This is a genomic window from Methylobacterium segetis (genome assembly GCF_004348265.1).
GTDB classification, from domain to species: Bacteria; Pseudomonadota; Alphaproteobacteria; order Rhizobiales; family Beijerinckiaceae; genus Methylobacterium; species Methylobacterium segetis.
Map to the genome: position 1 here is coordinate 1 of NZ_SMNT01000050.1, position 40,528 is coordinate 40,528.

The following is a 40,528-nucleotide window of genomic DNA, read 5'->3' on the forward strand; positions in this document are numbered from 1 at the left end:
ATGCCGAGGCCGCCGCGAAGACGGATATCGGCTGGGGTCACCAGATCCGGAGCTACGTGCTGCAGCCCTATCAGCTCGTGAAGGACCTGCGCACGGGGACACAATCGACGAGCCCGGACGACGTGCTCGACGGAGACATCGACCCGTTCATGGAGGCCTCGCTCGCCCAGCGCCTCTACGGCGGCGCCGACGCGGTCGAGGACATCGACTGAGGAACGGGGCGCCTGGGCCCCGCTCCGGCGCTCAGGGCGCGTTGAATTGCCACGCGTCGAGGTCGGCGCCGGCCCTGAGGAAACGTTGCGGATCGACGGGCTCCCCGTCGATCCGGGTCTCGTAATGCAGGTGGCTCCCGGTCGAGCGGCCGGTCGACCCGACGCGGCCGACGACGTCGCCGGCCCGCACCCACTGGCCCGGCGTCACGGCCAGGCGCGCCAGATGCGCGTAGCGCGTGACGACGCCGTGGCCGTGGTCGATCTCGACCATGTTGCCGTAGCCGCCCGCCGGTTCGGCGGCGGTGACGTGCCCCGACGCGGTGGCGCGCGCGGGCTCCCCGAATTCCGCTTTGAGATCGAGCCCGGTATGGAGCGCGAGCCCTCTGGTGAAGGGGTCGAGACGCGTGCCGAAGGCGCTCGACAGGCTGAACGCGCCGAGGATGGGGCGGCGCAGCGGCAGGTCCGCGGCGATCCGGCGCAGACGCTGCTCGTCGCCGCGCGCCCGCTGAGCCTGGGCGAGCGCCAGGGCGAAGGGGTCGCCACTGACCGGCACGAGCGGGCCGCCGAGACCGGCCGCGGGACGCTCCAGGCGGTGCGGTTCGAGGCCGGTCCGGGCGACGAGATTGCGCAGGCGCTCGGCACCGCGCCCGGCCCGAGCTGCGATGCGGCCGAGGCTGCGCGTCTGCGCCTCCGTGAAGCGATCGAGCGTCCGCTCCAGCCAGGCGAGCCGGATGCCGGCGTCGCGGGCGGAGCGGCGGCCGGGACCCCCGTCGCCGGGGCGGAGTTCTCGATCGAGCGGACCCGCGTCGGGCAGCGCACCGGTCCGGGACGGGTCGGGCACGCCATCGCCGACAAGGTCCGCGATTGCCGCCTGTCGGCGCTCGAGCCCGGCCTGACGGTCGGTCAGGGCCGAGAGGCGGCTCTCCACGCCGTCGATATCGGCGACGCGCTGGGTGGCGGCGCGGTCGAGGCTCGCCTGCAGGTCCAAGATCCGGGCCTCGTAGGCGGCGCGCATCGCGACCTGCCGCTCCACGAAGCGCGCCAGCACGGTGTCGTGGAAGACGAGGACATAGGTCGCTGCCGCGGCCCAGAGCGTCGTGACGACGAGGCCGATGCCGAGCGCGATCCGTCCGGCGCGGAGCGGCGAGGTGGCGGCCCGAAAGGTGAGTGGCATCGAAACCGACCGGCGAGGCGAGCCGGCATTAGGCAACGATCAAGGTTAACGAACCGAGAAGGAAAGGTCAGGGAAGGCGGCGCGCCCGGCGGGCCATGCCCTCGCGAGACAGGTTCTCCGCCGGGCGGTTCCTGCGCCCGGCCCGCTCTCGCTGCCCGGGGCGGCCGGGCGTCTATCCGAGGTCGCGGGCGGCCTGCAGCACCTCGTCGGCATGGCCCGGCACCTTCACCTTCGGCCAGATCCGCGCGATGCGGCCCTCGCGGTCGATGAGCATCGTGGTGCGCTCCACGCCCATGTATTTGCGGCCGTACATGCTCTTCTCGGCCCAGACGCCGTAGGCTTCGAGCATCGTCTTCGCCTCGTCCGAGGCGAGGGGAAAGGCGAGGCCGTACTTCGTCCGGAACTTGTCGTGGCTCTTCACCGAATCGGGCGAGACTCCGATCACCCGCGCATCGGCGGCGGAGAACGCCTCGAGGAGACCGTTGAAGCCCTGTGCCTCGAGCGTGCAGCCGCTCGTGTCGTCCTTCGGGTAGAAGTAGAGCACGACCTTGTGACCCTTCAGGTCGGCGAGACGGATTGTCTCCGCGCCCGCGCCGGGCAAATCGAAATCGGGGGCGGGATCGCCGGTCTCGAGGGCCATCGTGCCTTCCTTTCGGCCGATTATGAGTGTGGGGTGCGGAGCGCCATCCGCGAGACGCCCGAACGGCGGCAATGAAACACGGATGTCCCTCGATCCTCTAGGCCGAGTGGGCAAGCCGATCCAGCGGTCAAGGTTCGAATGGTTGAGGATACCGCCCAGGGAGTTCGGCCGAAGCCGCCGGCCCGTGGCTGGGGGGGCATCTGCCTCCTGACGGCGCTCTGCCTCGTCTTCGTCCTCGGGCTCGGCATCGGCGTCGCCCTCCTGCGCCTCACCTACGGCCCGCTGCGGATCGACGGTCTCTCCACGCAAGTCGCCTCGGCGATCGCCGACCGGATCGGCCCCGGCTGGAAGATCACGCTGCGCGATTCGGCCCTCGAACTCGACAGCGAGCGCTCCCTCGCCCTGCGGGTGGCCGGGCTCGACATTCGCAATCCTCAGGGCGCACTCGTGGTGCGGGCGCCCCTCGCCGTCGTCAGCCTCGACACCTGGAGCCTGCTGCGTCTGGCGGTGCAGCCGCGCTCGATCGAGTTCCGCGACCTGCAGATGACCGCGCTCGTGCACCGGGACGGCTCGATCGCCTTCGCCGCCTCCGAGCCCGCCCATCCCGGCGAGGCCAAGCCGCACACCCTGCCGAGCGTGGACCCCGCACGCGGCACGGTCTCCCCGCTCTCGGCGGCGGTGGCCTCGATCTTCGGGGTGGTGCTCGATTCGGCGGGCGTGGTCGGCGCCCTCGACCGGGCCCGGATCACGAACGCCCGTCTCACGCTGGTGGACGACGACGCCCGCGAGCGGGCGGTGTTCGAACGGGTGAACGGCCTGTTCGGGCGCGACGCCACGCAGGAGGCCCGCATCTTCGAATTGCGCATCGACGGGCCGCACGGCGAGTGGCGCTTCGGCGGCAACCTGCGCGAGGCCGGTGGCCCGAAGCGGACCGGCATCATCACCCTCGACGATCTGCCCGTGACGGACCTTCTGCTGCTCTCCGGCCAGTCGCGGCTGCCCGTCACCACCGACCTCAAGCTCTCGGCCAAGGCTCATGTCGCCCTCGACGGCGGGCGCATCGAGGCCATGACGGCGACCCTGCGCACGAGCGACGGCAACCTCCTGATCGAGGAGAAGGACTTCAACCCCGTCACGATCGAGAGCGTTCAGGCCAGCGCGAGCTGGGACGAGGCGAACCGGGCCCTCAAGCTCGACGCGCTCGACTATCTCGGCGCCGGCAACGCGGTGCATCTCACCGGCGCCTGGACCGAGAGCCCGGCCGGTGCCGACACAGCCTGGACCGCGACGCTGACCGGGCGCGACGCGGTGCTGCGGGGCGCCAGCGCCGCCGACAAGCCCGTGCGGATCGCGACCCTTGAGGGGCGCCTGTCCGGCCGCGCCGGCGGCATCTCGATCGACGATCTCGCCATGACGGGCGACACGTTCGGCGGGCGCATCACCGGCACGATCGGCACGTCTGGCGACGACGACGGGCTCACCCTCCACGTGACAGCCCAGAACGCCGACGTGCGCACCGCGCTGCGCCTCTGGCCGGAGCACATCGCTCCGCCGACGCGGAACTACCTGTCGGACGAGCTGCGCGCCGGCCGGGTCGACAATGTCGATATCGCCGTCGACATGTCCGCCGCCGAGCTCGCGGCCGCCACCCGAGGCGACCCGATGCCGGACAACGCGGTGCGGATCGCCTTCGGCGTCTCCGATGCGACGCTGAACGTCTCCGCGGACGCACCGCCGCTGACGAAGGGCCGCGTGAGCGGCGTGATCACCGGGCGCACCACCACGATCCGCGGCGTCACCGCCGACATTCGCGTGTCCGAGGGGCGCAGCCTCGCCATCACCGACGGCAGCTTCGTCATCCCCGAGATCGCGCCCGACAGGGTCGTGGCGCAGATCGGCTTCCACCTGGGCGGGGGCGCGGACGCGCTCGCGGCGCTGCTTCAGACCAAGATGTTCAAGAGCCTCGCCAACGCCGACCTCGACCCGGCGACCGTGCGCGGCAACGCGGATCTTCGCATCGACTTCCCCCTGAACCTGAAGCACCTGCCGGAACTCGCAGACCTGCCCGTGGTGCTCGGGGGCACCCTCACCGATCTCTCGGTGGACAAGGTGTTCGGCAAGGAGAAACTCGAGAGCGGCAAGTTCGCGGTGGGCTACGACCGGGGCGGCTTCTCGCTCAAGGGCGACGGCCGGATCGGCGGATCGCCGATCTCGGTGGATCTGCGCCAGCCGAAGGCCGGGGGATCCGGCGAGGCGCTGGTGAGCCTCACCCTCGACGAGGCCTTGCGGGTGCGCAAGGGCCTGCCGGGCGCGCCGCAGCTCTCCGGGCCGATCGCGGTCAAGGCCGTGGTTCCCGTCGGACGCTCGGGATCGGGCAAGGGCGCCGTGCGGGTCGAGGCGGACCTCGCGAGGGCCGGCATCGACGGCCTCGTGCCGGGCTTCGTGAAGCCCGCCGGAAAGCCCGGGCGCCTCACCTTCAACCTGATCGACAACGGGCCCGGCAGCCCGACAGACTTGCGCGACATCGTGCTCGACGCGGCGCCCGCGAGCGCCCGCGGCAGCGCCGTTCTCGGGGCCGACGGGGGCATCGACCGGGCGGAATTCACCACCCTCAAGCTCTCACCCGGCGACGAGATGCGGGTGAGCGTCGAGCGCAGCGGCGCCGGCTACCGGGTCGGGGTCAAGGGTGCCGTGGCGGATGCCCGGCCCTTCCTGCGCTCGCTGTCGAGCCCGGACGGCAAGTCGGCGAAGGATGCGGGCGCGAAGGAGATCGAGGCGGATCTCTCCCTCAACATCCTGACCGGCTTCAACGACGAGGCGCTGACGGCCGCAAGCCTCAAGCTGTCGATGCGCGGGCGGGAGGTTCGCCAGGCGAGCTTCCAGGGGCGCTTCCGCTCCGCGCCGTTCACGGCGAACATCGCCCGCGGCGAGCGCGGAGTGCCGGTCCTCAACGTCGATTCGGCGGATGCCGGGGCGACGCTGCGCTTCGTCGACGTCTATCGCCGGATGTATGGCGGTCGCCTCCTCCTCAACGTCGCGATGAACGACGGGCCTCAGGCCGGCGCGGTCAACATCCGCAACTTCGCCCTGCGCAACGAGCCGGCCCTGTCGAGCATCATGGCGCAGGGACCGGCGAGCAGCGAGGTCACGGATTCCCGCGGGCGCCGGCGCGTCGTGCAGGGTCAGGCGAGCGACGTCAGCTTCGACCGCATGCGGGCGAACTTCGTGCGCACGGGCAGTCGCGTGGATTTCGCGGACGCGGCGATCTCCAACGCCGCGATGGGCTTCACGCTCAGCGGCTATCTCGACACGGGCCGCGAGCGCACGGACATCAACGGCACCTTCGTGCCGCTCTACGGGCTCAACAACGTGGTGGCGCAGGTGCCCCTGTTCGGTCCCCTGCTCGCAGGCGGGCACAACGAGGGCCTGTTCGCGGTAAATTTCCGCGTCGCGGGCAAGCTCGGCTCGCCCGACGTGAGCGTGAACCCGCTCTCGGCGGTCGCACCCGGCTTCCTGCGCAAGCTCTTCAGCGCCGGCGGCGGGCCGGACGCCTTCGCGGACGGCGTCCCGGCGGCGAGCGAGCGCTAGGCGCCTCAGCCGACCCGCAGCAGGACGTGCTTCTTGCGCCCGAAGGAGAGCTTGATCACGCCCTCTCCCGTGAGGTCACCCTCGCGCAGCACGGCACGCTCGTCCGTGACAGCCACGTCGTTCACCCGCAGGCCGCCGTTCTTGATCTGGCGCCGCGCCTCGCTCGTCGAGGGGACGAGCCTGGCATGCTCGGGCCCGAAGGCGGTGAGCACGCCGAGGCCGGCGGAGAGGAGATCGCGCGAGACGGAGACGGTCGGGAGGTCGGCCGCGAGGCTGCCCTCCACGAAGGTCTTCCGCGCGGTCTCGGCGGCGGCGGCGGCGGCCTCGCGCCCGTGCATGAGGGCGGTCGCCTCGGTGGCGAGCACCTTCTTGGCCTCGTTGATCTCGGCACCGGCGAGGGCGCCGAGCCGCGCGATCTCGTCCATCGGCAGGAGCGTGAAGAGCTTCAGGAAGCGGACGACATCGGCATCCTCCGTGTTCCGCCAGAACTGCCAGTAATCGTAGGGCGAGAGCATCACGGCATCGAGCCAGACCGCGCCCGCGGCGGTCTTGCCCATCTTGGCGCCCGACGCCGTCGTCAGCAGCGGGCACGTCAGCCCGTAGAGCTGCGGCGTGCCGAGCCGCCGGCCGAGATCGATGCCGTTGACGATGTTGCCCCACTGGTCCGAGCCGCCCATCTGCAGGATGCAGCCGTAGCGGCGGTTCAGCTCCACGAAGTCGTAGGACTGGAGGATCATGTAGTTGAACTCCAGGAACGAGAGTTCCTGGTCGCGCTCCAGCCGCATCCGCACGCTGTCCATCGACATCATGCGGTTGACCGAGAAGTGGCGCCCGATGTCGCGCAGCATCTCGATGTAGTTGAGCTTCGTCAGCCACTCGGCATTGTCGACCATCCGGGCGCCGTTCCCGTCCTCGCCGAAGGTGAGGAAGCGCGCGAAGGTCTTCTTGATGCCCTCCTTGTTCTCCTCGATCTGATCCAGGGTGAGGATCTTGCGCGTCTCGTCGCGCCCGGACGGGTCGCCGACGCGGGTCGTGCCGCCGCCCATCAGCGCGATCGGCTTGCCGCCGGTGGCCTGCAGCCAGTGCAGCATCATGATCGAGAGCAGGTGGCCGACATGGAGCGAGGCCGCCGTGCAATCGTAGCCCACATAGGTCGTGAGCCGCCCCTCCAGGGCCGCCGCGTCGATCCCCGCGAGGTCCGAGCCCTGGTGGATGTAGCCGCGCTCGGTCAGGATCCGCAGGAAGTCGGATTTCGGGCTGAAGCTCTCGGGGGCGGTCGTCATGGCGCGGTCGGATCTCGATGGGTGCCGGGCGCGGGGCGTCGCAGGCGGGACAGGATCGCGGCCCGCGTGCTAGCTCCTGCGTTTGGGCACGGATGGCCGCGCTCTTAGCAGGGCGGCCGGCGAAAGGCACGGGGGCGGGACGGCATGGCAATGATGCGCGCGATCGGGCTGATGAGCGGCACCTCCCTCGACGGCGTCGACGTCGCGCTCATCGAGACCGACGGCGAGCGGGTCAACGTCGTCAAGGGCCACAACAACTTCCTGGAGCCGCTGGGGCCGACCGGCTATCGCGGCTACGCGGAGGAGGAGAAGGCGCTGCTGCGCGCGGCCACCAAGGACGCGGAGAGCGTGACCGTGCCGGAGGACCGGCCCGGCCGCCTGCCGGAGGCGGAAGCCTTCGTGACGCAGGCCCATGCCGAGGCGGTGGAGCACTTCCTCGCGGAGAACGGGCTTTCGGCCGCCGACATCGACGTGATCGGCTTCCACGGGCAGACCGTGATCCACCGGCCCGACCACCGCATCAGCACCCAGATCGGCGACGGGCAGGCGCTCGCGCGCCGGCTCGGCATCGCCGTCGTCTCGGACCTGCGGCGGGCCGACATCGAGGCGGGCGGGCAGGGGGCGCCCCTGGTGCCGATCTTCCACAAGGCCCTCGCCGAGGCTTCGGGCTTCGACGGCCCGTTCGGCATCCTCAATATCGGCGGCGTGGCGAACGCGACCCTGATCGACTCGAAGGGCGGCGTGATCGCCTTCGATACCGGCCCCGGCAACGCGCTGATCGACGAGTGGATGCAGGAGCGCGAGAACAAGAACCTCGACGACGGCGGCCGCACCGCCGCGCGCGGCCGCCCGGACGAGTCGCTGCTCGCGTGGCTGCTGATGCACCCGTTCTTCGTCCGCAGACCCCCGAAATCGCTGGACCGGAACTGGTTCTCGCACAAGCTCGCCGGCCAGCTCTCGACGGAGGACGGCGCGGCCACGCTCACCGCCTTCACGGCGCGCGCGGTGGCCCGTGCCCTCGACCATGCGCCCGAGGTGCCGACCCGCTGGATCGTGGCGGGCGGGGGCGCCCGCAACGGCGAGCTGGTGCGCCTGCTGCACTACCATCTGCGCGCCGAGATCACGACCGCCGACGCGATCGGATGGTCCTCGGCCTATCTCGAGGCGCAGGCCTTCGCGCATCTCGCCGTGCGCTCGCTGAAGGGGCTGCCCATCACCTTCCCGTCGACCACCGGGGTGCGCGAGGCGATCAGCGGGGGCGTGCTAGCGCGGCCGTGACGCGGCGCCGATGAGCCTCGGCCACGCGCTCGCGCGGATCATCGCGGAATACCCGGAGGCGCGGCTCGACCCGCCGGCGAACCATCCCCTCGGCTCGGTGCTCCGCAAGGGAGCCCCGGACGAGGTCAGACGGATCCTCGGGGCGGATGCGGGGCTCCTCGTCAAGGGCAGCGCGGGCCGCGGCGCGCACTGGGCGAGCGTGCCCTGGATCGCGGTGCTCGACCCGGCCGTCACCACGAGCCCGACCCGGGGCTACTACCTCGTCTACCTGGTCCCGGCCGCTGCGGAGGCCGTGCATCTCGCCCTTGTCCAGGGCACGGTCGCGGCCCTGCGGGAGCACGGCGCCGGGGCGCAGGCGGCTCTGCGCGCCTCGGGCGAGCGGCTGCGCGGGGTGCTCGCCGATTTCGCCGGGCGGCTGCCGGTCCGGGAGATCCGCCTCGGCGGCGGGGGCGAGCTGCCGGGCGGCTACGAGGCGGCCCACATTCTCGGCCTGACCTACGGGATCGGGGCGCTCGGCGACGAGCGGCGGCTGCGGCGCGACCTCGAGACGGGGCTTGCCGCCTACCGCGCGCTCAAGGCCCGCGGGGGCCTCGCGGCGGTGCCGGGACGCGATGTGCGCGATCTCCCGCGGGATGATCGCGTCACCGTTTTCGGGCACCCCAAACGTTGATCGCGATCCCGAGGAGAATCAGGCCGGCGCCGGCCGCCTCGACGGGGCCGAACGGCTCGCCGAGGAGCAGGCTGGTGCTGGAGATGCCGACCACCGGCACCAGCAGGGCGAAGGGCGTCACCGTCGCGGCGGGGTAGCGGCCGAGCAGCCGGTTCCAGAGGGCGAAGGCGACGATCGTGGTCGGGTAGGCGATGAACAGGACCGCCGCGAGCGTGCGGGCATCCGCCCGGGCGAGCCCCTGCACGATCGCGTCCGGCCCCTCCAGCACCAGCGACAGCAGGAGAAGCGGCGGCGTCGCCGCGAGGCTGCCCCAGATCACCAGGGCCAGCATGTCGATGCGGCCGGCCGACTTCACGATGATGTTGGCGCAGGCCCAGGCGAGCGCCGCCCCGAGCACCATCAGCAGCGGCCCGAGCAGCGCGTGCTGTGCCTTCCACACCCCGATGATCCCGACGCCGAGGGCGCCGACGAGGGCGCCGGCGACCTGCAGCGCGGTCGGCCGCTCGCCGAACACCGCGAAGGCGAGGCCGATCGTGAAGAAGACCTGGGTCTGGATGATCAGGGAGGAGAGGCCCGCCGGCATGCCGTGGGCGATCGCCAGGAAGAGCAGGCCGAACTGCACGACGCCGAGGGAGAAGCCGAAGGCCACGACGATGCGCGCGGGCGCTTTCGGCGGCCGCACGAGAAGCACGCCCGGGAGGGCGGCGAGCAGGAAGCGGAGGCCCGTGAGCAACAGCGGGGGCAGGGTCTCGAGCCCGACCTTGATCGCCACGAAATTGAGGCCGAGGAGGGTCACGACGAGGAGGGCCGCCAGAACATCCCGCAAAGCCATCCCGATACGCTCCCCCGACACGCTTCCGGCCCCGAATCCCCGCGAGGGACCTGCCCCATCCCTACGCCCGCCGTCGAGGGACGGTTTCGCCGGCCGGCGCGGACCTGTCCGCCCGGGGCGGCGATACGCATCCGGAGCAGGGCGGCCCGGCGGCCGATCGGATTTGTGGGCCGCGCGATCCCGCGCTAGAGCGGGCGAGCCATGTCCCACAACACATTCGGCCATCTCTTCCGCGTCACGACCTTCGGCGAGAGCCACGGGGTCGCCCTCGGCTGCGTGGTCGACGGCTGCCCGCCCGGCCTGCCGCTGGAGGCCGAGGAGATCCAGGCCGAGCTCGACCGGCGCAAGCCCGGCCAGTCGCGCTTCACCACGCAGCGGCGCGAGCCCGACCAGGTGAAGATCCTGTCCGGCGTGTTCGCCGACGACCGCACCGGCGGGCGCCAGCTCACCACGGGCACGCCGATCGCCCTGGTGATCGAGAACACCGACCAGCGCTCGAAGGATTACTCGGAGATCCGCGACAGCTACCGGCCGGGCCACGCCGACTACACCTACGACGCCAAGTACGGCATCCGCGACTATCGCGGCGGCGGGCGCTCCTCGGCCCGCGAGACGGCCGCGCGCGTCGCGGCCGGCGCCGTCGCCCGCAAGGTGCTGCCCGCGGGCGTGACGATCCGCGCGGCCCTCGTGCAGATGGGGCCGCACGGGATCGACCGGGCGAACTGGGATTGGGAGGAGGTGGCCCGCAACCCGTTCTTCTGCCCGGACGCGACGGCGGCGGCCGCCTACGAGACCTATCTCGACGGCATCCGCAAGGACGGCTCCTCGGTCGGCGCCGTGATCGAGGTGGTGGCCGAGGGCGTGCCCGCGGGGCTCGGCGCGCCCGTCTACGGCAAGCTCGACGCGGATCTCGCCGCCGCCATGATGTCGATCAACGCGGTCAAGGGCGTCGAGATCGGCGACGGGTTCGCCTCGGCCGCGCTCCGGGGCGAGGAGAACGCCGACGAGATGCGCGCCTCGAACGACGGGCGGCCGGCCTTCCTCGCCAACCATGCGGGCGGGATCCTCGGCGGCATCTCGTCGGGCCAGCCGATCGTCTGCCGATTCGCCGTGAAGCCGACCTCCTCGATCCTGACCCCGCGCCGCTCCGTGACCCGCGACAACCGCGAGGTCGACCTCGTCACCAAGGGCCGCCACGACCCCTGCGTCGGCATCCGCGCCGTGCCGGTGGCCGAGGCCATGATGGCCTGCGTGCTCGCCGACCACTATCTGCGCCACCGGGGGCAGGTGGGTGGCGCGTTCCGCTAGAAGCGCCCGTTTCGAAGAAGAGTCCGTTCGTGCCCCATACCAGCGTCACCGAAGCCATCGAGGCGTTCAGCCGCGGCGAGATCGTCGTCGTCACCGACGACGACGACCGCGAGAACGAGGGCGACCTCGTCGTCGCCGCCTCCCTCTGCACGCCGGAGAAGATGGCCTTCATCATCCGCAACACCTGCGGCATCGTCTGCGCGCCGATCACGCAAGGGGAGGCGCGGCGCCTGCGCCTCGACCCGATGGTGGCCTCCAACGACGCGCCGCTCGGCACCGCCTTCACCGTCACGGTGGACGTGAAGCACGGGCTCACCACCGGCATCTCGGCCGAGCAGCGCTGCAACACGGTCCGCGCGCTGGCCAACGGCAACATGGGCGCCTCGGATTTCGTGCGGCCGGGCCACGTCTTCCCGCTCATCGCCCGGGACGGCGGCGTGCTGATGCGCTCGGGCCATACGGAGGCGGCCGTCGATCTCTGCCGGCTCGCCGGCCTGCCGCCGGTCGGGGTGATCTGCGAGCTCGCCAACGACGACGGCACCGTGATGAAGGGGCCGCAGATCGACGCGTTCTCCGACCGGCACGACCTCCGGCGGGTCTCGGTCGCGGACCTGATCGCCTACCGGCAGTCCCGCGACAAGCTGGTGGAGCGGGTGGGAAGCTTCCCCGTCCGCACCGAGTTCGGCGAGATGACGGGCTACGCCTACACGACGCCCTTCGAGTCGATCCAGCAATTCGCCTTCGTGCACGGCCGCATCGGCGACGGGCGCGACGTGCTGGTGCGCCTCCACCGCTCGAACGTGGTCGCCGACGTGATCGAGGGCGGCAAGCTGATCGAGAGCGTGATGGCCCGCTTCGCCCGCGAGGGACGGGGCGTCCTCGTCTACCTGCGCGACGGCACGGCCGGCGTGCCGCTCTCCCGCTACGCGGAGGAGGGGACGGAGGCGCAGCGGGTGCGCCAATGGCGCGAGGTGGGGCTCGGGGCGCAGATCCTGCGCGACCTCGGCGTGGTCTCGATCCGCAATCTCTCCGCGTCGTCGCGCGCCTATGTCGGCCTGTCGGGCTTCGGCATCGAGTTGCTCGGCGAGGAGCCGCTGGAGGGTTAGAAACGGGATCGAACGGCCACGCCGGCGAGGTCCCGGCTCCGGCCCTGGCGAACATCCGGGGGGTTCAGCATCCATGATCGGATCCACGAGCATCCCGGCTTGCCCGATCTGCGACGAGCCGACGGAGGCCGTCGAACAGGAGGCCCGATCCTACAAGACCGGCCCTCCATACCGGCTGCGCTCCTGCCAATACTGCGATCTCCAGCATGCCGGCACCCTGAGCGTTCCCGACGACCTGTACGATCACATCTACGCCAACGTGTCCCGCATTCCCGGCTACAACCGGTATGCCTGGTATCAATCGGAGATTGCGAAGCAGGCGCGACCGCTGCACTGGCTCAGCGAGCAGGAGCCAGCCTATTGGTTCATCCGCAGGGAGTTGGACAAGCTCCCGAAGCCGGCCTCCGTTCTCGAGATCGGCAGCGGATTGGGCTACCTGAGCTTCGCCCTCGCTCGCGAAGGCTACGACGCGACCGGCATCGACATCAGCGATCAGGCGGTCTCCCGAGCGCGTGCGCTGTTCGGGGATCTCTACGCGCGCAGAGATCTGTTCACCCTCGCTGCCGATCCTGACCGATACGATGCGGTGATCCTGACGGAGGTCATCGAACACGTGACGGAGCCGATCGCGTTTCTCGAAGCGGCGTCCGCATTGCTCAAGCCGGGCGGCCCGGTTCTGATGACGACGCCCAACAAGTCGGCAGCGCCCCTGAACGCCTGCTGGAAGACGGAGAACCCGCCCGTCCATCTCTGGTGGTTCTCCGAGACGGCGATCCGCCAGATGGCGCGGCGTGCGGGGCTGAGCGTCAACTTCTGCGACTTCACGCCGTTGTACACGGGCAGGGAGCCGGAGGCCGGCCGATCCCGGCTCGCCGGACAACCGGCATGGCTCGACGAGTCGGGAAACGTGACGCAAGCAGCCCTCGACTGGTTGGCCAAGGACGACAGGCGGCAGGGGCTGACGCGGAGACTGCGTTCGCTGGTGCCCCACCTCCATCGGGCGGCGCTCCATGCCAAGCGTCGACGGCGCTCGTCTGCGCTGATCGCGCAGCGGAGTCCGACGATCGGGGCGATCTTGCGGAAGCGGCCCTGATCGGGCCTTCGGCGGATGGGGCGCGTGATAGGATCCGGCCGCGAATCCAGATCCGACGCCGGGTGGTCCGAGGCGAGACATCATGGCCGACGCCGCGCAGAACAAGGCGACCGTGATCGCCTTCTACGCATTGATGTTCAACGATGGCCGGCCGCGCGAGGCGATCGAGCGCTATGCCGGCGACGAATACATCCAGCACAACCCGCATGTGGCGACCGGCAAGGACGGCTTCATCGCCTATTTCGAGCGCATGGCGCGCGAATGGCCCGGCAAGCGGGTCGAGGTGAAGCGGGCGGTCGCGGAGGGCGATCTGGTCGTGCTGCATTGCCTGCAGCATTGGCCGGGCGACCAGGATTATGCGGGCATCGACATCTTCCGGCTCGACGACAGGGGCCGGATCGTCGAGCACTGGGACGTGCTCCAGCCCCTGCCGGAGAACTCCGCCAACCCGAACGGGATGTTCTGAGGGCTCGGTCAGCGCCCGAGCAGCGCGTCCACGTGGGCGGCGGCCGAGCGCGCCAGACCGTCCAGGCTGTAGCCGCCCTCCAGCACCGAGACGATCCGGCCGCCCGCGTGCCGGTCCGCGAGGTCCATCAGCTTGCGCGTCGCCCAGGCGAAATCGGCGTCGTCGAGGCGCAGGTTCGCGAGCGGGTCGAGGCGATGGGCGTCGAACCCCGCCGAGATGATCACGATGTCCGGCCGGAACGCCTCCAGCCGGGGCAGGATGCCCGCCTCGAACGCCTCGCGGAAGACGGCGCCGTCGTCATTGGGGCGCAGCGGCACGTTCACGATCGTGTCCCTCGCGCCCCGCTCCGAGGCGGCACCGCTGCCGGGAAACAGGGGCATCTGGTGCGTCGAGGCGTAGAGCACGCTGGCATCGTCCCAGAAGATGTCCTGGCTGCCGTTGCCGTGATGCACGTCCCAATCGACGAGGGCGACCCGCTCGGCCCCGTGCGCCCGCTGGGCGTGGCGCGCGGCGATCGCCGCGTGGTTGAACAGGCAGAAGCCCATGGCGGTGGCGCGCTCGGCGTGGTGGCCGGGGGGCCGCATGGCGACGAAGGCGTTGGCGCACTCGCCCGCCATCACCGCGTCGACCGCGTGCACGGCGCCGCCCACGGCGCGCAGGCACGCCTCCAGGGTGCCGGGCGACATCAGCGTGTCGGAATCGATCTGGACGTAGCCCTCCGCGGGCGAGGCCGCGACGATCGCCTCCACGTAGGCCGCCGGGTGGACGAGGGTCGCGACCTCGGCCTCGGCCAGCGGGGCGAGGCCGCGCACCAGCCCCGCGAAACGCTCGTCCTCCAGGGCCCGCTCGATGGCCCGGATCCGGTCCGGCCGCTCGGGATGGCCCGGCGGGATCTCGTGGTCGAGGGCCGCCGGATGGCTCATGTACAGGGTGCTCACGCGGGTCCTCCCGGCGGCGGTCCCTCCGGCGGTCCGCTCGCGACGCGTCGGTGCGGGACGCGGGGCGACTGTGCCACGGAACGTGGGCGGCGGGCTATGTCGAAGACGGGCCGGCAAGAAACTCGAAACGCTGCTTCGTGAGCACGCTTTAACCTGAACGCCAGTTCAGACTCGCCCGTTAACCGCCAAGTCGAACCGCTTCCGCATAGTCCAATTCAGACAGGGACACAGACCGGCGCAAGCAAAAGCCGGGGGAGCATCAAGACATGATCAACGCTTCGCTGCAGGATTTCTGTAACCGTATCGCCGCCGCCGGCCGCATGACGGCCGCCGACCTTCGCATCCTGGGCGGTGAGCTGCTGCCCGATGGCCTCACGACCCGCGACGAGGCGGACCTGCTGATCGCCCTCGACCGGGCGCTCGGCGGCTCCGTGCCCGCCTTCGCCGATTTCCTCGTCGCCTCGTTGGTCGATTTCGCCGTCTGGGGCGAGCGGCCGACCGGCTACGTCAACGCCGAGACGGCGCGCTGGCTCGCGGCCTCGATCGGCAACGGGCGCGGCCCGACCACGACCGGCGCGCGCATCGCCGTCGAGATCGTGCGCGAGGCGCAGGCGAGCGACGAGACGCTGGTCGCCTTCGCCCTCGCCGCCAACCGGTGCACGCTGGAGAGCGCGCCGGCCGAGAACCGGCGCGCGGCCTGAGCAATCCCTGCGACGCGCCGTCGGCATGGCCGCCGGCCTGAACGAAAAATGCCGGCCACGACCCGTCATGGGCGCGATGCTGAGCGAAAACAGATGCGGATCCCCGCATGGGCGGCCCGGACGCGGCGGCGATCGTAACGGATCCCCCTAGCGTATCGCGGATACTCACTGTCCTGAGATCGGGCAGGAACGATGATCGGAGGCTTCTCCCTCAGTGCGGACGATCGGGAACGGGTCTCGCCCGGCCCACGCTCGTCGCGCTTCGCCATCCTCGACGGGCTCGATGCGGCGGGCCGCGACGAACTCCTCGCCGAGATCGACGCGCTCCTCTGCAGGCGCGTGCGGGACATCAGGCTGCGGGGCCGCCTGCGCGACATCTACCGGGCCGCGAGCTGGCCGCACCGGAGCCGGACGATCCGCTTCTGGCTGCTCTGGGTCTCGGTCTTCAGCGCCGTGACCTGCCTGCTCGACTACGTGATGCAGCCGGCGCTTCTCGGGGTCTCCCTCGTCTTCCGGGGCGTCTTCATCCCGGTCGTCTACGCGGCGCTCGCCTTCCTCTGGTCGCGGCCGCGGGCGCCCGTGATCGAGGGGCTGACGCTGCCGCTGACCGTGGGCGCCATGATGGTGGTGGCGGAGATCCTCGGCAACGCGGGCGGCGGGGATCTGCACGAGCGCTACCTCATGGCGGGGTTGTTCGCGACCTCGACCGCCATCGTCGTGTTCCCGCTCGACCAGCGCTGGACGATCGCCGGGACGGTCGTCGTGATCGGCCTGTTCCTCGCCTTCGGCCTGACGAATGCGGATGTCGAGACCAAGGTGCCGATCCTCGAGACGATCTTCTTCACCTTCGTGATCGGCTGCCTCGTCCCGGCCCGGCAGGCGATGAACACCGTGCTCGAGCACGCCTACGTGCTGAGCCTGCGCACCCGCATCCAGGCGGAGGCGCTCGCGGCCGCGAATGCCCGGCTCGCGATCCTCGCCGACACGGACGGGCTGACCGGGCTGCCGAACCGCCGCGCCTTCCAGGCCCGCCTCGCCCGGGACTGGGCCGAGCAGGCGGCCCGATCGGGCCGCGTCGGCGCCATCCTGATCGACGTCGACCACTTCAAGCGCTTCAACGACAGCGCCGGCCACGCGGCGGGCGACCGCTGCCTCGTCGCCGTGGCCGAGGCGATCCGCGCCGCGGTGCCGGGCACCGCCCTCGCGGCGCGCTACGGCGGCGAGGAATTCGTCGCCCTGGTGCCGGGCACCGCGCCCCGCGCCCTCGCCGACATCGCGGAGCGGATCCGGGCCGGGGTCACCGCCCTCGCGCTGCCCCATCCCGGCCTGCCCGAGGGACGCTGCGTCACGGTCAGCGTCGGCGTCGCGCTGGCCGTCGCCGACGGCGAGATCGCGGGCGCGGAGGCGCTCCTGCAAGGCACGGACGCAGCCCTCTACGAGGCCAAGGCGCGCGGGCGGGACCGGGTGGTCGCGCTCTGGACCATGCCGGCCGCGGCCGGGGACGTGCGGGCCGCCTGAACCGGCCCCCGACGCCCCGGAGGGAACCGCGCGGCGCGAATCCCGCGCCTTCCCACGAAGGTCGCCTTCCGAAACGCGCGCAAGTGCTTTAACGGGGCAAAGCTTGGGTGCATGCCCGCCGTTGCACTTCCCCGGATTGAATACGGTATTCGATGTTCGAGAAAATCCTGATCGCGAACCGCGGCGAGATCGCCTGCCGCATCATCAAGACGGCGCGCCGGATGGGCATCAAGACCGTGGCGGTCTACTCGGACGCCGACCGGGACGCGGTGCACGTCGCGATGGCGGACGAGGCCGTCCATATCGGCCCGGCGCCGGCCGCCCAATCCTATCTCCTGATCGACCGCATCATCGACGCCTGCAAGAAGACCGGCGCGCAGGCGGTGCATCCGGGCTACGGCTTCCTCTCCGAGCGCGAGGCCTTCCCGAAGGCGCTCGCCGAGGCCGGCATCGTGTTCATCGGCCCGAACCCGGGCGCCATCGCCGCGATGGGTGACAAGATCGAGTCCAAGAAGGCGGCCTCCGCCGCCAAGGTCTCGACCGTGCCGGGCTTCCTCGGCGTGATCGATTCCCCCGAGCACGCCGTGACCATCGCCGACGAGATCGGCTACCCCGTCATGATCAAGGCGTCGGCCGGTGGCGGCGGCAAGGGCATGCGCATCGCCCACTCGGCGGCCGAGGTGGCGGAGGGCTTCGCCCGCGCCAAGTCCGAGGCGGCCTCCTCCTTCGGCGACGACCGGGTCTTCGTCGAGAAGTTCATCACCGATCCGCGCCACATCGAGATCCAGGTGATCGGCGACAAGCACGGCAACGTCATCTACCTGGGCGAGCGCGAGTGCTCGATCCAGCGCCGCAACCAGAAGGTGATCGAGGAGGCGCCGTCCCCGCTCCTCGACGAGGAGACCCGCCGCAAGATGGGCGAGCAGGCGGTCGCGCTCGCCAAGGCCGTGAACTACGATTCGGCCGGCACCGTCGAGTTCGTGGCCGGCCAGGACAAGTCCTTCTACTTCTTGGAGATGAACACCCGCCTGCAGGTGGAGCACCCGGTCACCGAGATGATCACCGGGCTCGACCTCGTCGAGCTGATGATCCGCGTCGCGGCCGGCGAGAGGCTGCCGCTCGCGCAGGGCGACGTGAAACTCGACGGCTGGGCGGTGGAGAGCCGCGTCTACGCCGAGGATCCGACCCGCAACTTCCTGCCCTCGATCGGCCGGCTGACCACCTACCAGCCGCCGGAGGAGGGGCGCCGGGGCACGGCGATCGTGCGCAACGACACCGGCGTCGAGGAGGGCGGCGAGATCGCGATCCACTACGATCCGATGATCGCCAAGCTCGTGACCTGGGCGCCGACCCGCGCCGAGGCGATCGAGGCGCAGGGAGAGGCGCTCGACGCCTTCGCGATCGACGGCATCCGCCACAACATCCCCTTCCTCTCCGCCCTGATGGCGCATCCGCGCTGGCGCGAGGGCCGGCTCTCGACGGGCTTCATCGCCGAGGAATTCCCCGAGGGGTTCGTCGCACCCGAGCCGCGGGGCGAGATCGCCCGCCGCATGGCCGCGGCCGCCGCCGCGATCGACCACAAGCTCAACCAGCGCAAGCGCGGCATCTCGGGCCAGATGCGCGATCCCGGCCTCCTCAGCTTCGAGCGCGACCGCGTCGTGATCCTGGCCGGCGAATCCTATGCCGTGACGGTCGATTCGGACGGCGACAACCTCGTCGTGACCGAGGCCGACGGCACGCCGCTCACGGTCGCGACGACGTGGCGGCCGGGCGAGCCGGTCTGGTCGGGCACGATCGGCGGCGAGCGGGTCGCGATCCAGGTGCGCGGCCTCCTCAACGGCGTCGCGCTCCAGCACGCGGGCGCGGCGGCCGAGGCCCGCGTCTTCACCAAGCGCGAGGCGGAGCTCGCCGCGCTGATGCCGGTCAAGGAGCAGGCGGGCTCGGGCAAGCAGGTCCTCTGCCCGATGCCCGGCCTCGTGAAGCAGATCCTGGTCAAGGACGGCCAGGAGGTGAAGACCGGGGAGCCGCTCGCCATCGTCGAGGCGATGAAGATGGAGAACGTGCTGCGCGCCGAGCGCGACGCCACGGTCTCCAAGATCCACGCCAAGGAGGGCGACAGCCTCGCGGTCGACGCCGTGATCCTGGAATTCGCCTGAGGCGCAGAGCGGCCCCTTGCCGCTCTACTTCGCCTACGGCGCCAACATGGACGCCGCCGCGATGGCGCTGCGCTGCCCCGCCTCGCGGCTGGTGGGGCAGGGGCGGCTCAACCGGCACCGCTTCATCGTGATGCGAGAGGGCTACGCCTCCGTGGTGCGGGACCCCGCCCGCACCGTCTGGGGCGTGCTCTGGGACCTCGCCCTCGCCGACATCCCGGCCCTCGACCGCTACGAGGGCGTCGCCTCGGGGCTCTATCTCAAGGCGGCGCAGCCGGTGACGACGCAGGCGGGGGTCAAGCGCGCCCTGATCTATCTCGGCCGCAGCGTCGCCCCGGGCGTGCCGCGACCCGGCTATCTCGACGCCGTCCTCGCCGCGGCCGAGGCGGCGCAGCTTCCGCCGGCCTACCTGAAGGAGATGCGCGCCTGGGCGCGCGGCCCGGCGCCCTGAGGGGCGGACCCCGCCCGGGCGGCGTTCTCATCGCGCCCGCCGCGTGATACCCCACCCGCCGCCGGAGCCGGGACCCCTCCGCCCCGCGCAACCCGGGAGCCGCTCTTGAGCGAGACCAGAACCGTCGACGTCGTGATCAGCGGCCGCGTGCAGGGCGTGGGCTTTCGCGTCTGGACGCAGCATCAGGCGCAGCTGCACGGGCTGACCGGCCATGTGCGCAACCGCGACGACGGGGCCGTCGCCGCCACCTTCTCGGGGCCGGCCGAGGCGGTCGGCGCCATGCTGAAGGCCTGCGAGGCGGGGCCGCGCGGGGCGCGGGTCGATTCCGTCGAGGTGACGGAGCGGCCGGGATCCGGGACGTTTCCGGATTTCGAGATCCGCGGCGCCTGAAGCCGCCCCCGCGCACGGCTCCCGCACTCGACAGGGGAGGCCCCGCCGGGCTAGCGAGCGGCGGCGCGCTGCCCGACATCCGGCCCTATGACCAACCTTCCCACCGACGCCACCTTCTCGCATCTCGACCTCGCGGCCCTGATCGTCTTCGTCGTCGCCTGGGTCGGCTACGGACTCTCGGTCGGGCGGATGCGGGGGCGGCTCGTGAGCCTCAGCCAGATCATGAACGCGCAGCGCGAGGCCTGGGCGCGGCAGATGATCGTGCGTGAGAACCGCGTGGTGGACACCACCATCAACGCCTCGCTGCAGAACGGAACCGCCTTCTTCGCCTCGACCTCGCTGATCGCGCTCGGCGGCGTGCTCACGCTCTCGCGCTCCGGCGACGAGGTCCTGACGCTGTTCGGGACGCTGCCCTTCGGCACGGTCACGACGCGCACCACCTGGGAGATCAAGGTGGCGGGGCTCGCGGTCGTGTTCGTCTACGCCTTCTTCAAGTTCGCCTGGGCCTACAGGCTGTTCAATTACGGGGCGATCCTGATCGGCGCGGTACCGCCCAAGGGCAGCGGCGCCTCGCAGGCCGAGATGCTGCGCGCGGCGCGCCGGGCGGCCACGATGAACATCGCGGCCGGCAGCCACTTCGCGCGGGGCCAGCGGGCCTTCTTCTTCGCCCTCGCCTATCTCGGCTGGTTCGTGAGCCCCATCATCCTCATGCTGACGACGACCGCGGTCGTCCTCGTGATGTGGCGCCGCCAATTCGCCTCCGAGATCCGGTCGGCACTCCTCTCGGAGGACCCGTTGACGGTCCGGGAACCCAGCCCATGACGAATCCGCAGGACACGGCCCGCCCGCCGCGTGCGAGCGAGGAGGTCATCGCCGAGACCCTGCTGCGGCTCGTCGCCGAGCGGGGGGCCGGCAAGACGATCTGCCCCTCCGAGGTGGCGCGGGCGCTCGGCGGCCCGCACCCGGACGGCTGGAGCCCCCTGATGCAGCCCGTGCGGCGCGTCGCGGTGCGGCTGATGAAGGCGGGGCAGGTCGCGATCCTGCGCAAGGGGCGGCCGGTGCCCGACCCCGACGATTTCCGCGGCATCTACCGGCTGGCGGCCGGGCCGGGCGCGTCCGGCCGGGACGCGGAGGAGGGTGCGGGGAACGCCTCCGGCGTGTAGCCGGCGAGCCTGTAGGCGAGAAGGCCGATCCACTCCTTCGCCGCGAGGTCGAGGTGGAGAAGCCCGTCCGAGGCGAAGCTGTTGAAGCGGACGGCGTCCGCGAAGCCGCGCGTCCGGTAGTCGACCGGGAAGGCGACGATTTCGAAGCCGGCCTGCCGGAAGCACCCGACCGAGCGCGGCATGTGCCAGGCGGAGGTGACGAGGAGCCAGCGCTCGCCCGGCTTCGGCTTGACGAGATCGGCCGTGAAGAGCGCGTTCTCGCGGGTGTTGCGGGAGCGGTGCTCCAGGATCAGCCGCGAGCGCGGCGCGCCGATCACGTCCGCCAGGCGGCCGACGACCTCCGCCTCGGACAGGCCCTGGTTGAGGCTGCCGCTGCCGCCCGAGAAGACGAGGCGCGCGCTCGGGAAGCGGCGGGCGAGGTCGGCGAGGTAGATCGGCCGCTCGCCGGCATCGTTCACGACGATCTGGCGCCGCGCCTCGGACAGGCCGGAATCGACGCCGCCCCCGAGCACGATGATGCCGGTGGGCGGCGCGGCGTCCTCGGGCAGGGCCGGGAAGCGCTCCTCGAGGGGCGCGAGCGCCAGGAAGGGCAGGGGCGAGAGCCCGGCCACGAGGAGGCCGCCGAGCCCGAAACCCGCCAGGCTCAAACCCAACCTGCGCCGACGCGTGGCGGCAAGGAGCACGATCCCGGCGAGCCCGGCGAGGATCAGGAAGTTCGAGGGCGTCAGGACGAAGAAGATCACCTTCGAGAGCGGGAAGAACATCGTCCGGACGGGCCTCGGGCGGGAGTGGCGGGTCGAGTCGTCGGGCCCTCAGCGGGTTTCCGTCTCGGCCTTGAAGCGGGCGAGCGCGGCCTCGTCCGGCGGCAGCAGCCCCGCGAGGCTGCCCCCGTTCTCGACGGCGCGCTGGATCCACAGGTCGAGGCGCTGCTGCTCGACGGCCTCGAAGGCGACGGCCTCGGCAATGGAATCCGGGATCGCCACCACGCCGTGCCCGTCGCCGACCACGATGTCGCCCGGATGGAAGGCGGCTCCGGCGCAGGCGATCGGCTCGTTGGCGCCGGCGAGAACCAGCCCGGTCGCGGCGAGCGCGGGCGCCTCTCCGGCATCCCAGATCGGCAGGGCGCCCGGGGCCGTGAGCGCGCCGAAGATCGCGAGGCCGGCCGCGCCGCGCCGCTGGAGCCGCTCGGCCAGGATCGCGCCGAAGGGAAGCGCGTTGCCAGGACCGCCCGCGTCGATCACGACGAAGGCGCCTTCCGGCACCGCCTCGACGGCATCGGCCAGGGAGGGGCCGGGCGCGTCGCGGGCCGGGATCAGCCGCAGGGTGACGGCCTTGCCGATTGCGTGGGCCCCGCCCGTGCGACGGCGCAGGCCGCGCGGCAGGCAGGCGGCCAGGCCGCGGCGCGCCAGCACCCGCGCGAGGCTCGCCGTCGTGACGGCCGAGAGGGCGTCCCGCAGGGTCGTGTCGATCGGCATGCCAGGAATCTCCCCAGGAATCTCCGCCTCGGCCCGCTCGGCCTCCGCCCAAGGTGGGTCGCGGGCGGGCCCCGGCAAGCCGCCCCGGCCTCAGCTGATCGGCTCGGCGATCACCTGCGCGGCGCCGGGACGGGCAGCGATCTCCGCGTACCACCGGGACAGGGCCGGCCGCTCGGCGATCGCGAGGGGCAGGTGCAGCCAGCGATGCGCGGCGCAGCCCACGGCGATGTCGGCGATGCTGAAACGGTCGCCTGCGACGAAGGGCTGGTTGGCGAGGTGCCGGTCGAGGGTCTCGGCGTGGCGCTCCGTGCGGGCGAGGGAGGCCGCGACCGCCTCGTGGTCGCGCTGGCCGTCCGCGACCCGGTAGGTCTGCCAGAAGGCGTCGCGCATGGCGGGGGTGAAGCTCGTCGCCTGCCAGTCGAGCCACTGCGCGATCCGGGCCCGGGCGCGGGCATCCTGGGGGAGGGCGAGGGGGCCGCCATGGGCCTCGGCGAGGTAGCGCAGGATCGCGTTCGATTCCCAGAGGACGAAGCCGTCCTCCTGCAGGGTCGGCACGAGGCCGTTCGGGTTCAGGGCCCGGTAGGCGGCGGCGTCGACGATTCCGTGGGCGCCGCCGGCCTCGATCCGCTCGTAGGGGAGCCCGAGCTCGTCGAGGCCCCAGAGCACCTTCTGCACGTTGACCGAATTCGCCCGGCCCCAGAGCCTGCGCATGCCGAACCTCTCCCGTCAGCGCCGCGCCGCGAGGGGCCGGCGCCGGGGGAGATCGACCGGATCCGGCGCGGGCGCAAGCCCCGGCCGGGGCCCGCGCAGCGCCGGCCGGGGCCCGCGCAGCGACGGCGAAGCCTTACGCCACCGCCCGCTTCTCGACCACGACCGTGTCGACGATGTCGGCCGGCTCGTAGAGCCAGCGCGCCACGATGCCGGCGAGGATCGCGCCCGCGATCGGCGCGAGCCAGAACAGCCAGAGCTGCATCACGTAGGGCTCGCCCGCGAAGAGGGCCGGGCCGGTGCTGCGCGCCGGGTTGACCGAGGTGTTCGTCACCGGGATCGAGATCAGGTGGATCAGCACCAGGGTGAGGCCGATCGGGATGCCGGCGAAGCCCACCGCCGCCCCCTTCGAGGTGGTGCCGATGATGATGAACAGGAAGAAGAACGTCGCGAGCATCTCCGTCGCGACGCAGGCCACCAGCCCGTACTTGCCGGGGCTGAGATCGCCGTAGCCGTTCGAGGCGAAGCCCTCCGGCATCCACCCCGGCTTGCCGGAGGCGATGGCGTAGAGCACGGCCGCCGCGACGATGGCGCCGACGACCTGCGCCACGATGTAGGGGATGACGTGGTGGTTGGCGCAGCGCCCGGCCGACCACAGGCCGAGGGTCACGGCAGGGTTGAAATGGCCGCCGGAGATGTGGCCGACCGCGTAGGCCATGGTCAGCACCGTGAAGCCGAAGGCGAAGGCCACCCCCAGGAAGCCGATGCCGAGGCCGGGAAAGGCGGCGGACAGGACGGCGGCGCCGCAGCCGCCGAAGGTGAGCCAGAAGGTGCCGAAGAATTCCGCCGTGGACCGGCGCATCAGGTCGTCGCGCATGACCGGACTCCGTGGATCGCGCAGGCGAGGAACGGCCGGAGCAGGGTGGACGGAGGTGTCTCTCGCGGTACTCACACCGGACAACGGGCCCGCGGCGAGATGATCGGCGGCCAGATACCTGAATCCTGCGATGCAGGACGCAGCTTTACGCGCCCCTCCGAAGAGGAGCCATAGCAAAGACAAATCTTGAACGATTCGGTCTCGAAACGTACCGGGCGCTCTACTGGCGCCGCTCTTGATCAGGCATCGGACGAGACCTTCACTCCGCCTCGCGGGGCGGGTAGGCGTGCTCCTCGCCCGACGGATCGGTGACGCGGTAGCCCGCGTCGCTCTCGCGCAGATAGGCGCTCCCGGCCGGGACCTTGCCGTGGCCGCCGGGGATGTCGAGGACGTAGAGGGGCTGGGCGAGCCCGGAGAGCCGCCCCCGCAGGGCGCGCGCCAGGGCCTGACCCTCGGCGAGCCCCGTGCGCAGGTGCGCGGTGCCCGGGGCGAGGTCGCCGTGATGCAGGTAATAGGGCTTGATGCGGTTCTCGACGAAGGTGCGCATCAGCCGCTCCAGCGTCGCCGCCTCGTCGTTGACGCCCCGCAGCAGCACCGTCTGGCTCACCATCGGGATGCCCGCATCGACGAGGCGCGCGATCGCGGCGCGGCCGGCCGGGGTGAACTCGCGGGCATGGTTGGCGTGGAGCGCCACGAAGACCGCGCCCCCGAAGCGCTTCAGGGCCGCGAGGAGGGCCGCGCTCACGAGGTCCGGGCTCACGAGGGGCACGCGCGTGTGGATCCGCAGCACCCGCACATGCGGGATCGCGGCGAGCGCCTCCGCGATGGCGCCGAGCCGCCGCGGCGAGAGGGCGAAGGGGTCGCCCCCCGTCAGCACCACCTCCCAGATCCCCGGCTGCGCGGCGATGTAGGCGTAGGCGGCGGCGAGCTCCGCCTCGCTCAGGGTGCCGAGCCCGTCCGGCCCCACCATCTCGCGGCGGAAGCAGAAGCGGCAATAGACGGGGCAGACGTGGAGCGGCTTCAGGAGGACGCGGTCGGGATAGCGGTGGACGAGGCCGGGCACCGGCGCGTGGGCGCCGTCGCCGATCGGGTCGGCCCGCTCCTCGGGCCGCGTCTCGGCCTCCTCGGCCCGCGGGACGAACTGGCGGCCCACCGGGTCGGCCGGATCGGCCGGATCGATCAGCTCGGCCATGTCGGGGGTGACCGCGACGGCGTAGCGGGCCGCGACCGCCTGGAGCGCCGGAAGGTCCCCGTCGCGGACGAGGCCGGCGGCCGCGAGATCGGCAAGGCTCCTCAGCGGGCGCGTCACGGGGCGGTCTCCGCGACGGGGGTCCAGATCACGTCCTCGATCCGCGGGGCGCCGCTCGCCAGCATCACGAGCCGGTCGAAGCCGAGCGCGATGCCGCTCGCCTCCGGCATGGCGGCGAGGGCGGCGAGGAAATCCTCGTCGATCGGATAGGTCTCGCCGTAGACCCGGGCCTTCTCGGCCATCTCGGCCTCGAAGCGGCGGCGCTGCTCGGCCGGGTCGGTCAGCTCGCCGAAGGCGTTGGCGAGCTCGACCCCGCAGGCGTAGAGCTCGAAGCGCTCGGCCACCCGCGGGTCGCGCGGGCAGGGGCGGGCGAGCGCCGCCTCGCTCACCGGGTACTCGCACAGGATGGTCGGCCGGCCGAGCCCCAGATGGGGCTCGACCCGCGCCACGAGGACGCGGCTGAACAGGTCGGCCCAGGTGTCGTCCGGCGCGACCCGCAGGCCCGCGGCGGCGACGCCCGCCGCGAGACGATCCCGGTCCGTCGCGCCCGCGCCATCGATCGTCGCGAGGAGGTCGATCCCGGCATGCCGACTGAACGCCTCGGCGAGCGTCAGCCGCTCGAAATCCGCCTGCGGGTCGGCCTCCCGGCCGCGGAAGCGGAGGCGGCGCGCGCCCGCGGCCTCGGCGGCGAGCGCCAGGAGTTCGGCGCAATCGGCCATCAGCACCGTGTAGCGCTCGTTCGCCCGGTACCATTCGAGCATCGTGAATTCGGGATGGTGCAGCGCGCCCCGTTCCCGGTTGCGGAACACCCGCGCGAGGCTGAACAGGCGCGGCTCGCCCGCCGCCAGCAGCTTCTTGCAGGCGAATTCGGGCGAGGTGTGCAGGTAGAGGGGGCGGCGCGCCCCGTCCGGGCCGATCGCCTCCGTGGCGAAGGCGGAGAGATGCGCCTCGTTGCCCGGCGAGACCTGGAGGGCGGCGGCCTCCACCTCGACGAAGTCGAGCGCCGCGAAATGCGCCCGGATGCGGGCGGCGATGCGGTTGCGCAGCAGGAGAAGGGGGCGCCGGTCGGCATGGACCTGCGGCGACCACCAGGGTGATGAGGACGGGGTCACGGGCGGAACGCTCCGAGCGGCCCGCGGGCGTGGCCCTGCGGGCGCGACGGCATGGGACGGGCGGGGCCTTGCGGCCGCGGCGACTGGCAACCGGGCCGCGGATGCGATAGTGGCGGGAGCGAGTCGTCCCCGCGGTAACTCGCGATGGGGACGCCACCCCGTTTTGTCAACGTCAGGATCTGAACCCCGTGAAGGTGATCGCCTCAACGCTCCGCAAGGGGAACGTCGTCGAGAAGGACGGCAGGCTCTACGTGATCCTGTTCGCCGAGAACATCCATCCCGGCAAGGGCACCCCGGTGACGCAGCTCGACATGCGCCGCATCACCGACGGCGTGAAGGTCTCGGAGCGCTACCGCACCACCGAGCAGGTCGAGCGCGCCTTCGTCGAGGACCGCGAGCACACCTTCCTCTACAACGACGGCGAGGGGTTCCACTTCATGAACCCCGAGAATTACGAGCAGATCGCCGTGCCGGAGGATGTGGTCGGCGATGCCGCCCCCTACCTGCAGGAGGGCATGGCCGTGATGCTCTCGATCCACAACAACACGCCCCTCACCATCGAGCTGCCCCAGCGCGTGACGCTCGAGGTCGCTGAGACGGAGCCGGTGCTGAAGGGCCAGACCGCCTCGTCCTCCTACAAGCCCGCCGTCCTCTCGAACGGCGTGCGCACCACGGTGCCGCCGCACATCGCCGCCGGGACCCGCGTCGTCATCATGACGGCGGACGGCTCCTACGTGGAGCGCGCCAAGGACTGAGCCCCGCCGCAGGCGAGGCGCAATCGTCGAGGCCGGGCGGCAGCACCCGGCCTCGATGCGTTTCAGGGGGGCGGCGCCGCACCCTCGGCCTGGGCGTAGCAGGCCTCGGACAGGGCCTGCGCCCGCACAGTCTCGGCCGCCGTGAACGCGCGCCCGTCGCCCGACCACAGGTTCTCCCGGCGCAGCGCCTCCGCGGTGCAGCGGGCGGCCCGCCCGCAGGCGCCCGCCTCGCCCCCCGTGCGCACGCAGTTGCCCGTGTAATCCGCGTGGAAGCGGTCGAGCCCGGCGCGGGGATGGGGGCCGGTCAGGGTGACGAGGCCGGTCAGGAGGGCGAGCAGGACCGGCTGGTGGAGGAGATAGATCGCGAGGCTGTGCCGGCCCGCGAAGGCGAGGGCGCGTCCGATCCCGGCCGGCCGCCAGGATGCGAGGCGCGACCCCGCGAGGCGCGGCAGGAGCACGCGGCCGGCCGCCAATCCGGCGAGCACGGCCCCGAACCAGGGAAACAGCGGCACGTAATCGTTGGTGCGGGGCAGGGTGACGCCGAGGCCGAGGAAGCGCAGGGCGGGCGCGTCGAGGAGCGGGCTCGCCACGAGGTGAGGGGCCGCCGCGACGAGGAGGGCGGCGAGCCCGACGAGGAGGGGCGGAATGCGCAGGAAGGGCAGCGCCAGCACGCTCGACACCGCGATGCAGTGGAGCACGCCGAAGAAGATGAAGCTGTCGGGAAAGGCGAACGCGGTGGCGAGCGTGATGAGCAGCGCCGCGCCGCCGATCCGCAGGAGCCGGAGCAGGTAGGGCCGCGGGCGGATCCCGCCGCCGTTCATCAGCACGAGGCCGAGGCCGACCAGGACGAGGAAGCTGCCGGCGATGACATGGGCCGCCACCCGCCCCGGCGCGGTCAGCGCGTAATTGTCCGGCGTCAGGCGCAGGAAGCCGAGATCCCAGACCGTGTGGTAGGCGGCCATCGCGACGAGGGCCGCGCCGCGGGCGAGATCGACGACGGCGAAGCGCGCCGGAGGCACCGGGGAAACCTCCGCCGGCGGCAGGGGCGCAGGATCGAGCCGGGACGCGAGCATGCGCCGCTCATAACAACCCGGTCCCCCTCGATGGAAGGCCGGTTCGTCCGCCAAGCGGGTGCTTCCCGTTGCGGTTGCGCGATCTGCACAACGCTCGATTGCGGTCATCGCTGCGGCGGAACGCCTCTCGAAAACGTGAAGCCGGCGTGGCCGCCCGGGCACGCTCAAGCTTCGCCCGGCGCAATCTGCGAGTCGGATCACGGGTTTGCAGTCGCGCCGGGATTTCGCCGGCCGGAACGGACCTGTGGCACCGCTGCCGTCTCGCGGGAAATTGCGTAGGCGCGCGCCAGGACTGCCGGTCAAACAGGCTTCCGCCGAGTCGGGACTTTGTTAATCTCGTTTGTGAACCGCAAGTCGCGATTCGGTGTGGGTTGCTTAATCATGTCTGACGAATTCGGGTCGGGGCCCCGGGGCCTTCGTTCGGCAGATGGCTTGGGCAGCGCCGCGCAGATCGGCGATGCGGAGCAGCCCCTCGACCTCGTCGAGGTGGCCGGCCGCATCAAGTGGTTCGACGTCTCGAAGGGCTTCGGCTTCATCGTGCCGGACGACGGCAGCGCCGACATCCTGCTCCACGTCACCTGCCTGCGCCGCGACGGGCACCAGGCGGCCAGCGAAGGCGCCCGGATCGTGGTCGAGGCGGTCGAGCGCGCGCGGGGCTGGCAGGCCTTCCGCGTCGTCTCCCTCGACCAATCCACCGCGACGCATCCCTCCGAACTGGCGATGCCGCGCACCCACGTGACCGTGACGCCGACGAGCGGTCTCGAGACGGCGGTCGTGAAGTGGTTCAACCGCCTGCGCGGCTTCGGCTTCCTCAGCCGCGGCGACGGGACGCCGGACATCTTCGTTCACATGGAGACGCTGCGCCGCTACGGAATCGCCGAGTTGAAGCCGGGAGAGGCGGTGCTCGTGCGCTACGGCGACGGATCGAAGGGGGCCATGGCCGCCGAGGTCCGCCTGATCGACGGAGCCCTGCCATCCTCCCATTGATCCGGATGGTCCCGTTGCGTCGCGTCCTCCCCTCGATCCTCTGCGCCGGTCTCGCGCTCCTCCCCTGCATCGCCCTGCCGGCCGCGCCGGCCCGGGCCCAGGCCGCCCCAGCGGAGGCTGCCCGAACCGAGCCGCTGACCATCGTCACCCGAACCGGGGCGCACGCCTTCGATGTCGAGGTGATGCGCGACGACGCCTCCCGCGCCCGCGGGCTGATGTTCCGGCGCAGCATGGCGCCCAAGCACGGCATGCTGTTCGACTTCGAGCGCTCGCTGCCCGTGAACATGTGGATGAAGAACACCTACCTGCCGCTCGACATGGTCTTCATCCGCGCCGACGGCACGATCGTCCGGATCGAGGCCGAGACCGAACCGCTCTCGACCCGCGTGATCGCGTCCGGCGAGCCGGTCCTCTCGGTGCTGGAGCTGAACGCGGGCGTCGCCGCCAAGCTCGGGATCCGGGCCGGCGACCGGGTCGAGCATCCGCTGTTCCGGCCGGCGCGCTAGGAACGGGCGGCCCTCCGGCGGCACGTCACACTTTCACGAACGCATGGTGAACGGAACGCTTGACCACCGTCCCGTTTCGATCCAGTGTTCCTCTATTGTTCCAGTCCTCTCCGGGATGGGGCGGCGGGGAGGCACGGCGATGATCGAGAACGCTCGGAACGGCGGCACCACCGGCGGCGTCCTCTTCCGCAACGACGATTGGACGCTCTCGGACGAGGGGCTGGAGCACCGCACCGGCTACTTCATCGAGCGCGACGCCCTCGCTCAGCGCCGGGAGGAGAACCTCTGGGCCTGGCCCCTGCACATGGCCGAGAAGCGCTGGTGCACGCCGAGCCTGTTCCGAGAGGCGTTCCTGGTGGCGCTCGACCGCTTCGGCATCGGGCGGGATGCGCAGCTGGCGCCATCCTTCGCCGTCGGCATCGGCATCCGGGCCGGGCAGGGGGCGGTCGGCGAGGGCTTCGTCGCCCTGGCCGAGATCGTGCGCCCGCGCCGGCCTGCGGCCGACCGTGCGAGCGCCGGCGAGATGCGGCAGCCGCGCCGTAGCGCGCCGCGGGCCTCGGCGAGGGCCTGAGGGCGGGGCGCCCCGCCCGGCACCGCTCCACCCATCGCGTTCGGCCGCGGCCGAACGATTTCCCGGCGTCGTCGCGCCTCGCCTCCGGGTGGGGCGCGTGGCGTTTGCAGAGGTCCGTCCCGCGGTCCCGTCCGTCCCAATGATGCCCTGATCTTGGCTCGACCTGTGCCCTTCCGGACACGCCCAGCGCAATCGTTCTGTGCGAGGGTGCGGTGCAGGACTTGCTTTGTCTGAGGGCGGGTGAGTTACGGCGAAGGCGCGATGAAACAAAAGGACGGCCTCGCCGTTCAGCCCCCAGAGAGTGGCCCGGACATGAATGACGTGACGCCGTCGGGACGCAAGCCGGTGATCCTCGTCGTGGAGGACCAACCCGACGAGCGTTTCCTCGCGGCAACCCTGTTGGAAGAGACGGGGTTCACCGTGATCGAGGCCGAGACCGCCGACAAGGCGCTGTCCATCCTCAACGACCGGGCCGAAGAGGTGAGCGTCGTCTTCTCCGACGTGCGGACGCCGGGTCCGATCGGAGGGTTCGAGCTCGCCCGGATCATCGGCGTGACCTGGCCGCGGGTGCGCGTCCTGCTGACCTCGGGCGATGCCGGCGATCAGCCGAGCGACCTGCGGGTCTCCGCAACCTTCATCCCGAAGCCCTGGCGGGCCGAGGACATCCTCGCCTGGGTCGAGCAGGCGGCGGGACGGCCGGACGGCGGGCCCTCGGTGATCGGGCAGGGCAGCAAAATAATCACCCGCGGGATGGAAACTTGAGGTCCGCTTCCCGTTGACGGCAACCCGGATGGTGCGCCGCGAACGGCGCCGCGAGTTGTCATGAAACCCGTCGCCCTCAACCACGCTGCCAATTACCGCCGCCCCGGCGCCTCCCCGTCGATCGCGGACACGCTGCTCCTCGCGAAGATCGGCGAGGACATGCGCGATCTCTATCGCGACGTCTGCGCCGGCGCGCAGCCGGCCCGCCTCGCGCAACTCGCCCTGCTCCTCGACGAGAAGCGCGCACGGGAGCCCGCGCGCGCCTGAACGGCTCTGCGGAGGGGCGCGGCGGAGGGGCGCAGCCGGCATCGCCAGCCCGCGCAAATCTGCTATGGAGGCGCACCGGCTCAGCCCGCGCGTCCCCTTCGATCGAGCATCTCATGCCTCTGACAGCTTGGCACAGCCTGATGGCCGCGGGAGTGGCGGCGGGCCTGCTCGTGGGCGCTGCACAGGCTGCGGCCCCGCCGCCCCAGCCGGCGCAGGGCCCCGGAGGCGCCGGGGACCGGGCTGCGAACGTCGTGAAGCGGGGCGTCGGCCGGGCCGGCGCCGGCACCTTCGCCTTCTACGCCGCCGGCGCCGCGCCGGCGGAGGGCCGCTCCGTCGTGGTGTTCCTGCACGCCTGGGGGGCTCCCAACCCGCAGAGCTACGGCGGCTGGATCGACCACTTGGCCCGGCAGGGCCATCTCGTCCTGTTTCCGCGCTTCCAGGAGGTGAACCGCACCCGGCCGGCCGACGCCACCGGGAACGCCGAGAGCCTCCTCAAGGCGGCGCTCGCCGAGCTCGCGAACGATTCGGACGCGAAGCCCGACCCGAAGCGCGTCGCCGTCATCGGCCACCTCGCCGGGGCGCCGCTCGCCGCGAACCTCGCGGCCGACGCGAAGGAGCAGGATCTGCCCGCGCCGAAGCTCGTCTTCGCCGTGATGCCCGGCGGCATCGCGAGCAACCCGAAGGCGCGGGGCATCGCCCTGAAGGATCTGGCCGCGATCCCCGCCGGCACGATGGTCGTCACCGTGATCGGCGACAAGGATGCCCGCGCGGCGGACGCGGCGGCGCGGCGGATCCTGCGCGAGGCGAGCGCGGTGCCGCCGGAGCGCAAGCTCTTCGTGCGGGCCCTCTCCGACGATCACGGCTTCCCGGCGCTCACCGCCACGCTCGCCGCTCCGGCCGGCGTCGAGGCCGCCTACGATGGCGGCGCGATCAAGCTGCCGCCCGACCCGAAGGACGTGAAGCCGCCGCCCTTCAAGTGGTCGGCCGACATGGCGCTCTCCGGCGAGCAGCAGACGCTCGTCGCCCAGATCAACAACGCCCGCACCGACGCGCTCGATTACCTCGCCTTCTGGAAGACGTTCGACCTCGCGGCGGCGGCGGCCTTCGCGGGCAGCGACGCCTCCGGCCTCAAGAGCAACGCCCGTTTCAGCGACATGGAGCGCTGGACCGACGGCTGGCCCGTGAAGCGCCTCGCCGTCGAGACGCCGCGGGCCACGCCCGCCCCCGCCCCGACCCCGGCGGCGAGCGGCGCCGCGCCGGCCGCCCGGAACGCGGCGACGCCGGCCCGCCGCTGAGGCCGGGCCGGACGCTCCCGCCCTCCAGCCCCGAACGCCGCCCATGAAGCTCTTCCACTCCCACTTCTCGCCCTTCGTGCGGAAGGTCCTGATCTGCGCGCACGAACTCGGCCTCGCCGAGCGGATCGAGCTCGTTCCGAGTGCCGTGCACCCGGTCGAGCGCGACAGGACCGTGCTCGCCCATCACCCGCTCGCGCAGGCGCCGACGCTCCTCGACGATGCGGGCGAGGCGGTCGCCGACAGCCGGGTCATCTGCGAGTATCTCGACGCGCTCGCCGGCAACCGCCTGTTCCCGGCGCGCGGCCCCGAACGCTGGCGTGCCCTGAACGAGCAATCGGTCGCCGACGGGCTCCTCGATGCGGCCCTGCTCATCCGCTACGAGCTGACCGCGCGCGCGGAATCGGAGCGCTCCGCCGCCTGGATCGCGGGGCACCAGGCCAAGATCGCGAGCGCGCTCGACTGGTTCGAGGCGCGGGCGGAGAGCTTCGCGGAGCGTCTCGACATCGGCACGATCGCGACGGCCGCGGCGCTCGGCTATCTCGACCTGCGCTTCCCGGATCTCGCCTGGGCCGAGGGCCGTCCGGGGCTCGCCGCATGGTACGCCGCCTTCGCCGAGCGGCCCTCGATGCGCGAGACGCGCCCGCCCGCGGCCTGATCACGATCCAGAGGCTTCGACCTTCGGACAGATGTGCCCTGGCGCACCTCTTGCTACGCTTGGGGTCCCGATCGTTGGGACGCGCAAGCCATGCCCGATTTCGTCGCCGCGCTCACCGCCGCCACCGTCTTCTGCCTCGGCCTGATCGCCCTCAACGCGCTGACGCGCCTCGCCCTCCACTGGCAGATGGCACCCCACGACCTCGCCGAGAACGGCTTCCTGCAACTCGGTGGGGCGCTCCTCCTCGCCCGCGCCGCCTATCGCCGGGTGCCGCTGCCCGCGCGCAGCCGCCTCGGGCGCTGAAGGCCCCGACAACGGGAAAGGGCGCGCCGTCGCCGGCGCGCCCCTGACCCGTCGCGGCTTGGCCGCGATCAGAAGTAGGATTTCAGGGTCCCGCGGCGGCGCACGTCCAGCGTCGCGCAGTGGAAGGAGCCGCCGAACGGGCCGTAGGACAGGAACGGCGCCGGGATCGGGTCGAAGCCCCAATCCTTCAGGGCCTTGATCAGGGTCGGCTGGCTCGCGTCGACGACGATCTTCTTCTCGTCGATCGCCAGCACGTTGATCGAGGTCCAGGGCGAGCACATCGAGATCTTGCTCATGAAGCCCGCGACGGGGTCGGGGCGGGGAGCGATCAGCACGTCCCACTTCTTCAGCACGGCCGGCAGGCGCTCGACATCGACGTAGTCCGGGTTCACCAGCACCTTGCCGGGCGCGAGCGGCATGAAGGACGAATCGATGTGCATCGGCTGCGGGCAGCGGCTCTCGATCTCGTGAATGCGGAAGCCCGGCCCGAGATGGCGGCGCAGCCACTCGATGCCCATCAGGTTCGTGACGTTGGAGCGCGTGACGAAAAGGTCACGCCCGCAGCGCACGAAGTCGGCGGCGTCGAAGACCGGCTCGAACTCGTTGACCGTGAACTGCATCGGCTCGCCGGCCTTCAGGTTCGGCACCCGGTAATCGTAATTGTAGAGATCGTCCGTGAGCTGGGGCCGCGGAGCCGAGGTCCAGCGGGCGCCGGCCCGGAAATACTCCTTGAAGAGCGAGCGGTAGGCGTCGCCCTCGAAGTAGCGCGAGCGCCAGCACATCGGGCTCTCGATGATCTCGTCGCCGATGACGAGGTAGGGGTCGCGCGGGCAGGCCACGCAGAAGCCGCGCGAGGACCAGCGCGGGGCCTTGAACTTGCGGGAGAAGTCGACCGCGTCCGGGCGGCGCACCTTCACGCCCTCTCCGGCCAGGATGCCGATGAAGTTGTCGAGCTCGGCCTGAGCGAGCTTCTTCATGAATTTCGGGTACTTCCAGCCGCTCGCGAAGCGGTAGAAGGGCTGCGCGGCCCGCGGCAGGTTGAAGATGACCGTGAGGTGGTGGGTGGGGATCGTGGCGCCGTCGAGCGAGCCGACGATGACCTCCTCCAGCGGGTCCCACTCGTTCCAGGCCATCACCGGCGACTGGGGCGAGGGCGCGCCCGGGCCACCCTGGTGCTGCCCGGCGAAGGCGCCGGCATGAGCGTCCTCGCGCACGGCCTCGCCGGCCGTGATGTGTGATTCGCGATCCATTCGGTCAGTCCCCTTCGGCGTTCCGGCAGCTCTTCTGGGAGGGGCTTTTGCCCCTGTGCCGCTTTGGACCGCGGTGTGTCTCTGGGGTGATAGACAACGCTGACCAAAGCTGCAACTTGCCCAGATGCTCCTCGCTTCCGGCGATTTTTTTCCGTCGGAATCACGGCGGGATTTCAGCATTTCAGCCTTCGACGAACCCGAAAGAGGATCATGAAGCGCCTGACGACCTTGGCCCTCATCGCTGGACTCTGCACGGTCGTCGGACTGTTCCTGTCCTCGGGTCTGGAGGATGTGGCGGCCGCGGTGGTGAGCGCCGGCTGGGGTGCCCTGTTCGTCGTCGTCGCGCGCGGCGTTGCCGTCGCCTGGGCCGGCCTCGGCTGGTTCGCCATCTTCCCGAAGGCCGATCGGCCGGGTCTGGCCGCCTGCATCAACCTCCGCTTCGTGCGCGAGGGCATCAACACGCTGCTGCCCGTCGCCACCGTCGGCGGCGACTTCGTGGGCGCCCGGCTCCTGACGAAGCGCGGCCTGACCGGGGGGCTTGCCGGCGCCAGCATGTTCGTCGACCTGATGACCCAGGCGCTCACCCAGCTCCTGTTCACGGTGGCCGGCCTCGGGATCCTCATCTGGCTCGCCGGCGACGGGCCGGTGGTCCGCACCGTGGCGGCGGGCCTCGCCGTGGCGGCGCCCGCCGTGGGCGCCTTCTACCTGATCCAGCGCCGCTCCGGTCACCGGGTGATCCAGGCGCTCGTCAGCCGTTTCGCCTCGGGCCGCGAGTGGCGGGCGCTCGGCGCCATCGACGTGCTCTACGACAACCTGCGCCGCCTCTACGGCCGGCCGGCCCGCATCCTCGCCGGCATCACGATCCACCTCATCGGTTGGCTGATCGGCACCCTCGAGGTCTATGTCTGCCTGCACTTCATGGGCTACCCGGTGAGCTTCGCCGAGGCCGTGGTCATCGAGAGCCTCGCGCAGGCCGTCCGCGGCGCGGCCTTCGCGGTGCCCGGCGCCCTCGGCGCCCAGGAGGGCGGGCTCATCGCCCTCTGCGCCATCTTCGGCATCCCGGCCGAGGCGGCCCTGGCCCTCTCCCTCGTCAAGCGCCTCGCCGACCTTCTCGTCGGCGTGCCGGGCCTCGTCGCGTGGCACGTGATGGAGGGCGGCAAGACCGAGGAGAGCGAGGATCGGGCGGCGGAGCTCGGGCGTCGCCTCGGCCCCGTCCTGCAGCCGGCGACCCTGGGGCCGCTGTACAGCTACGCCCCGCCGCGCGGCGCCTACGGCCCCTCCCTGAGCGAGGCCGAGCGGGGAGACCTGAAGAAGTGCGCCTGATCCGCGAAGTCCTGGTCGCGCTCCTCTGCCTCGCCGCTATCGCCGCGCCGTCCCGGTCCGCGCAGGCGGCCGACGACGAGGCCGTGAAGACGGTGCAGGCCCTCTATGCCAGCTACGAGAGCGCGCTGAAGGACGGCTCGCGCGACGTGAAGGCCCGCGCCGAGGCGATCTCGGGCCCGATGCGCGAGAGCTTCGACTTTCCCGCCATGGCGCGCGTCGCCGTCGGCCCGAAATGGAAGAGCCTGCCGGCCGACCAGCAGGCCTCGCTGACGGAAGCGTTCGTCCAGCACTTCATCGCGACTTACGCGACCCGCCTGTCGCAGGCGGCCGGCGGCACGTTCGAGGTGACGCCGAAGAGCGAGGCGCGCGCGGGCAACCGGGTGGTGCGCACGCGCGTGTCGAATGCCGCCGGCGAGGATTCCGACGTCGACTTCGTCGTGAATGCGGGCAACCGCATCCAGGACGTGCTTCTGAACGGCAATGTCAGCGAGGTCGCCGCCCAGCGCACGAGCTTCGCCGATCCGCTGAAGGCCGGCGGCGCAGACGCCCTGCAGAAATTCCTGCGCGAGCGCACCGAGAAGATGCTCGCCGCCAAACCAGCGCCTTGAAAGAGGCCGACACCTCACGCCTCTGAGGTGGCGCCGGCCGGCGCGCCTCCAATCCCCCGATCCCTGCCGCCCGAGCGATGCCCCCATGGACCTGACCTGGCTCTCGCCGATCCTTCTCGTCCTCGCGCTCGCCGGTTGCGGCTACGGCCTCACCGCCGCCTTCCTCGCGGGCCGCTTCGCCGCGCGCCTCCCCGCCCGCCTCCCCGAGGGTGGGCCGCGCCCCTCCGTGACCGTGCTGAAGCCCCTCTGCGGGATGGAGCCGAACCTCTACGAGAACCTCGAGACCTTCTGCCGCCAGGCTTATTCCGGCCCGGTCCAGATCGTCTTCGGCGTCCAGAACGCGGCCGACCCGGCGATCGGCGTGGTGCGCCGCCTGCAAGGCACGCATCCGGGCCTGCGCCTCGACCTCGTGATCGACGCCCGCCAGCACGGCTCGAACCGCAAGGTCTCGAACCTCATCAACATGTCGGCGGCGATCGCCCACGACGTGATCGTGCTGGCCGACAGCGACATGGTCGTGCGGCCCGATTACCTGGAGCGCGTGGTGGCCGAATTGTCGGCGCCGGGCATCGGCGGCGTGACCTGCCTCTACCACGGCGTGCCCGCCCATCGCGGCATCCACGCCCACCTGTCGGGCCTCGCCATCGACGTGCAATTCCTGCCCAACGTGGTCATGGGCACCGCGCTCAAGCTCGCCAAGCCCTGCTTCGGCTCGACCATCGCCTTCCGCCGCACCTCGCTCGCCGCGATCGGCGGCTTCGAGGCGTTCCGCGACGATCTCGCCGACGATTACGCGATCGGCGAGGCCCTGCGCACCCATGTGGGCGAGGTGGCGATCCCGAACTTCACGATCGGGCATACCTGCGTCGACACCGAGATGTCCGGCCTCTGGCGGCACGAGCTGCGCTGGAACCGCACGATCCGCAACGTCGACCCGGCCGGCTATGCCGGCTCCGTCGTCACGCACGCCTTCCCGCTCGCCCTGATCGGCGCGCTGCTGCCGGGGGCCGGCCACAACGCCCTCGTCGTGGCGGCACTGGCCCTGGCCTGCCGCATCCTGCTCTGCGTCCGCCTGGAGCGCGCCTTCGGCCTGGAGCCGCACGCCTACTGGCTGTTGCCGATTCGCGACATGCTCTCCTTCGCGAACTTCTCCTGGAGCTTCGTCTCGGGTGCGGTGACATGGAAAGGTCACGATTATCGCGTCGTTGCGGACGGAACGCTAATTCCGGAGGCGAGCCTCAGCCGCGATGCTGAAGCGACCTCCGTCTGATCTTCGCTTCGTCTGATTTCGTCTCGCTTTGCACTGAGGCCTTGAACCCCATGCGCACGCTCTTCCTCCAGGCACCGACCTTCGACGGCTTCGACGGCGGCGCCGGCTCCCGCTACCAGGCCAAGCGCGAGATCAAGTCGTTCTGGTACCCGACCTGGCTCGCCCAGCCGGCGGCGCTCGTCGAGAACTCGAAGCTGATCGACGCCCCGCCGCACAAGACCAAGCTCGATGAGATCCGCGGCCAGGCCAAGGATTTCGACCTCGTGGTGCTCCACACCTCGGTGCCGTCCTTCAAGTCGGACGTGAAGACGATCGAGGCGCTGAAGGCCGAGAACCCGAACCTCAAGGCCGGCCTGATCGGCGCCAAGGTCGCCGTCGATGCCGCCGGCAGCCTCGCCCAGGCGCCCGCGGTCGATTTCGTGGCCCGCAACGAGTTCGACTTCACGATCAAGGACGTCGCCGACGGGATCGACATGTCCCAGATCAAGGGCCTGTCCTACCGGAACGGCTCGGGCGTCATCGTGCACAACGAAGACCGTCCGATCATGACGGACATGGACCAACTCCCCTTCGTCACGAGCGTCTACAAGCGCGACCTCGTGATGGAGAACTACTTCATCGGCTATCTGAAGCACCCCTACATCTCGTTCTATTCCGGCCGCGGCTGCAAGAGCCGCTGCACGTTCTGCCTGTGGCCGCAGACGGTGGGCGGCCACACCTATCGGACCCGCTCGGTCGGTCACGTGATCGAGGAGATCAAGTACTGCCTGAAGGCGTTCCCGCAGACGAAGGAGTTCTTCTTCGACGACGACACCTTCACCGACAACCTGCCCCGCGCCGAGGAAATCGCCCGCGAGCTCGGCAAGCTCGGCGTCACCTGGTCGTGCAACGCCAAGGCGAACGTTCCGCGCGAGACCCTGAAGGTGCTGCGCGACAACGGCCTGCGCCTCCTGCTCGTTGGCTACGAGTCCGGCAACCAGCAGATCCTGCACAACATCAAGAAGGGCATGCGCGTCGAGGTTGCCGAGAAGTTCACCAAGGATTGCCACGAACTCGGCATCGCCATCCACGGCACCTTCATCCTCGGCCTGCCGGGCGAGTCGAAGGAGACGATCCAGGAGACGATCAAGTTCGCCACCCGGATCAACCCGCACACGATCCAGGTCTCGCTGGCGGCTCCGTATCCCGGCACCTTCCTCTACAAGCAGGCGGTCGAGAACGGCTGGCTCGACGTGGAGAACGCCGAGCTCGTCGACGAGAACGGCGTGCAGGTCGCGCCGCTGCACTACCCGCACCTGTCGCATACCGAGATCTTCAACTCGGTCGAGGATTTCTACAAGAAGTTCTACTTCCGCGCCCCGAAGATCGCCTCGATCGTCGGCGAGATGGTCCGCTCGCCCGACATGATGAAGCGGCGCCTGCGCGAGGGTGTCGAGTTCTGGCACTTCCTCAAGGAGCGTCAGTCGAGCGCCAAGGCCGCCTGAGCGGCACGCGCACGGATCGATCGAGGAGCGGCCGGGCCTGAAGCCCGGCCGTTTCCGTTGCGGGGACGAGGGGAGTGGCCGTGAAGCGGCTGGTGGTCACGGCCGATGATTTCGGCCTGAGCGTCGAGGTCAACGAGGCCGTCGAGCAGGCCCACCGCGAGGGCATCCTCACGGCGGCGAGCCTGATGGTCTCCGCTCCGGGAGCCGCTGACGCGGTGGCGCGCGCGCGCCGCCTGCCCTCCCTGCGCGTGGGATTGCACCTCGTCCTCGTCGAGGCGTGGCCGACGCTTCCCCCGGGGGACCTGCCCGACCTCACCGGCCCCGACGGGCTGATGCGGCGCGACATGGAGCGTCTGGGCCTCGACCTCGCCGTGCGGGCGCCCGCCCGCCGCCAGCTCGGCGCCGAGATCCGCGCCCAGTTCGAGGCCTACCGGGCCACCGGGCTCCCGCTCGACCACGTCAACGCCCACAAGCATTTCCACGTCCATCCGCTGATCGCCGGGGCGGTGCTCGGGATCGGGCGCGATTACGGCATGCGGGCGCTTCGCGTCCCGCGGGAGCCTCGCGAGATCCTGCGCCAGGCCGAGCCCGGGTCTCGCCCGCGGCCCGCCCTCGACATCGCGCCCTGGGCGGCGCTCCTCTCCGTGCGCGCCAGGGCGGCGGGCCTTCTGATCCCGGACCGGACCCTCGGCCTCGCGTGGTCCGGCGCGATGACGCCTCGCCGCGTGGCGGGGCTGCTCGCCCACCTGCCGGACGGACTTACCGAGCTCTACACGCATCCCGCGACGGCGGCGGGCTTTCCCGGCGAGGCCCCGGGCTACGCCTACGCGGCGGAGCGGGACGCCCTGATCGCCCCCGAAGCGCGGGCCGCGCTCCAGCGGGTCGGGGCCGTCAGCGGCGGCTTCTCGGATTTCAGCCGCTGAACCCTGCCGGCGCCCGGCAGGTCTGAGGCGCGCGCGGCGGCACGAGCGCTGAGCTTCGCAAACGGTCCCGTCCGGATCGACGAGACCGGGGTGGGGCTCCCGTCCGGCGGC

At 71.4% G+C, this 40,528-nt stretch carries 41 protein-coding genes and 1 pseudogene; 29 read left to right on the forward strand and 13 right to left on the reverse strand.

Annotated features, from left to right (window positions below; all coding sequences use genetic code 11):
* A pseudogene (prfB, locus tag E1J50_RS14135) lies at positions 1–212 on the forward strand (peptide chain release factor 2); the annotation flags it as partial.
* Positions 213–243: 31 nt separating this feature from the next.
* On the opposite strand, the gene E1J50_RS14140 reads toward prfB, so the two are convergent.
* Together E1J50_RS14140 and E1J50_RS14145 are read right to left on the reverse strand one after the other, a co-directional pair.
* Entirely contained in the window at positions 244–1,386 is a 1,143-nt protein-coding gene (locus E1J50_RS14140) for a M23 family metallopeptidase (protein WP_132254479.1), read from the reverse strand.
* Between the two features lie 172 nt (positions 1,387–1,558).
* Positions 1,559–2,026, reverse strand: a complete 468-nt coding sequence (locus E1J50_RS14145) for a peroxiredoxin (protein WP_132254480.1) — start codon at positions 2,024–2,026, stop codon at positions 1,559–1,561.
* Positions 2,027–2,164: 138 nt separating this feature from the next.
* Between E1J50_RS14145 and E1J50_RS14150 the strand changes: the two genes are divergently transcribed.
* Positions 2,165–5,614, forward strand: a complete 3,450-nt coding sequence (locus E1J50_RS14150) for a YhdP family protein (protein WP_132254481.1) — start codon at positions 2,165–2,167, stop codon at positions 5,612–5,614.
* 5 nt (positions 5,615–5,619) lie between these two features.
* Here E1J50_RS14150 and tyrS read toward each other — a convergent pair whose 3' ends face one another.
* The gene (gene tyrS / locus E1J50_RS14155; protein WP_132254482.1) at positions 5,620–6,897 is read right to left on the reverse strand and encodes a tyrosine--tRNA ligase; all 1,278 of its coding nucleotides are present in this window, start codon (positions 6,895–6,897) and stop codon (positions 5,620–5,622) included.
* Between the two features lie 144 nt (positions 6,898–7,041).
* Here tyrS and E1J50_RS14160 point away from each other — a divergent pair, with 144 nt between their 5' ends.
* Both E1J50_RS14160 and E1J50_RS14165 read left to right on the forward strand, forming a co-directional pair.
* Positions 7,042–8,175, forward strand: a complete 1,134-nt coding sequence (locus tag E1J50_RS14160) for an anhydro-N-acetylmuramic acid kinase (protein ID WP_132254483.1) — start codon at positions 7,042–7,044, stop codon at positions 8,173–8,175.
* A 10-nt stretch (positions 8,176–8,185) separates the two neighbouring features.
* The gene (locus E1J50_RS14165) at positions 8,186–8,845 is read left to right on the forward strand and encodes an MrcB family domain-containing protein (RefSeq protein ID WP_132254484.1); all 660 of its coding nucleotides are present in this window, start codon (positions 8,186–8,188) and stop codon (positions 8,843–8,845) included.
* Here E1J50_RS14165 and E1J50_RS14170 read toward each other — a convergent pair.
* Complete coding sequence (locus E1J50_RS14170) at positions 8,817–9,677, reverse strand: EamA family transporter (protein ID WP_132254485.1); 861 nt, start codon at positions 9,675–9,677, stop codon at positions 8,817–8,819. The two genes, E1J50_RS14165 and E1J50_RS14170, sit on opposite strands and share 29 nt — an antisense overlap.
* 201 nt (positions 9,678–9,878) lie before the next feature.
* Here E1J50_RS14170 and aroC point away from each other — a divergent pair, with 201 nt between their 5' ends.
* The 4 genes from aroC to E1J50_RS14190 all read left to right on the forward strand — a co-directional run bounded on the left by aroC (position 9,879) and on the right by E1J50_RS14190 (position 13,650).
* Complete coding sequence (gene aroC, locus E1J50_RS14175) at positions 9,879–10,985, forward strand: chorismate synthase (RefSeq protein ID WP_132254486.1); 1,107 nt, start codon at positions 9,879–9,881, stop codon at positions 10,983–10,985.
* 29 nt (positions 10,986–11,014) lie between these two features.
* Positions 11,015–12,091, forward strand: coding sequence for a 3,4-dihydroxy-2-butanone-4-phosphate synthase (ribB, locus tag E1J50_RS14180; protein ID WP_132254487.1), 1,077 nt, complete (start codon positions 11,015–11,017; stop codon positions 12,089–12,091).
* A gap of 73 nt (positions 12,092–12,164) precedes the next feature.
* Complete coding sequence (locus tag E1J50_RS14185; RefSeq protein WP_165937869.1) at positions 12,165–13,184, forward strand: class I SAM-dependent methyltransferase; 1,020 nt, start codon at positions 12,165–12,167, stop codon at positions 13,182–13,184.
* Positions 13,185–13,266: 82 nt separating this feature from the next.
* Positions 13,267–13,650, forward strand: coding sequence for a nuclear transport factor 2 family protein (locus E1J50_RS14190; RefSeq protein WP_132254489.1), 384 nt, complete (start codon positions 13,267–13,269; stop codon positions 13,648–13,650).
* Positions 13,651–13,658: 8 nt separating this feature from the next.
* Here E1J50_RS14190 and E1J50_RS14195 read toward each other — a convergent pair whose 3' ends face one another.
* On the reverse strand, positions 13,659–14,588 hold the full coding sequence (locus tag E1J50_RS14195) for a histone deacetylase family protein (protein ID WP_132254490.1): 930 nt from the start codon (positions 14,586–14,588) through the stop codon (positions 13,659–13,661).
* 266 nt (positions 14,589–14,854) lie between these two features.
* Here E1J50_RS14195 and E1J50_RS14200 point away from each other — a divergent pair, with 266 nt between their 5' ends.
* The 7 genes from E1J50_RS14200 (at position 14,855) to E1J50_RS14230 (ending at position 20,964) form a co-directional block, all read left to right on the forward strand.
* Positions 14,855–15,289, forward strand: coding sequence for a hypothetical protein (locus E1J50_RS14200; RefSeq protein ID WP_132254491.1), 435 nt, complete (start codon positions 14,855–14,857; stop codon positions 15,287–15,289).
* A 192-nt stretch (positions 15,290–15,481) separates the two neighbouring features.
* Entirely contained in the window at positions 15,482–16,807 is a 1,326-nt protein-coding gene (locus E1J50_RS14205) for a GGDEF domain-containing protein (RefSeq protein ID WP_132254492.1), read from the forward strand.
* A 152-nt stretch (positions 16,808–16,959) separates the two neighbouring features.
* A complete protein-coding gene (locus E1J50_RS14210; protein ID WP_132254493.1) occupies positions 16,960–18,963 on the forward strand; it encodes an acetyl-CoA carboxylase biotin carboxylase subunit in 2,004 nt (667 codons plus the stop codon).
* Between the two features lie 16 nt (positions 18,964–18,979).
* Positions 18,980–19,411, forward strand: coding sequence for a gamma-glutamylcyclotransferase family protein (locus tag E1J50_RS14215; RefSeq protein ID WP_132254494.1), 432 nt, complete (start codon positions 18,980–18,982; stop codon positions 19,409–19,411).
* Between the two features lie 105 nt (positions 19,412–19,516).
* Positions 19,517–19,801 carry an acylphosphatase gene (locus E1J50_RS14220; protein ID WP_132254495.1) on the forward strand — a complete coding sequence of 95 codons (285 nt, stop codon included), beginning with the start codon at positions 19,517–19,519 and terminating at the stop codon, positions 19,799–19,801.
* Positions 19,802–19,888: 87 nt separating this feature from the next.
* Complete coding sequence (locus E1J50_RS14225) at positions 19,889–20,623, forward strand: DUF599 domain-containing protein (protein WP_132254496.1); 735 nt, start codon at positions 19,889–19,891, stop codon at positions 20,621–20,623.
* Complete coding sequence (locus E1J50_RS14230) at positions 20,620–20,964, forward strand: DUF3253 domain-containing protein (protein ID WP_132254497.1); 345 nt, start codon at positions 20,620–20,622, stop codon at positions 20,962–20,964. Before E1J50_RS14225 ends, E1J50_RS14230 begins: the two co-directional genes overlap by 4 nt.
* Here the strand turns inward: E1J50_RS14230 and E1J50_RS14235 are convergent.
* From E1J50_RS14235 to epmA, 6 genes are all read right to left on the reverse strand, one after another.
* On the reverse strand, positions 20,889–21,728 hold the full coding sequence (locus E1J50_RS14235; protein WP_132254498.1) for a YdcF family protein: 840 nt from the start codon (positions 21,726–21,728) through the stop codon (positions 20,889–20,891). The genes E1J50_RS14230 and E1J50_RS14235 overlap by 76 nt on opposite strands.
* A gap of 48 nt (positions 21,729–21,776) precedes the next feature.
* A complete protein-coding gene (locus E1J50_RS14240) occupies positions 21,777–22,439 on the reverse strand; it encodes an RraA family protein (RefSeq protein WP_132254499.1) in 663 nt (220 codons plus the stop codon).
* A 90-nt stretch (positions 22,440–22,529) separates the two neighbouring features.
* Positions 22,530–23,150, reverse strand: coding sequence for a glutathione S-transferase family protein (locus E1J50_RS14245; protein WP_132254500.1), 621 nt, complete (start codon positions 23,148–23,150; stop codon positions 22,530–22,532).
* Positions 23,151–23,283: 133 nt separating this feature from the next.
* Positions 23,284–24,024, reverse strand: a complete 741-nt coding sequence (gene aqpZ / locus E1J50_RS14250) for an aquaporin Z (RefSeq protein WP_132254501.1) — start codon at positions 24,022–24,024, stop codon at positions 23,284–23,286.
* 259 nt (positions 24,025–24,283) lie between these two features.
* A complete protein-coding gene (locus tag E1J50_RS14255; protein WP_132254502.1) occupies positions 24,284–25,333 on the reverse strand; it encodes a lysine-2,3-aminomutase-like protein in 1,050 nt (349 codons plus the stop codon).
* The gene (gene epmA / locus E1J50_RS14260; protein WP_132254503.1) at positions 25,330–26,385 is read right to left on the reverse strand and encodes an EF-P lysine aminoacylase EpmA; all 1,056 of its coding nucleotides are present in this window, start codon (positions 26,383–26,385) and stop codon (positions 25,330–25,332) included. The genes E1J50_RS14255 and epmA overlap by 4 nt, the downstream gene beginning before the upstream one ends.
* Positions 26,386–26,573: 188 nt before the next feature.
* On the opposite strand from epmA, the gene efp reads away from it, so the two are divergent.
* Positions 26,574–27,140 carry an elongation factor P gene (gene efp / locus E1J50_RS14265; RefSeq protein ID WP_132254504.1) on the forward strand — a complete coding sequence of 189 codons (567 nt, stop codon included), beginning with the start codon at positions 26,574–26,576 and terminating at the stop codon, positions 27,138–27,140.
* Between the two features lie 62 nt (positions 27,141–27,202).
* Here efp and E1J50_RS14270 read toward each other — a convergent pair whose 3' ends face one another.
* Entirely contained in the window at positions 27,203–28,213 is a 1,011-nt protein-coding gene (locus E1J50_RS14270; RefSeq protein WP_132254505.1) for a heparan-alpha-glucosaminide N-acetyltransferase, read from the reverse strand.
* A gap of 381 nt (positions 28,214–28,594) precedes the next feature.
* Here E1J50_RS14270 and E1J50_RS14275 point away from each other — a divergent pair, with 381 nt between their 5' ends.
* The 8 genes from E1J50_RS14275 (at position 28,595) to E1J50_RS14310 (ending at position 33,559) form a co-directional block, all read left to right on the forward strand.
* Positions 28,595–29,200, forward strand: a complete 606-nt coding sequence (locus E1J50_RS14275; protein WP_132254506.1) for a cold-shock protein — start codon at positions 28,595–28,597, stop codon at positions 29,198–29,200.
* Between the two features lie 5 nt (positions 29,201–29,205).
* Positions 29,206–29,706 carry a DUF192 domain-containing protein gene (locus tag E1J50_RS14280; protein WP_132254507.1) on the forward strand — a complete coding sequence of 167 codons (501 nt, stop codon included), beginning with the start codon at positions 29,206–29,208 and terminating at the stop codon, positions 29,704–29,706.
* Between the two features lie 139 nt (positions 29,707–29,845).
* Complete coding sequence (locus tag E1J50_RS14285; protein ID WP_132254508.1) at positions 29,846–30,277, forward strand: hypothetical protein; 432 nt, start codon at positions 29,846–29,848, stop codon at positions 30,275–30,277.
* Between the two features lie 312 nt (positions 30,278–30,589).
* Positions 30,590–31,039, forward strand: coding sequence for a response regulator (locus E1J50_RS14290; protein ID WP_132254509.1), 450 nt, complete (start codon positions 30,590–30,592; stop codon positions 31,037–31,039).
* Between the two features lie 60 nt (positions 31,040–31,099).
* On the forward strand, positions 31,100–31,306 hold the full coding sequence (locus E1J50_RS14295; RefSeq protein ID WP_132254510.1) for a hypothetical protein: 207 nt from the start codon (positions 31,100–31,102) through the stop codon (positions 31,304–31,306).
* Between the two features lie 113 nt (positions 31,307–31,419).
* Positions 31,420–32,601: an alpha/beta hydrolase fold domain-containing protein gene (locus E1J50_RS14300; RefSeq protein ID WP_132254511.1), complete on the forward strand. Its 1,182-nt coding sequence runs from the start codon at positions 31,420–31,422 to the stop codon at positions 32,599–32,601.
* A 43-nt stretch (positions 32,602–32,644) separates the two neighbouring features.
* Positions 32,645–33,256, forward strand: coding sequence for a glutathione S-transferase (locus E1J50_RS14305; protein WP_132254512.1), 612 nt, complete (start codon positions 32,645–32,647; stop codon positions 33,254–33,256).
* A 90-nt stretch (positions 33,257–33,346) separates the two neighbouring features.
* A complete protein-coding gene (locus E1J50_RS14310; RefSeq protein WP_132254513.1) occupies positions 33,347–33,559 on the forward strand; it encodes a hypothetical protein in 213 nt (70 codons plus the stop codon).
* Between the two features lie 68 nt (positions 33,560–33,627).
* Here the strand turns inward: E1J50_RS14310 and E1J50_RS14315 are convergent, their stop codons facing one another.
* The gene (locus E1J50_RS14315) at positions 33,628–34,809 is read right to left on the reverse strand and encodes an amidinotransferase (protein ID WP_132254514.1); all 1,182 of its coding nucleotides are present in this window, start codon (positions 34,807–34,809) and stop codon (positions 33,628–33,630) included.
* A gap of 210 nt (positions 34,810–35,019) precedes the next feature.
* Here E1J50_RS14315 and E1J50_RS14320 point away from each other — a divergent pair, with 210 nt between their 5' ends.
* The 5 genes from E1J50_RS14320 to hpnK all read left to right on the forward strand — a co-directional run bounded on the left by E1J50_RS14320 (position 35,020) and on the right by hpnK (position 40,417).
* A complete protein-coding gene (locus E1J50_RS14320; RefSeq protein WP_132254515.1) occupies positions 35,020–36,132 on the forward strand; it encodes a flippase-like domain-containing protein in 1,113 nt (370 codons plus the stop codon).
* Positions 36,123–36,740 (forward strand): MlaC/ttg2D family ABC transporter substrate-binding protein, encoded by a 618-nt coding sequence (locus E1J50_RS14325; RefSeq protein WP_132254516.1) that lies wholly within the window; start codon positions 36,123–36,125, stop codon positions 36,738–36,740. Before E1J50_RS14320 ends, E1J50_RS14325 begins: the two co-directional genes overlap by 10 nt.
* A gap of 85 nt (positions 36,741–36,825) precedes the next feature.
* Positions 36,826–38,010, forward strand: a complete 1,185-nt coding sequence (hpnI, locus tag E1J50_RS14330) for a bacteriohopanetetrol glucosamine biosynthesis glycosyltransferase HpnI (protein ID WP_132254517.1) — start codon at positions 36,826–36,828, stop codon at positions 38,008–38,010.
* 50 nt (positions 38,011–38,060) lie between these two features.
* Positions 38,061–39,494 (forward strand): hopanoid biosynthesis associated radical SAM protein HpnJ, encoded by a 1,434-nt coding sequence (gene hpnJ, locus E1J50_RS14335; protein ID WP_132254518.1) that lies wholly within the window; start codon positions 38,061–38,063, stop codon positions 39,492–39,494.
* A gap of 80 nt (positions 39,495–39,574) precedes the next feature.
* The gene (hpnK, locus tag E1J50_RS14340; RefSeq protein ID WP_132254519.1) at positions 39,575–40,417 is read left to right on the forward strand and encodes a hopanoid biosynthesis-associated protein HpnK; all 843 of its coding nucleotides are present in this window, start codon (positions 39,575–39,577) and stop codon (positions 40,415–40,417) included.
* Positions 40,418–40,528 lie beyond the last annotated feature (111 nt).

What these genes read in the sequence shown, in the direction of transcription:
- E1J50_RS14305 (WP_132254512.1), top strand. Translation starts at nt 32,645, where the DNA reads ATGAAGCTCTTCCACTCCCACTTCTCGCCCTTCGTGCGGAAGGTCCTG.
- E1J50_RS14140 (WP_132254479.1), bottom strand. Translation starts at nt 1,386, where the DNA reads ATGCCACTCACCTTTCGGGCCGCCACCTCGCCGCTCCGCGCCGGACGG.
- E1J50_RS14320 (WP_132254515.1), top strand. Translation starts at nt 35,020, where the DNA reads ATGAAGCGCCTGACGACCTTGGCCCTCATCGCTGGACTCTGCACGGTC.
- E1J50_RS14225 (WP_132254496.1), top strand. Translation starts at nt 19,889, where the DNA reads ATGACCAACCTTCCCACCGACGCCACCTTCTCGCATCTCGACCTCGCG.
- E1J50_RS14170 (WP_132254485.1), bottom strand. Translation starts at nt 9,677, where the DNA reads ATGGCTTTGCGGGATGTTCTGGCGGCCCTCCTCGTCGTGACCCTCCTC.
- E1J50_RS14230 (WP_132254497.1), top strand. Translation starts at nt 20,620, where the DNA reads ATGACGAATCCGCAGGACACGGCCCGCCCGCCGCGTGCGAGCGAGGAG.
- E1J50_RS14285 (WP_132254508.1), top strand. Translation starts at nt 29,846, where the DNA reads ATGATCGAGAACGCTCGGAACGGCGGCACCACCGGCGGCGTCCTCTTC.
- tyrS (WP_132254482.1), bottom strand. Translation starts at nt 6,897, where the DNA reads ATGACGACCGCCCCCGAGAGCTTCAGCCCGAAATCCGACTTCCTGCGG.
- E1J50_RS14275 (WP_132254506.1), top strand. Translation starts at nt 28,595, where the DNA reads ATGTCTGACGAATTCGGGTCGGGGCCCCGGGGCCTTCGTTCGGCAGAT.
- E1J50_RS14290 (WP_132254509.1), top strand. Translation starts at nt 30,590, where the DNA reads ATGAATGACGTGACGCCGTCGGGACGCAAGCCGGTGATCCTCGTCGTG.
- E1J50_RS14245 (WP_132254500.1), bottom strand. Translation starts at nt 23,150, where the DNA reads ATGCGCAGGCTCTGGGGCCGGGCGAATTCGGTCAACGTGCAGAAGGTG.
- E1J50_RS14240 (WP_132254499.1), bottom strand. Translation starts at nt 22,439, where the DNA reads ATGCCGATCGACACGACCCTGCGGGACGCCCTCTCGGCCGTCACGACG.
- hpnJ (WP_132254518.1), top strand. Translation starts at nt 38,061, where the DNA reads ATGCGCACGCTCTTCCTCCAGGCACCGACCTTCGACGGCTTCGACGGC.
- E1J50_RS14315 (WP_132254514.1), bottom strand. Translation starts at nt 34,809, where the DNA reads ATGGATCGCGAATCACACATCACGGCCGGCGAGGCCGTGCGCGAGGAC.
- E1J50_RS14200 (WP_132254491.1), top strand. Translation starts at nt 14,855, where the DNA reads ATGATCAACGCTTCGCTGCAGGATTTCTGTAACCGTATCGCCGCCGCC.
- E1J50_RS14185 (WP_165937869.1), top strand. Translation starts at nt 12,165, where the DNA reads ATGATCGGATCCACGAGCATCCCGGCTTGCCCGATCTGCGACGAGCCG.
- E1J50_RS14280 (WP_132254507.1), top strand. Translation starts at nt 29,206, where the DNA reads ATGGTCCCGTTGCGTCGCGTCCTCCCCTCGATCCTCTGCGCCGGTCTC.
- E1J50_RS14270 (WP_132254505.1), bottom strand. Translation starts at nt 28,213, where the DNA reads ATGCTCGCGTCCCGGCTCGATCCTGCGCCCCTGCCGCCGGCGGAGGTT.
- E1J50_RS14300 (WP_132254511.1), top strand. Translation starts at nt 31,420, where the DNA reads ATGCCTCTGACAGCTTGGCACAGCCTGATGGCCGCGGGAGTGGCGGCG.
- E1J50_RS14295 (WP_132254510.1), top strand. Translation starts at nt 31,100, where the DNA reads ATGAAACCCGTCGCCCTCAACCACGCTGCCAATTACCGCCGCCCCGGC.
- E1J50_RS14210 (WP_132254493.1), top strand. Translation starts at nt 16,960, where the DNA reads ATGTTCGAGAAAATCCTGATCGCGAACCGCGGCGAGATCGCCTGCCGC.
- E1J50_RS14150 (WP_132254481.1), top strand. Translation starts at nt 2,165, where the DNA reads ATGGTTGAGGATACCGCCCAGGGAGTTCGGCCGAAGCCGCCGGCCCGT.
- E1J50_RS14160 (WP_132254483.1), top strand. Translation starts at nt 7,042, where the DNA reads ATGGCAATGATGCGCGCGATCGGGCTGATGAGCGGCACCTCCCTCGAC.
- E1J50_RS14310 (WP_132254513.1), top strand. Translation starts at nt 33,347, where the DNA reads ATGCCCGATTTCGTCGCCGCGCTCACCGCCGCCACCGTCTTCTGCCTC.
- aroC (WP_132254486.1), top strand. Translation starts at nt 9,879, where the DNA reads ATGTCCCACAACACATTCGGCCATCTCTTCCGCGTCACGACCTTCGGC.
- hpnI (WP_132254517.1), top strand. Translation starts at nt 36,826, where the DNA reads ATGGACCTGACCTGGCTCTCGCCGATCCTTCTCGTCCTCGCGCTCGCC.
- E1J50_RS14145 (WP_132254480.1), bottom strand. Translation starts at nt 2,026, where the DNA reads ATGGCCCTCGAGACCGGCGATCCCGCCCCCGATTTCGATTTGCCCGGC.
- E1J50_RS14235 (WP_132254498.1), bottom strand. Translation starts at nt 21,728, where the DNA reads ATGTTCTTCCCGCTCTCGAAGGTGATCTTCTTCGTCCTGACGCCCTCG.
- aqpZ (WP_132254501.1), bottom strand. Translation starts at nt 24,024, where the DNA reads ATGCGCGACGACCTGATGCGCCGGTCCACGGCGGAATTCTTCGGCACC.
- E1J50_RS14190 (WP_132254489.1), top strand. Translation starts at nt 13,267, where the DNA reads ATGGCCGACGCCGCGCAGAACAAGGCGACCGTGATCGCCTTCTACGCA.
- E1J50_RS14205 (WP_132254492.1), top strand. Translation starts at nt 15,482, where the DNA reads ATGATCGGAGGCTTCTCCCTCAGTGCGGACGATCGGGAACGGGTCTCG.
- E1J50_RS14165 (WP_132254484.1), top strand. Translation starts at nt 8,186, where the DNA reads ATGAGCCTCGGCCACGCGCTCGCGCGGATCATCGCGGAATACCCGGAG.